General features: G+C 71.7%; 48 protein-coding genes and 2 tRNA genes (2 of these 50 only partly in view). 32 read left to right on the forward strand and 18 right to left on the reverse strand.

The genetic code is table 11. The features are described 5' to 3' along the window. Together F6W97_RS32640 and F6W97_RS32645 are read left to right on the forward strand one after the other, a co-directional pair. Positions 1–50 carry the 3' portion of a glycosyl hydrolase family 28-related protein gene (locus tag F6W97_RS32640; protein WP_230687166.1) on the forward strand. The gene continues 1951 nt to the left of window position 1, outside the view, so 50 of the gene's 2001 nt are visible here — the last part of the coding sequence; its start codon lies off the left edge, out of view; it ends in the stop codon at positions 48–50. Between the two features lie 341 nt (positions 51–391). Then, positions 392–2035, forward strand: coding sequence for a PKD domain-containing protein (locus tag F6W97_RS32645; RefSeq protein ID WP_155374396.1), 1644 nt, complete (start codon positions 392–394; stop codon positions 2033–2035). Between the two features lie 121 nt (positions 2036–2156). Here F6W97_RS32645 and F6W97_RS32650 read toward each other — a convergent pair whose 3' ends face one another. After that, positions 2157–3554, reverse strand: coding sequence for a DUF1996 domain-containing protein (locus F6W97_RS32650; RefSeq protein ID WP_155374397.1), 1398 nt, complete (start codon positions 3552–3554; stop codon positions 2157–2159). Positions 3555–3880: 326 nt separating this feature from the next. Here F6W97_RS32650 and F6W97_RS32655 point away from each other — a divergent pair, with 326 nt between their 5' ends. From F6W97_RS32655 to nudC, 8 genes are all read left to right on the forward strand, one after another. Next, positions 3881–7234, forward strand: coding sequence for an ATP-dependent helicase (locus F6W97_RS32655; protein ID WP_155374398.1), 3354 nt, complete (start codon positions 3881–3883; stop codon positions 7232–7234). Then, positions 7231–10521: a UvrD-helicase domain-containing protein gene (locus tag F6W97_RS32660; RefSeq protein WP_155374399.1), complete on the forward strand. Its 3291-nt coding sequence runs from the start codon at positions 7231–7233 to the stop codon at positions 10519–10521. Before F6W97_RS32655 ends, F6W97_RS32660 begins: the two co-directional genes overlap by 4 nt. A gap of 150 nt (positions 10522–10671) precedes the next feature. Then, the gene (locus F6W97_RS32665) at positions 10672–10824 is read left to right on the forward strand and encodes a hypothetical protein (protein ID WP_230687167.1); all 153 of its coding nucleotides are present in this window, start codon (positions 10672–10674) and stop codon (positions 10822–10824) included. 44 nt (positions 10825–10868) lie between these two features. Further along, positions 10869–12077, forward strand: a complete 1209-nt coding sequence (locus F6W97_RS32670; RefSeq protein ID WP_196279426.1) for a S8 family serine peptidase — start codon at positions 10869–10871, stop codon at positions 12075–12077. A 216-nt stretch (positions 12078–12293) separates the two neighbouring features. Continuing rightward, complete coding sequence (locus F6W97_RS32675) at positions 12294–13685, forward strand: FAD/NAD(P)-binding protein (protein WP_155374402.1); 1392 nt, start codon at positions 12294–12296, stop codon at positions 13683–13685. Between the two features lie 81 nt (positions 13686–13766). After that, positions 13767–15080, forward strand: coding sequence for a M16 family metallopeptidase (locus tag F6W97_RS32680; protein ID WP_155374403.1), 1314 nt, complete (start codon positions 13767–13769; stop codon positions 15078–15080). Between the two features lie 70 nt (positions 15081–15150). Further along, positions 15151–16473, forward strand: a complete 1323-nt coding sequence (locus tag F6W97_RS32685; protein WP_155374404.1) for a M16 family metallopeptidase — start codon at positions 15151–15153, stop codon at positions 16471–16473. Between the two features lie 37 nt (positions 16474–16510). After that, positions 16511–17413 carry an NAD(+) diphosphatase gene (gene nudC / locus F6W97_RS32690; protein ID WP_155374405.1) on the forward strand — a complete coding sequence of 301 codons (903 nt, stop codon included), beginning with the start codon at positions 16511–16513 and terminating at the stop codon, positions 17411–17413. On the opposite strand, the gene F6W97_RS32695 is transcribed toward nudC, so the two are convergent. Then, on the reverse strand, positions 17336–18592 hold the full coding sequence (locus F6W97_RS32695) for an MFS transporter (protein ID WP_155374406.1): 1257 nt from the start codon (positions 18590–18592) through the stop codon (positions 17336–17338). The genes nudC and F6W97_RS32695 overlap by 78 nt on opposite strands. 30 nt (positions 18593–18622) lie before the next feature. Then, positions 18623–19195, reverse strand: a complete 573-nt coding sequence (locus F6W97_RS32700) for a winged helix-turn-helix domain-containing protein (protein ID WP_155374407.1) — start codon at positions 19193–19195, stop codon at positions 18623–18625. Positions 19196–19348: 153 nt separating this feature from the next. Here F6W97_RS32700 and F6W97_RS32705 point away from each other — a divergent pair, with 153 nt between their 5' ends. Together F6W97_RS32705 and F6W97_RS32710 are read left to right on the forward strand one after the other, a co-directional pair. Continuing rightward, complete coding sequence (locus F6W97_RS32705; protein WP_155374408.1) at positions 19349–20284, forward strand: helix-turn-helix domain-containing protein; 936 nt, start codon at positions 19349–19351, stop codon at positions 20282–20284. 177 nt (positions 20285–20461) lie between these two features. Next, positions 20462–20710: a hypothetical protein gene (locus tag F6W97_RS32710; protein WP_155374409.1), complete on the forward strand. Its 249-nt coding sequence runs from the start codon at positions 20462–20464 to the stop codon at positions 20708–20710. A gap of 107 nt (positions 20711–20817) precedes the next feature. On the opposite strand, the gene F6W97_RS32715 is transcribed toward F6W97_RS32710, so the two are convergent. Then, positions 20818–21078 (reverse strand): mycoredoxin, encoded by a 261-nt coding sequence (locus tag F6W97_RS32715; protein ID WP_155374410.1) that lies wholly within the window; start codon positions 21076–21078, stop codon positions 20818–20820. An 83-nt stretch (positions 21079–21161) separates the two neighbouring features. On the opposite strand from F6W97_RS32715, the gene F6W97_RS32720 reads away from it, so the two are divergent. The 3 genes from F6W97_RS32720 (at position 21162) to F6W97_RS32730 (ending at position 24318) form a co-directional block, all read left to right on the forward strand. Then, positions 21162–23339, forward strand: a complete 2178-nt coding sequence (locus tag F6W97_RS32720; RefSeq protein WP_155374411.1) for an ATP-dependent DNA helicase UvrD2 — start codon at positions 21162–21164, stop codon at positions 23337–23339. Between the two features lie 126 nt (positions 23340–23465). Next, positions 23466–23837 carry a hypothetical protein gene (locus tag F6W97_RS32725; RefSeq protein ID WP_155374412.1) on the forward strand — a complete coding sequence of 124 codons (372 nt, stop codon included), beginning with the start codon at positions 23466–23468 and terminating at the stop codon, positions 23835–23837. A 121-nt stretch (positions 23838–23958) separates the two neighbouring features. Then, the gene (locus F6W97_RS32730; RefSeq protein WP_120318150.1) at positions 23959–24318 is read left to right on the forward strand and encodes a WhiB family transcriptional regulator; all 360 of its coding nucleotides are present in this window, start codon (positions 23959–23961) and stop codon (positions 24316–24318) included. Positions 24319–24613: 295 nt separating this feature from the next. Here the strand turns inward: F6W97_RS32730 and F6W97_RS32735 are convergent, their stop codons facing one another. The 3 genes from F6W97_RS32735 to F6W97_RS40275 all read right to left on the reverse strand — a co-directional run bounded on the left by F6W97_RS32735 (position 24614) and on the right by F6W97_RS40275 (position 27482). Next, positions 24614–25948 (reverse strand): ABC1 kinase family protein, encoded by a 1335-nt coding sequence (locus F6W97_RS32735; protein ID WP_155374413.1) that lies wholly within the window; start codon positions 25946–25948, stop codon positions 24614–24616. A 76-nt stretch (positions 25949–26024) separates the two neighbouring features. Continuing rightward, positions 26025–27152 (reverse strand): hypothetical protein, encoded by a 1128-nt coding sequence (locus tag F6W97_RS32740; RefSeq protein WP_155374414.1) that lies wholly within the window; start codon positions 27150–27152, stop codon positions 26025–26027. 174 nt (positions 27153–27326) lie between these two features. Beyond that, entirely contained in the window at positions 27327–27482 is a 156-nt protein-coding gene (locus F6W97_RS40275) for a DUF5679 domain-containing protein (protein WP_166381884.1), read from the reverse strand. 362 nt (positions 27483–27844) lie between these two features. Here F6W97_RS40275 and F6W97_RS32745 point away from each other — a divergent pair, with 362 nt between their 5' ends. After that, positions 27845–28372: a M48 metallopeptidase family protein gene (locus F6W97_RS32745; protein ID WP_155374415.1), complete on the forward strand. Its 528-nt coding sequence runs from the start codon at positions 27845–27847 to the stop codon at positions 28370–28372. A gap of 149 nt (positions 28373–28521) precedes the next feature. On the opposite strand, the gene F6W97_RS32750 is transcribed toward F6W97_RS32745, so the two are convergent. Continuing rightward, positions 28522–29793: a zinc-dependent metalloprotease gene (locus F6W97_RS32750; protein WP_155374416.1), complete on the reverse strand. Its 1272-nt coding sequence runs from the start codon at positions 29791–29793 to the stop codon at positions 28522–28524. A 108-nt stretch (positions 29794–29901) separates the two neighbouring features. Here F6W97_RS32750 and F6W97_RS32755 point away from each other — a divergent pair, with 108 nt between their 5' ends. The 4 genes from F6W97_RS32755 to F6W97_RS32770 all read left to right on the forward strand — a co-directional run bounded on the left by F6W97_RS32755 (position 29902) and on the right by F6W97_RS32770 (position 34689). Beyond that, positions 29902–30975, forward strand: a complete 1074-nt coding sequence (locus tag F6W97_RS32755) for a YlbL family protein (protein ID WP_155374417.1) — start codon at positions 29902–29904, stop codon at positions 30973–30975. A 158-nt stretch (positions 30976–31133) separates the two neighbouring features. Then, a complete protein-coding gene (locus F6W97_RS32760) occupies positions 31134–34028 on the forward strand; it encodes a UPF0182 family membrane protein (protein ID WP_155374418.1) in 2895 nt (964 codons plus the stop codon). Between the two features lie 100 nt (positions 34029–34128). Beyond that, a tRNA-Met gene (locus F6W97_RS32765) sits at positions 34129–34202 on the forward strand. A 106-nt stretch (positions 34203–34308) separates the two neighbouring features. Further along, complete coding sequence (locus F6W97_RS32770; protein WP_155374517.1) at positions 34309–34689, forward strand: helix-turn-helix transcriptional regulator; 381 nt, start codon at positions 34309–34311, stop codon at positions 34687–34689. Positions 34690–34777: 88 nt separating this feature from the next. Here F6W97_RS32770 and F6W97_RS32775 read toward each other — a convergent pair whose 3' ends face one another. After that, the gene (locus F6W97_RS32775; RefSeq protein WP_155374419.1) at positions 34778–35083 is read right to left on the reverse strand and encodes a helix-turn-helix domain-containing protein; all 306 of its coding nucleotides are present in this window, start codon (positions 35081–35083) and stop codon (positions 34778–34780) included. Between the two features lie 408 nt (positions 35084–35491). Between F6W97_RS32775 and F6W97_RS32780 the strand changes: the two genes are divergently transcribed. The 5 genes from F6W97_RS32780 (at position 35492) to F6W97_RS32800 (ending at position 40172) form a co-directional block, all read left to right on the forward strand. Continuing rightward, positions 35492–35893 (forward strand): hypothetical protein, encoded by a 402-nt coding sequence (locus F6W97_RS32780; protein ID WP_155374420.1) that lies wholly within the window; start codon positions 35492–35494, stop codon positions 35891–35893. 121 nt (positions 35894–36014) lie between these two features. After that, entirely contained in the window at positions 36015–36857 is an 843-nt protein-coding gene (locus F6W97_RS32785) for a hypothetical protein (RefSeq protein ID WP_155374421.1), read from the forward strand. 51 nt (positions 36858–36908) lie between these two features. After that, positions 36909–38309 carry a peptidoglycan-binding protein gene (locus F6W97_RS32790; RefSeq protein ID WP_196279427.1) on the forward strand — a complete coding sequence of 467 codons (1401 nt, stop codon included), beginning with the start codon at positions 36909–36911 and terminating at the stop codon, positions 38307–38309. Then, positions 38306–38974 carry an ABC transporter ATP-binding protein gene (locus F6W97_RS32795; RefSeq protein WP_155374423.1) on the forward strand — a complete coding sequence of 223 codons (669 nt, stop codon included), beginning with the start codon at positions 38306–38308 and terminating at the stop codon, positions 38972–38974. The genes F6W97_RS32790 and F6W97_RS32795 overlap by 4 nt, the downstream gene beginning before the upstream one ends. Further along, positions 38967–40172, forward strand: a complete 1206-nt coding sequence (locus F6W97_RS32800; RefSeq protein WP_230687169.1) for an ABC transporter permease — start codon at positions 38967–38969, stop codon at positions 40170–40172. Before F6W97_RS32795 ends, F6W97_RS32800 begins: the two co-directional genes overlap by 8 nt. 91 nt (positions 40173–40263) lie before the next feature. Here the strand turns inward: F6W97_RS32800 and F6W97_RS32805 are convergent, their stop codons facing one another. After that, positions 40264–40662 carry a hypothetical protein gene (locus F6W97_RS32805; RefSeq protein WP_155374424.1) on the reverse strand — a complete coding sequence of 133 codons (399 nt, stop codon included), beginning with the start codon at positions 40660–40662 and terminating at the stop codon, positions 40264–40266. A gap of 269 nt (positions 40663–40931) precedes the next feature. Beyond that, complete coding sequence (locus tag F6W97_RS32810) at positions 40932–42419, reverse strand: cellulose binding domain-containing protein (protein WP_155374425.1); 1488 nt, start codon at positions 42417–42419, stop codon at positions 40932–40934. 144 nt (positions 42420–42563) lie between these two features. Here F6W97_RS32810 and F6W97_RS32815 point away from each other — a divergent pair. From F6W97_RS32815 to F6W97_RS32825, 3 genes are all read left to right on the forward strand, one after another. Next, positions 42564–42637, forward strand: a tRNA-Met gene (locus F6W97_RS32815). Between the two features lie 262 nt (positions 42638–42899). Next, positions 42900–43721 (forward strand): zinc metalloprotease, encoded by an 822-nt coding sequence (locus F6W97_RS32820; protein WP_155374426.1) that lies wholly within the window; start codon positions 42900–42902, stop codon positions 43719–43721. Positions 43722–43748: 27 nt separating this feature from the next. Further along, positions 43749–44228, forward strand: coding sequence for a hypothetical protein (locus tag F6W97_RS32825; RefSeq protein ID WP_155374427.1), 480 nt, complete (start codon positions 43749–43751; stop codon positions 44226–44228). A 75-nt stretch (positions 44229–44303) separates the two neighbouring features. Here the strand turns inward: F6W97_RS32825 and F6W97_RS32830 are convergent, their stop codons facing one another. From F6W97_RS32830 to F6W97_RS32845, 4 genes are all read right to left on the reverse strand, one after another. Further along, on the reverse strand, positions 44304–45791 hold the full coding sequence (locus tag F6W97_RS32830) for a S1 family peptidase (protein WP_155374428.1): 1488 nt from the start codon (positions 45789–45791) through the stop codon (positions 44304–44306). 51 nt (positions 45792–45842) lie between these two features. Next, the gene (locus F6W97_RS32835) at positions 45843–46820 is read right to left on the reverse strand and encodes a LysR family transcriptional regulator (protein WP_155374429.1); all 978 of its coding nucleotides are present in this window, start codon (positions 46818–46820) and stop codon (positions 45843–45845) included. Positions 46821–46966: 146 nt separating this feature from the next. Further along, positions 46967–48034, reverse strand: a complete 1068-nt coding sequence (locus F6W97_RS32840) for a hypothetical protein (protein ID WP_155374430.1) — start codon at positions 48032–48034, stop codon at positions 46967–46969. Beyond that, positions 48031–48579, reverse strand: coding sequence for an RNA polymerase sigma factor (locus F6W97_RS32845; RefSeq protein WP_230687170.1), 549 nt, complete (start codon positions 48577–48579; stop codon positions 48031–48033). The genes F6W97_RS32840 and F6W97_RS32845 overlap by 4 nt, the downstream gene beginning before the upstream one ends. A gap of 99 nt (positions 48580–48678) precedes the next feature. Here F6W97_RS32845 and F6W97_RS32850 point away from each other — a divergent pair, with 99 nt between their 5' ends. Continuing rightward, the gene (locus F6W97_RS32850; RefSeq protein WP_155374432.1) at positions 48679–49044 is read left to right on the forward strand and encodes an iron chaperone; all 366 of its coding nucleotides are present in this window, start codon (positions 48679–48681) and stop codon (positions 49042–49044) included. A gap of 86 nt (positions 49045–49130) precedes the next feature. Next, positions 49131–50954 (forward strand): DNA helicase RecQ, encoded by a 1824-nt coding sequence (gene recQ / locus F6W97_RS32855; protein ID WP_155374433.1) that lies wholly within the window; start codon positions 49131–49133, stop codon positions 50952–50954. 313 nt (positions 50955–51267) lie between these two features. On the opposite strand, the gene F6W97_RS32860 is transcribed toward recQ, so the two are convergent. Both F6W97_RS32860 and F6W97_RS32865 read right to left on the reverse strand, forming a co-directional pair. Beyond that, positions 51268–52161, reverse strand: a complete 894-nt coding sequence (locus F6W97_RS32860; protein WP_155374434.1) for a siderophore-interacting protein — start codon at positions 52159–52161, stop codon at positions 51268–51270. A gap of 130 nt (positions 52162–52291) precedes the next feature. Further along, positions 52292–53965 (reverse strand): MFS transporter, encoded by a 1674-nt coding sequence (locus F6W97_RS32865; protein ID WP_155374435.1) that lies wholly within the window; start codon positions 53963–53965, stop codon positions 52292–52294. Between the two features lie 117 nt (positions 53966–54082). On the opposite strand from F6W97_RS32865, the gene F6W97_RS32870 reads away from it, so the two are divergent. Both F6W97_RS32870 and F6W97_RS32875 read left to right on the forward strand, forming a co-directional pair. After that, entirely contained in the window at positions 54083–54835 is a 753-nt protein-coding gene (locus tag F6W97_RS32870; protein WP_155374436.1) for a TetR/AcrR family transcriptional regulator, read from the forward strand. A gap of 29 nt (positions 54836–54864) precedes the next feature. Further along, on the forward strand, positions 54865–56286 hold the full coding sequence (locus tag F6W97_RS32875) for a hypothetical protein (RefSeq protein WP_155374437.1): 1422 nt from the start codon (positions 54865–54867) through the stop codon (positions 56284–56286). Between the two features lie 440 nt (positions 56287–56726). Here the strand turns inward: F6W97_RS32875 and F6W97_RS32880 are convergent, their stop codons facing one another. Beyond that, positions 56727–56854: the final stretch of a hypothetical protein gene (locus tag F6W97_RS32880; protein ID WP_155374438.1), read on the reverse strand. The gene runs 448 nt beyond the window's last position; 128 of the gene's 576 nt are visible here — the last part of the coding sequence; its start codon lies beyond the right edge, outside the window; the stop codon is at positions 56727–56729.

Here is a 56854-nt window from a genome sequence, read left to right on the forward strand (position 1 = left end):
GCGACGACCGCCCGCCGGTCGTCGTGCCTCCGGCGCCGTCGGCCTGGTGACGACGCGCATGTAGCCAGACCGGATGAGGCACGGGCGGGCGTTCGAGTGCACAGACACCGGGCGCCCGACCGGAAATCCGGTAACCGCCCCGGGCGGGATCCGAGCGAAACAGGCTCGGATCCCGCCCGGGGCCATTCTGCCGACCCGTCGTGACGCCTTTCCGACGCTCATTCGGGGACCGTCGGCCGTCCAGCCCGGATCGTGCGTTCAGCGAGGTCGCACCTTTCCGAGTGGATACGGATGCGTCCGGATGACCCCGCTTATCGGCTCATTGGGTTATGGAGCGGTTCCATGCCTGCGTGCGAGGGTGTAACCCGGCCACGATGAGGGGGATCATCCTATGCAGATCAGCACGTCGCGGTTGCTCCGCTCAGTCGGCAGACTGGGTGTGGCCACCGCGCTGGTGGCCGCCGGTGTCGCCGTAGGCGCCACACCGGCACACGCGGTCGCCACCAACACGGTCGCCTTCTGGAGCATGGACGAGCCCAACGGCTCGACCACGCTCGTGGACAGCAGTGGCAACGGCCGTAACGGCACCATCGGGTCGGACCTGACCACGGGAGTCGTCTACGCCGGTGCGACCGGCCACCGCTTCCCGGTGGTGCTTCCGGGCGAGATGGCCTACAAGCCGGGTCACATCAACCGGGTTCCGGCGCACAACGACCTGAACCCCGACTCCGGTGACTTCTCGCTCACCATCCGCTACCGCTCGACCTACTCCTTCGGCAACATCATGCAGAAGGGCCAGGGCGCGACGGCCGGCGGCTACTGGAAGTTCGAAGCACCGGGCGGCATCCCGCGCTGCCTGTTCCGGGGCGGCAACGGCGCCTCGCGGACCGGCTACGCGACCGAGTCGATCTCGGACGGGCAGTGGCACACCGTCACCTGCAACCGCACCTCCGCCTACGTCGAGATGTACGTCGACGGGGTGCGCACCAGCCGCGCCAACGGCGCGACCGGCAACGTCGCCAACACCTGGCAGCTGTCCATCGGCGGCAAGGGCACGTGCGACGGCGTCGAGGTCACCTGTGACTACTTCATCGGTGACATCGACTACATCAAGATTCTGAAGGGGTCGGGCGGCACCGGCAACACGCCCCCGACGGCAAACCTGGACCCGTCCTGCACGGGCCTGGTCTGCTCGTTCGACGGCACGGGCTCCACCGACACCGGTGGCGCGATCCAGAACTACGCGTGGAACTTCGGTGACGGCACCTCCGCCGACACCGACAGCGTGGGGACCGCCTCGCACACGTACGCGGCGGCGGGCACCTACAACGTCACGCTGACCGTCACCGACGACTCAGGCAGCACCGACACGGACACCCAGCAGGTCACCGTCGCGCCCGTCGCGGAGCTGATCTCGTTCGTCGGGCAGGCCACCTCGAACGCCAACGCCCTCACCCACACGGTGACGGTGCCGTCCGGCGTGCAGGCAGGCGACCAGCTGCTGCTGTTCCTGAGCCAGAACACGCACGGCACCACCGGCACGCCGACCGGCGGCGGGTGGACCCAGCTCGAGCGGCTCGACGGCGGCTACGCCACCACGACGGTCTGGCGCAAGACGGCCACCGCCGGTATCGCGGGCACCTCGGTGCAGGTGACGCTGGGGCAGCAGTCGAAGGGCAACTTCGTGCTCGCCGCATACCGCGGCGTCGACACGGCAGCGCCCGTCGTCTTCACCGGCGCCACCGAGCCGACCAGCTCCGCGGCGCGCGTCACGCCCTTCGCGACCGTGACGGCCGCGCAGAGCTGGGGCGTGTCGTACTGGGTGCACGGCGACGCCGCGTCCACCTCGCTGTCGGCCCCGGCCGGGGTCGAGGTGCGCAGCAACTCGTCGCAGACGGGCGGCGGCCGGGTCACCGGACTGCTCGCCGACACCGGCGCCTCGCTGCCGGCCGGCTCCTACGGCGGTCTGACCGCCACCGGCGCCGCGGCCAGCACCACGACCACCACGTGGACGCTGATCCTGCAGCCGGCCTGACCGGCACACCCTGCACAAGGCCGAGCCGGCCACCCCGCCTCCGGGGTGGCCGGCTCGGCCGTTTCGCGCGTGGCCCCGGCCGCGCGCCAGGGCCACGCTCATGCCGTGGTCGGGAAGCCGATCAGAACGTACCGGCGGTGTTGCACTTGGCCTTCTGGACGATGCAGTCCTTCACCCGGTGACCCAGGGCCGCGTTGTCCCAGGCGAGGAACGAGTCGCCGTGGATCGACGAGGCCAGTCCCGAGGACAGCGTGTAGCCGTCGGCGCTGCCGTGGGTGGGGTAGTCGATGACGAAGGAGACGTTCGGGATGGCGACCGGGAATGCGCCGGTGCACCTGCCGTCGACGGTGTTGTAGGAGACGTGCGACTTGTGGTCGGGGCTGTCCAGATGGACGCCGTCCCAGCAGTCCTGGAACACCAGCTGGTAGGTGAGGTTGGCGGTGGGGGCGCAGATGGGCCAGTTGCCGTCGGCACTGCGGCCGATCTCGCCGCCGGGGCCGGCGCACCAGAACTGGTTGGGCGCACCGGCCGGGGTCGGCACCTGCTTCTTGGCGTCGCCGGCGATCATCCGGAAGCCCTGCGGGAAGGGCACCGTCCTGGTCGGGTCGGGCAGGCGCGAGCTGTAGTACACGGTGACGCCGCGCGGCTCGATCGGCACGCCCCGCTCGTACAGGGTGGGAATCCAGTACGCGGAGGGGTCGCCCACCGGCCCGCAGCTCGACGCGGTGTTGCCGAGCAACGAACCGGTGGTGGTGCTCGCGTTCGCGCCACGGTTGCCGAAGAAGCTGTGCATGTGCGACGCGCCGGGCAGCCCCGGGAAGATGATCGGGTCGTCCTTGAGGGAGTGACTGTAGACGCATGAGGCGTTGAACTCGGGGACCCGCACGGCGTTGGGGGGCGCCGGGTTGATGGTCATCGCGTTGAACGCGGCGAGCTGGGCGTTCCACGCGGCCTGGTCCATCTTGACCCAGCCGGTGCCGGACGACCCGCTCGGACTGGGGCTGGGCTGGACACCGCCCGTGCCGAAGACCTGGAATTCCCACGCCGACGCGCCGTACTGCGTGGCGCGGCGGGTGGTGTTCAGCCGCACGTACCGGCCCGAGCCGCTGACGTTGAGCGTCTGGACACCGCCGGTGCCGTTCACCGTGGTGTTGATCGTCGTCCAGGCGGAGCCGTTGGCGGACGTCTGGATGGTGAAATCGCGCGCGTAGGCGGTCTCCCAGGTGATGACCACGCGGGTGATGGTGGCCGTGGCGCCCAGGTCGACCTGGAGCCACTGTGGGTCGCTGAACGCGCTCGCCCACCGAGTGCCCAGGTTGCCGTCGACCGCGGCGGATGCGGGCGTGCCGCCGTTCTCGGTCGACGACGCCGTCGCCGGGCGACCCTGCGAAAGCGGGGTCTCGGCGGCGGAGGCGCGCAACGCCTGGTTGGTGAGCAATGAGCCGATCAGCGTGGTGAGGACGACGCCGAGCACGAGGGTGCGCGGCCGGATTCTGCCCCTTGGGGCACTACTGGACATGACGGATCCTCCGGTTCTGCGGGGACGGTCGCGGCGAGGTTCCACCGGTGCATGAGGCCCGCCCCGGGGGCTCGGGGCGGGAGTTGATCTTGCCAGAGAGCGCTCTCTATCCCTGCATATTGAACCCATCGGCGATCGGTGTCAATAGGTCAAAGTCGATGGAACTGCGCTCACGAAGACTCGCTTTCTCCGCAAATCAGGCCGGTGATGGAAGGGCTGCCCAGTCGCGGGCTCTTGACCGGCGTTCGGCCAGGGAGCGCTCTCCGAATGCCCGCAACGCCACAACCCGCTCGCCTGCTGCCGCGGTGTCGCCCGCACGTGCTGGAATGTTCGGCGTGAGCAGCGGCGTTCAGCGGGACTGGCGACTGGTCCGGGGCAGTGGCCCCGACCGGTCGACGCTGCGTGCCGACCTCGCGCAGCAACAGGTGATCGCGCACGAGTCAGGGCCGCTGCTGGTGCGCGGCGGACCGGGCACGGGCAAGACGACGACGCTGGTCGAGGCGGTCGCCCGGCGGGTGGCCGACGGCGTCGACCCGCAGCGCATCCTGGTGCTGACGTTCGGCCGGCGCGGATCGCAGTCGCTGCGCCGGCGCATCGAGGCCCGCATCGCCCGCGGTGTCGGGCACGAACCGCTGGTCAGGACCTTTCCGGCGTACGCCTTCGGGTTGCTGCGCCGCTCGGCGGCGCTGCTGGGCGAGCCGTCCCCGCGGCTGCTCTCCGGGCCCGAGCAGGACCTCGTCATCCGCGAGCTGCTGCCCGGCGAGGACGCCGGCTGGCCGGACCGGCTGCTGCCCGCGCTGGGCACCCGCGCGTTCGCCGAGCAGCTGCGTGACCTGCTGCTGCGGGCCGCCGAGCGGGGCATCGGCCCCGCCGACCCGCTCTGGCAGCGGCGCGACGACTGGCAGGCCGCCGCGCGTTTCCTGCACGAGTACGAGCAGACCATGGCGCTGCGCGATGCCTCCACGCGCGGCTCGGCGGGCTACGACCACGCCGAGCTGGTCCGAGCCGCGACCGCGATGCTGCGCCGCGACCCCGAGCTGCTGGCCGCCGAGCGTTCCCGGCTGTCCGCCGTCTACGTCGACGAGCTGGCCGACACCGACCCGGCACAGGTGGAGCTGCTGCAATTGATCGCGGCGGGGCTGCCGCTGACCGCGTTCGCCGACCCGGACTCCTCGACGTACGCCTTCCGTGGCGCGGACCCGCAGATCGTGCGGACCTTCGGCGAGCTGTTCCCCGGCACCGCCCAGGTGGTGCTGGCGACCACGCACCGGGCCGCGCCCGCGGTCCGCGCCGCGACTGCCCGCATCGCCCGCCGCCTCCCCGGCCACCTGCCGGTGGTGCCCGCACCACGCCAGGAGCAGACCGCGCCACCCGGGGGCGAGTCCGCGCAAGCGGCGGCAGGCGCCCGAGCCTCGGCCGCCACCGGCGGTGCGGAGCAGGCGACGGCCGCCGTGAGCGGTCCCGGGCGGTCGACGACGGCCGGTGGTGCTGCGCCGACCGGTCGGAGCGAGCCGCCGGACGATCCGGATGTCGGGGTCGAGGTGGTGGCGCTGCGCAGCCGGGTGAGCGAGGCCGCATTCGTGGCGCACCGGCTGCGGCGGGCGCACCTGGTCGACGGCGTGCCGTTCTCGCGTATGGCGGTCATCATGCGTTCCACGAACTCGCAGCTCCCGGCATACGAGCGGGCGCTGCGGCAGGCGGGCGTGCCGACCAAGGTGCTGGCCGAGGATCTGCCGCTGCACCAGCAGCCGGCGGTGAAGCCGCTGCTCACGCTGCTGCGCTGCGCGCTGCGGCCGGAACTGCTGACCGAGGAGTCGGCGGTCGCGCTGCTGCACTCGCCGCTGGGCGGGGCCGATCCGATGGCCGAGCGGCGGCTGCGCCAGGGCCTGCGGGCGCTCGCGGTGGCCGGGGGCGACACCCGCGGCTCCGGCGAGCTGCTGGTCGAGGCGCTGCGCGACCCGGCGGAGCTGGCCGCGCTGGACCGGCGCTGGGCCGCGCCCGCGACCCGGATCGCGATGCTGCTGGCCACCGCGCGCGAGACCGCGGGCCGGCCGAGGGCCACCGCCGAGGAGGTGCTCTGGTCCGTATGGCGGGCCAGCGGCCTGGCCGAACGCTGGGCCGCGCTGGCCACCGCGCCCGCGATGGGGCTGGACCAGCAGCGCCGCGCCGAGACCGCGGACCGGGATCTCGACGCGATCATGGTGCTGTTCGACGCCGCGGCCCGGTTCACCGACCGGCTGCCGGGCGCACGCATCGACACGTTCCTGGAACACGTCGCCGACCAGCAGCTGCCCGCCGACTCGCTGGCCGCCAGCGGCGACCGGGGCGAGGCGGTGCGACTGCTCACCGCGCACGCGGCCAAGGGCCTGGAGTGGGACGTCGTCGTGGTGGCCGGAGTGCAGGAGGGCATCTGGCCCGACCTGCGGCTGCGCGGCAGCCTGCTCGGCTCCGAGCAGCTCGTCGACGAGGTGGCGCAGCGGGCCCAGCCTGGTGCGAAGGCGCAGCGGGTCGCGCAGACGGCTGCCCTGCTCACCGAGGAGCGGCGGCTGTTCTACGTGGCGGCGACCCGGGCCCGGCGGCGGCTGGTGGTCACCGCGGTGGACTCCGGCGCGGTCGGTGGCGCGGACGGCGAGGACCGGCCCAGCCGCTTCCTGTTCGAACTCGCCCCGCCGGTCAAGGTGGACGAGGACGAGGTGGAGCAGCTGGACCTGGCCCGGCCGCCGCGGGCGCTGACGCTGTCCGCGCTCGTCGCCGAGCTGCGTGCCGCGGTCACCGGCGCCGACCCGGTCCGGCGGCACGCCGCCGCCCGGGAGCTGGCCCGGCTGGCCGCCGCCGGAGTGCCCGGCGCGCACCCGGACACCTGGTGGGGCCTGCCGGAACTGTCCGACGACAGCCCGCTGCACGGCCCCGACGAGCCGGTGCGGGTCACCCCGTCCACCATGGAGAGCGCGCTACGCTGCGGGCTGCGCTGGCTGCTGGAACGGCACGGTGGCGCGGCCGCCTCCACCGCCGCGCAGGGCGTGGGCAACCTGGTGCACGCCGCGGCGATGCTGGCCGACGAGGCGATGAGCGACCCGGCGGTGCTGGTGGAATACGTCGCGGCCCGTTTCGACGCGATCGAGCTGGCCGCGTCCTGGCTGGCCGGGCGGGAGAAGGACCGCTCGGCGGAGATGCTCGGCAAGCTGACCCGGTGGCTGGCCGAGAACCCGCGGCGGCTGGTGGCCATCGAGCGCGAGTTCACCGTGCGGCTGGACGCCGAGCCGCCTATCGACCTGGTCGGCCGGGTGGACCGGCTGGAGGTCGACGACCAGGGCCGGCTCGTGGTGATCGACCTGAAGACCGGCAAGACCACCACCGCCACCCGCGAGGAGCTGCCCGAACACCCGCAGCTGGGGGCGTACCAGGTGGCCGTCGAGGCGGGCGGGTTCCCGGAGGGCGACGAGTCCGGCGGGGCGGCGCTGGTGCAGCTGGGCACCACCCACCGAGACGCCAAGGAGCAGGTGCAGGACGCGATCGGCGAGACCGCCGACCCGCAGTGGGCGCACGCCATGGTGCACCGCACTGCCGCGACCATGGCCGCCTCCACCTTCGTCGCGAAGATCAACGACAAGTGCCGGGTCTGCCCGGTGAAGAGCAGCTGCCCCGTCTCCGGCAAGGGTCGTCAGGTGGTCGAGCCGTGAGCGAGCTGATCAGCCGGCGGGTAGTGGAGGAGGGGCCGCGCTGGACGCCGGAGGAGCTGGCGGCGCGGCTGGAGCTGAAGCCGCCGACCGCCGAGCAGGCCGCGGTGATCAGTGCACCCGTCGCGCCGCTGCTGGTCGTCGCGGGCGCGGGCTCCGGCAAGACGGAGACCATGGCGGCGCGGGTGCTGTGGCTGGTCGCCAACCAGCACGTGCGCCCGGAGCACGTGCTGGGGCTGACCTTCACCCGCAAGGCGGCGGGCGAGCTGGCGCACCGGGTCCGGGTACGCCTGGGCCAGCTGCGCCGCCACGTCGGCACCCGGTTCACCGAGGGGCTCGACGGCGAGCCGACGATCGCCACGTACCACTCGTTCGCGGCGCGCATCGTCACCGAGCACGGCCTGCGCGCCGGGTACGAGCCGAGCACCCGGCTGCTCACCGAGGCGTCCTGCTGGCAGCTCGCCGACGAGGTGGTGCGCTCGTACACCGGGGACATGTCGGCGGTGGACTCCGCGCCGAGCACGGTGGTGTCGGCGGTGCTCGCGCTGGCCGGTGAGCTGGCCGAGCACCTGGTGACCCCGGACAGCCTGGCCACCTGGACGGGCCGCTTCCACGCGAGCGTCGACGCGAAGCCGGGCCGGGTGATGGCCGACGTGCGCGACCTGCTGGCCCGCCAGCGGGCCCGGTTGCAGCTGCTGCCGCTGGTGCGCAGGTACGCCGAACGCAAGCAGGTGCTGGAGGCGATGGACTTCGGCGACCAGATGTCGCGCGCGGCCCGGGTGGCCCGCGACCATCCCGAGGTCGGGGCTGCCGAGCGTGAGCGGTTCCGGGTGGTGCTGCTCGACGAGTACCAGGACACCAGCCATGCCCAGGTGACGCTGCTGCGGGCGCTGTTCGCCGGGGACGTGGCGGTGGTCGAGGGCGGGGTGTCCGGGCAGGGGCATCCGGTGACCGCGGTCGGCGACCCGTGCCAGTCGATCTACGGCTGGCGCGGGGCCAGCGCGGGCACCCTGGACCGGTTCCCGGGGGAGTTCCCCGACCGTGACGGCGAGCCCGCAGCCCAGGCGCAGCTCGGACGCAGTTTCCGCAACCGGTCGGAGATCCTGTCGGTGGCCAACGCGATCTCCGCGCCGCTGCGCGACCTCGGGGCGCGGGTGGTCTCCCTGACCTCGGGCAGCGACGCGCCGGGCATCGTGCAGTGCGCGCTGCTGGAGTCGCACCTGGACGAGGCGGAGTGGATCGCCGACCAGATCGTCACCGCGTGGCGCAGCGAGGCGGGCACGGCCGCCGACCAGAACCCGGTGCACATCCCCGTCGAGCGGCGGCCCACCTCGGCGGTGCTGGTGCGGGTGCGCTCGCAGATCGCGCCGATCGAGGCGGCGCTGCGGGCCCGCGGCCTGCCGGTCGAGGTCGTCGGCCTGGGCGGCCTGCTGGACACGCCCGAGGTCCGCGACGTGGTCTGCACGCTGCGGGTGCTCAACGACCCGCTGGACGGGGCGAGCCTGCTGCGCCTGCTGACCGGCGCGCGCTGGCGGATCGGGCCCCGTGACCTGGTGGCGCTGCACCGGCGGTCCCGGGCGCTGGCGCACGACCGCCGTCCCGCCGGGGACGACGCCGACATCGTCACCGACCGGCTCGACGACGCGGCGCTGGCCGAGGCGCTGGACGACCTCGGCGAGCCGGACCAGTACTCGCCCGCGGCGTACGCCCGGCTGTCGGCGTACGCGAAGGAACTGGCGGGGTTGCGTGCCCGCCTGGACCAGCCGGTCAGCGACCTGATCGCCGACATCGAGCGCACCGCGGGCCTGGACGTCGAGGTCGCGGTGCGGGCCGGGGACGCCGGGCTGGCCCGCGCGCACCTGGACACGCTCGGCGAGGTCGCGGCCCGGTTCGCGATCGAGACCGACGGCGCGCCGCTGGGGGCTTTCCTGTCCTACCTGGCCGCGGCCGAGGACGAGGAGCGCGGGCTGACCCCGGGCGAGATCGACGTGGCCGAGGGCGCGGTGCAGATCCTCACCGCGCACGCCGCCAAGGGCCTGGAGTGGGACGTGGTGGCGGTCGCGGGGCTGACCAAGGACGTGTGGCCGGGGCCGAGCAAGGGCTCCGATCACTTCCTCAAGGGCCTGGGCGTGCTGCCGTTCCCGCTGCGCGGCGACCGCGACGGGCTGCCCACGCTGGCCGTGAAGAGCGCCGCCGACCAGAAGGAGCTGGGCCGCGCCGTCGCCGACTTCGAACAGCAGTGGAAGGAGCACGACGCGCGCGAGGAGCGCCGCCTGGCGTACGTGGCGGTCACCCGCCCGCGCAGCTGGCTGTTCGCCTCCGGCTACTGGTGGGGCGACAAGGTGCGCAAGCCGCGCGGCCCGTCGGTGCTGCTGGAGGAGATCGTCGGAGTGTGCCGGGCCGGTGAGGGCCATGTCGACGTGTGGACGGCGGCGCCGGAGCCGGACGCGGTCAACCCGACCAGCGGCGAGGTCGCCACGACCTGGCCCAGCGATCCGCTGGGCGCGCGGCGGCCCACCGTCGAGGCGGCGGCCGACCTGATCCGGGCCATGCTCGGCGAGCCGGACGCGGGCGCGGTTCCGGCCGAGCACGACGAGGTGACGCGGCGCTGGCGGCAGGAGGCCGACCTGCTGCTGATCGAGCGCGACGAGCAGGCCCGCCGGGCGAACCGGGCCGACGTGGTGCTGCCGGCCCACCTGTCGGTGTCGCAGCTGGTGGCGCTGCGCAAGGACCCGGCCGCGCTGGCCCGGCGGCTCCGCAGGCCGCTGCCCGCGGCCCCGGACCCGTACGCCCGCCGCGGCACCGCCTTCCACCACTGGCTGGAGCAGCGCTACGGCGCGGACCAGCTGCTCGACCTGGACGACCTCCCGGGCGCGGCCGACTCCGACGCCGCCCCGGACGAGGCGCTGGGCCTGCTCAAGGAGAAGTTCGAGGCCAGCGTCTGGGCCGACCGGGTGCCGGTCGAGGTGGAGACGCCGTTCGTGGTGGAGCTGGGCGGCACCGTCGTGCGTGGACGGATGGACGCGGTGTTCCGCGACGATGACGGCGGTTACGACGTGGTCGACTGGAAGACCGGCCGGGTGCCCACCGGCGCGACGGCGGCCGCGGCCGCGGTGCAGCTGGCGGCGTACCGGCTGGCCTGGGCGGCGCTGGCGGGCGTGCCGGTGGCGAAGGTCAGCGCCGCGTTCCACTACGTACGCGACAACCTGACCGTGCGCCCCGCCGACCTGCTCGACGAGGCCGGGCTGACCGCGTTGCTGACCTCGCTGCCGGGACAGGACGCCGACTAGTCCGGACGGCGGGCGGCGGTGCGCCCTGTAGTCCGTTAATACCGGCGACTCAGCCGAACCGCTGCCAGACCAGTCCGGAAAACGACTGCGTGATGTCGCACGCAGCGGGCATTGTGTGAGCGGACACACGCATCCCGTGGGAGGCGCGCCGTGGAGTCATCAGTCCGGGAACTGCTCCTGGTGATGCTCCTTGCGCTGATCGGGGTCGGCGTGGCCGGGGCCGTGGTGCTCGCGCCCTGGCACGCGGCACAGGCCGGTATCGTCGTGGAGGTGCATCCGCCGGCCGCGCCCTTGGCCGGTTGACGATGATTGTTGTGAACGCCTCGATACCCGCCGGAGTGCGTGTGATGTCTGGTCCGAAATCCCTGGTCACGGCTGCTGTCTCGGCTGTCGTGCTGCTGCTGGGCGCGCCCGCGTCCGCGGCCGAGCCGGACGTGGTGCGCGGTATGCAGTGGCAGCTCGCGGGCCTCGACCTGGCCGCGGTGCATCAGCGCGCGACCGGCGCCGGCGTGCTCGTCGCGGTGCTGGACTCGGGTGTGGACAAGACCCACCCGGACCTGGCCGGCCAGGTGCTAGGCGGGCCGGACCCGGTCTCCAACTCCGATGTGGATGGCCGTGGCACCGGGCTTGCCGGACTCATCGCAGGTCACGGCCATGTTCCCGGGGTCTCGGTGGGTGCGCCGCGGCCGAGCGCTTCGCCGTCAGGGCTGCCCGCGCCGAGCGCGAGCGCGGCCCCGGCCGACCCCCGCACGGCGGGTGTGCTCGGGGTGGCCCCCGGCGCGCAGATCCTGCCGGTGGCGTTCGCGCCGGGGCCGAGTGCGACCGGTGACCCGGATGCGCTGGCCGCCGCGATCGACCGGGCCGTGTTCGGCGGCGCGAAGATCATCTGCATCGGCCGGGGCGTCGTGCCCAGCAGCAAGCTGCAGGCCTCGGTCGAGGCGGCCGTCGCGCGTGGTGTGCTGATCGTCGCGGCCGACGCGGATCGGGCCGGCCGGCCGTTCACACCCTGGCCGGCCTCCTACCCCGGGGTGCTCAACGCGATCCCGGCGGACCGTTCGGGCCAGGTGCCCGTCGCGCCGCTGAGCGGGCGCACCACCGGCATCACGGTGCCCGGCGTCGACCTGATCACGACCGGGTTGGGCGGCGGCTACCGGATGGACGGCGGGTCCAGCGCCGCGGCGGTGCTGGCGGGCGCGGCGGCGGTGGTGTGGTCGGCGTACCCGAAGGCCACGGCCGCGCAGGTGCTGCAGCGGCTGCGCTCGACCGCCACCGACACGGGGACGCCCGGCGCGGACAGCCGGTTCGGCGCGGGCACGCTCAACCTGGGCGCGGCGCTGGCCGCGAACCTGCCGCAGGAGGCCGCGCCGAGCGTGCAGCCGAGCCCTGCGGCGTCGAACCCGGCCGCCTCGCCGAGCGCGTCACCCCTGCCGGTCGCCCTCGCCGACAGCCGGGACTGGCGGCGCTGGCTGGTGGCGCTGCCGCTGCTGCTCTTCCTGCTGGCGCTCACGGTGTGGGCGGTGCGGTCGGCCCGGGTGCGGCAGCAGCCCGCCGCCTGATCCGCCCAGGTGCCGGACCGGGGCCGGTTCGAGCGCGGGGCGGATGAACAGATCGTTGCCGAAGGCGGCCGCTCGCATGTTGCGGGCTGCCGCCTCTGGTATGTGTAGGCTGTATATCCTATCGTGCCGGTAGGTTATATGGGTTTACCGATGGCCTGCCCGCATCGAGCGGGCGGGCGGCGCTAACTTGATCAGCGACACGGAGGAGGTACGGCCATGGGCATCGCGGTGGTGGTCGGCGGCGGCTGCAGTGGCGTGCTCGCCACCCGTGAGCTCCTGCGGACCGGCTGGCACGTGGTGATGGTCGACCCGGGCGCCCGGCCCGGCCGCGGGCTGGCCTACAGCACCGCCGCACCGTGGCACCTGCTGAACTCGCCCGCAGCCGCGATGAGCGCCGACCCGGACCAGCCCGAGGACTTCCTGCGCTGGTGCCGGCAGCGCGACCCGCGCACCGGCCCCGCCGACTTCGTGCCGCGCAGCTGGTACGGCGACTACCTGACCGAGGTGCTGCGGGCAGCCGACGAGACCGCGCAGGGCCGGCTCACCGTGCAGCGCGGCCGAGTGGCCCGCATCTTCGAGCCGTCCGGCGGCGGCGGCCCGCTCACCGTGCTGCTCACCGACGACGTGGTGATCCCGGCCGACCGGGTGGTGCTCGCGCTGGGCCACCCCGCCCCGTCCGCTCCGGCACGCCTCGACGCCGCCGCCGCCCGCTCGGGGGCCTACGTGGCCGACCCGTGGCGGGCCGGCGCGCTGGACGGCCTGCCCGAGGGTCCGATCCTGCTCATCGGCACCGGACTGACCGCCGTCGACGTGGCGCTGACCCTGGCCGACGCGGGCCGGCACGACCTGCTCGCGGTGTCCCGCCACGGCCTGTTCCCCCAGCCGCACCGCCGTCCCGGCACGGCCGCGGCGGCGTCGGCGCAGGCGGCGACGGTGGCGGCGCTGCCCGAGCTGCTGGCCGCCGGTTCGGTGGCCGGGGTGCTGCGGTCGCTGCGGCGGCTCGCGGCCGACACCGGCGACTGGCGGGCCGTGCTGGACGCGCTGCGCCCGCACTGGGACGCGCTGTGGCAGAGCCTGCCCGAGCCCGGCCAGCACCGCTTCCTGCGGCACCTGGCCCGCTACTGGGAGGTGCACCGGCACCGGATGGCGCCTGCCGTCGCGGACAGCATCACCGCGCTGCGCGAGAGCGGCTCGCTGCGGGTGCGCGCCGCCGAGCTGTGCGGCATCGAGGCCGCCGACGAGGGGGTACGCGTGGTGCTGCGCGAGCGGCACGGCGGCGCGATCACCGCCCCGACCTTCGCCGCGGTGGTCAACTGCACCGGGCCGGGTCGCCTCGTCGAGTCGGATCCGCTGGTCCGGGCCCTGGTCGCGGAGGGCATGGCCCGGCCGGGGCCGTACCGCCTCGGACTCGACACCGACGCGCACGGCGCGCTGCTGCGCCGGGACGGCTCGGCGCACCCGGCGCTGTGGACGCTCGGCCCGACCCGCCGCGGCGTGCTCTGGGAGACCACCGCCGCGCCCGAGATCAGGACGCAGGCCCGGGGGCTCGCCGTCGCGCTGGGCGACGCGGGCGACCGTGCGCCGGTCGTCGAGTGCGTGGAGTCGTAGTCCGCCCGCGGCGGCTGTGGGTGAACATTTCACAGCCGCCGCTGCGGACGCCTCCTCCGCCAGCTTGCTAGGGTCGGTTTTGTGTCCACCGAGACCAGCATCCAGATCCCGCGCACGGCGTACGAGGTCGAGCGGTTCACGCTCCCCAACGGTTTGCGCGTCGTGCTCAGCCCGGACCGCAGCGCACCGGTGATCGGTGTCGCGGTCGTCTACGACGTGGGAATCCGGTCCGAGCCGCAGGGCCGCACCGGCTTCGCCCACCTCTTCGAACACCTGATGTTCCAGGGCTCGGCCAACCTGGAGAAGCTGGCCCACTTCCGGCACGTGCAGGGGGCGGGCGGCACCTTCAACGGCTCCACCCACCTGGACTACACCGACTACTTCGAGACGGTGCCGAGCAACGCGCTGGAGCGGATGCTCTTCCTGGAGGCCGACCGCATGCGCGGGCCCCGGCTCACCGAGGAGAACCTCAAGAACCAGATCGACGTGGTCAAGGAGGAGATCCGGGTCAACGTGCTGAACCGCCCGTACGGCGGCTTCCCGTGGCTCAAGCTCCCGCCGGTCATGTTCGACACGTTCCCCAACGCGCACGACGGCTACGGCTCCTTCAGCGACCTGGAGGCGGCCACCGTCCCCGACGCCGCGGAGTTCTTCGACAAGTACTACGCCTGCGGCAACGCCACGCTCGGCGTCTCCGGCGACTTCGACTCCGCGCACGCCCGGATGCTGATCGAGCGGCACTTCAGCGACGTGCCGGCCCGCCCGGCCCCGGCGCGTCCCGACTTCACCGAGCCCGACCTGAGCGCCGAGCGGCGCGAGTCCTACGTGGACAAGCTCGCCCCGCTGCCCGCGGTCGCCTCGGCGTGGCGGGTCCCGGACCCGGTCACCGACTTCGCCGGCTACCTGCCGTACGTGGTGCTGGCCGAGGTGCTCACCGACGGCGACGCGTCGCGGCTGGTCGAGCGGCTGGTGCTGAAGGACCGCAGCGTCACCAGCGTCGGCGGCTACCTGGGCTTCATGGGCGAGCCGTTCGAGGTGCGCGACCCCACTGCGCTGCTGCTGCAGTCGCACCTGCCGCCCGGTGGCAGCGTGGACAAGGTGCTGGTCACCATCGACGAGGAGCTGGACCGGCTGGCCACCGACGGGCTGACCCCGGGCGAGCTGGCCCGCACCCAGGCCCGGATGGCCACCCACCTGCTGCGCGAGACCGACGCGGTGCTGGGCCGCGCGCTGCGCATGGCCGTGCTGGAGCTGCAGCGGGGCAACCCGGGGCTGCTCAACGACCTGCCGCACTCGATCGCCGAGGTGACCGAGGAGCAGATCCGGGCCGCCGCGGCCACCCTGCGCCCGAACCGCCGGGCGTCCATCGAGGTCGTACCCGGAGGCAACCAGTGAGCGAGCGTAGCGAGCGAACCACGAGACTCGGTGCAACTCATGCCGTCGACGAGCGAAGCGAGGAGCAGGCATGAGCGTGATCACCCTTCCTGAGCTGGATGAGAACCGGCCGCTGGTATTGCCGACGGAGGTCGAGCAGACGCTGCCGAACGGGCTGACCGTGCTGGCCATCCGCCGCCCGAGCGTGCCGCTGGCCGAGGTGCGGCTGCGCGTGCCGTTCGCCAAGGCCGAGCTGGCCGAGGCGGCGGTGCTGGCGCAGACGCTGTTCTCCGGCACCAGCACCCGCAGCACCGTGCAGATCGCCGCCGAGCTGCAGACCGTCGGCGGCGGCCTGGGCGCGGGGATCGACCCGGACCGGCTGCAGATCAGCGGCAACTCGCTGGTGTCGGGGCTGGACCGGTTGCTGGAGCTGCTGGCCGAGGTGCTCGACGACGCCGTCTACCCGGAGGGCGAGGTCACCACGGAGGTGGAGCGGCTGGCCGACCGGATCCAGGTCGCCCAGAGCCAGCCGGCTCACCTGGCCCGCGTCGCGCTGCTCAAGCGCATCTACCCGGGGCACCCGTACGCGGTGCAGACCCCGTCGGTGGAGGACGTGCGCGCGGTGAGCCCGGAGGCGCTGCGCGCGCTGCACGCCCGGCGGCTGCACCCGGCCGGGGCGACCCTGGTCATCGTCGGCGACCTCGACCCGGAGCAGGCGGTGCAGACCGCGGCCAAGCGCCTCGGCGGGTGGAACGGGGGCGGCGAGAGCGCCGACCTGGCTCCGATTCCGCTGCTGGTGCCCGGCCCGCTGCTGCTGGTGGACCGGCCGGGCGCGGTGCAGTCGTCGCTGCGCATCGCGCTGCCGGCGGTCACCCGCACCCACCCCGACCACGCCGCCCTGCAGCTCGCGAACATGGTCTTCGGCGGCTACTTCTCCTCCCGCTGGGTGGAGAACATCCGCGAGGACAAGGGCTACACGTACGGCCCGCATTCGGTGATCGAGCACTCGGTGGCCGGTTCCACGCTGACCGTCTCCGCCGAGGTGGCCACGGAGGTCACCGCCCCGGCGCTGGTCGAGACGCTGTACGAGTTGGGCCGCATCGCGGCGCTGCCGGTCCGCGAGGAGGAGCTGGAGCAGGCGCGGCAGTACGCGCTGGGCACGCTGCAGCTGGGCATGTCCACGCAGTCCGGCCTGGCCGGGCTGGCCAGCACCTACGCCGGGTTCGGGCTGCGGCTGAACTTCCTGGCCGAGCACTCGGCCCGGCTGGCCGCGGCCACGCTGGAAGACGTGCACCGCGTCGCGGCGACGTATCTCGCGCCCGCGGTGGCGGCCCCGGTGATCCTCGGTGACGCCGAGAAGATCCAGGCCGCGGTCTCGGCGATCGTGCCGGTGACGGTCGAGTCGAAGCCGTGAAGGTGCAGCACACCGAGGAAATGAGCGAGCTGTCCGTATGAGTGAGACGCCTGCGGCCCGGTCGGATCTCGACCGGGCCGCGTTCCGGCGCGCCGACCCGCAGTGGCTGGCCGATGCCTGGTCACGCGGCCAGGTGGTCGTGATCGGAGACGACGGCCGCGCGCTGATCCGTGACGACCGGCTGGTGCTGTTCGCCTCGGGCCAGGTCGGCGCGGCCGGCCCGACCGGCGAGCCGCTGTTCCTCGGCGTCGACGCGGGCGGCACGGCCTACTTCGCGGTGAACCGCGAGCTGCCCGAGCTGCCCGGCGCGGAGCCCAAGCACCTGTGGGAGGTCGGCGCGGACCTGCCGCCCCGCGACACGTCGCTGCTCACCCAGGCGCTGGCGCTGGTGCGCTGGCACCGCGATCACCTCTACGCCCCGCGCAGCGGCAAGCCGACCACGGTGGAGCAGGGCGGCTGGGTGCGCCGCGACGCCGACGGGGACCTGCACTTCCCGCGTACCGACCCGGCCGTGATCATGGCGGTGCACGACGGGGCGGTGGGTCCGCAGGGGCGCATCCTGCTCGGCGCGAACGTGGTGTGGGCCGGGGCCGCCAAGCGCCGCTATTCGGTGCTGGCCGGCTTCGTGGAGGCGGGGGAGACCGCCGAGGAGGCGGTCGCCCGCGAGGTGTACGAGGAGGCGGGCGTGCGGGTGTCCGACATCCGCTACCACGGCAGCCAGGCCTTCCCGTACCCCCGCTCGCTGATGCTGGGCTTCCTCGCGGTCGCCGACCCGGCGGCCGACCCGCTGCGCACCGACCCGGACGAGCTGCTCGACGCGCAGTGGTTCACGCGGGAGCAGGTCGCCCGGGTGCTGGACGGGTCAGACGACTCCTTCACGCTCCCGAACCGGTCCTCCATCGCCCACCAGCTCGTCCTGCGCTGGCTGCGCGAGGGCTGACGGCGGGGTCAGCCCGCGCCCGGCCCACAGGTAGAGCGCGGACACCACCATCACCGCGCTCATGACGACCAGCAGCACCCGGAAGTCGACCAGCTCGACGAGCAGCGCGCCGAATCCGATGGCGAGCGTCTGGGGTGCGCTGATCAGCGCGTCCATCGCCGCCGAGACCCGGCCCATCAGCGCGCCGGGGGTGCTGCGCTGCATCAGCGTCATCAGGCCGACGAGCAGGTAGGGCAGGCCGAACCCGGCGATCAGGGCGGTGGGCAGGGCCAGCCACAGGCTCGGGGTAAGGCTGGTGAGCAGCAGGGGCAGGAACAGAGCGACGCCGATCGCGTTGGTCGACAGCTCGCCGACCCGCCGGATCAGCCAGGCCGACGTCAGACCGCCGAGCAGGCCGCCCACACCCTGGGCGCTGACCAGCACGCCGATGAAGGCCGGCGGCCGGTGCAGACCCTGGTCGACGAAGGCGAAGAAGACGGTCTCGCTGAACCCGAAGACGAGGATCGAGATGACGTTGCCGATCAGGGCGCGTCGCAGCGGCACGCTGCCCGTCAGGTGGCGTACGCCCGCACTGACCTCGGCCACCCAGCGCTGCTCGGTGCGCTCGGGCTTCTCTTCGGGCACCCGCAGCACGGTGATGACCGTGGCCGCGATGAGGAAGCCCGCCATGCCGAGCGCCGCCAGACCCCAGCCCTTCGTGGCGGCGTAGAGGGCGGCCCCCAGCAGCGGCCCCACCAGGCGCAGGCCCTGCCGCACGGTCTGCAGCGCCCCGTTCGCCTCGGCCAGCAGGTCCGGCGGGATGACCTCCTTGATCAGGCCGTTGAGCGAGCCGCTGACCAGGATGTACGAGACGCCGTAGCAGATCGCGACGGCGAAGATGATCCACAGATCCTCCCGTCCGTCGACGGCCAGCAGCGGCGTCAGCATCGCAGCCGAGCCGACCAGCGTCGCGATCAGGAAGGGGCGGCGGCGGAACCGGTCCACCACGACCCCGAACAGCGGCGCGAACATCACCGGCAGCACCACGCACAGGATCGCCGTGCCCGCCATGCCGTCGGAGCCGGTGAGGTCCTTGGCCCAGATGGCCAGCGCCAGCACCAGCATCGACTCGGCGGTCATGCTGAAGAACAGGCCCGCGAAGAGCAGGCGGAAGTCGGGTCGTCGTAGTACGGCGCGCATGGTCGGTGCCTCCGGGGTGGTGGAGTGAGGTCAGCTGGGGTGGGGGTTGGCCCAGGCCACCATGCGCACGGGGCGGGAGCCCTCGGGCCGGGCGGCCGGATCGGTGACGCGCTGGTTGTACCTGGTCAGCACCGCGAGCAGCTCGTCCTCCATGGCCGTCAGCTCCTCGGCGGTGAGCCAGTTGACGTTCTGGACGCTGAAGGCGGCGTGCCGCCAGCCGGTGTCGTCGGTCTGCCGCTGCTCGTCCCACTGGTTGTGCAGGGCGAGCTCCTGCGCCAGCAGCGTCGCGTTGAGCTCGCGGCCCGCCTGCATCAGTTCCGGCGGCTCGTCCGGGCCGCCCCACCGGTTGCCCATGGGCACCCAGCGCCACGGCCGGTTGCGCCCGACCCCGCCCTCGGCCTCCTCGATGAACCCGAACTTGGCCAGCTGGCGCAGGTGCCACGAGCAGTTGGCGGCGGACTCGCCGACGCGCTCGGCCAGCGCCGTCGCCGTCGCCGGACCGTGCAGCGCGAGTTCGTTGAGCAGCCGTAGGCGCACCGGGTGCGCCATCGCCCGCAGCATCCGCGGGTCGGTGATGTCCCGCATCGGCAGTTTCTCCGTCACATCAAAAGGATGCTTTCGAAAGAACTCTTTCGTCAAGCCCTTTCCGGGAATCGGATCTCGAGACCGTGCTCAACCGGGCGAAAGGTGTGTCGGTGCGGGGGTGGGAGTAGTCGGGCGGCTTAGCCTGAGGGCTGGTCACCGACGGAGGTCCCCTTGCCGCGAGGATCCAGCCCGATCGTCCGCCGCCAGCGCCTCGGCGTGGAGCTGCGCCGCCTGCGTGAGACCGCCGGTCTCACCGGCGAGCAGGTCGTCGACCGGGTGGGCTGGGCCGCCAAGTCGAAACTGTCGCGACTGGAGAACGGGCGCAGCCGCCCGGACCTCGCCGACGTGCTGGACCTGCTCGATCTCTACCAGGTGCGCGGGCGGGACCGGGACCAGCTGGTGGCCATCGCGCGCGACGCGGGCAACACCCGCGGCTGGCTGCGGGCCTATCCGGTGATGACGCAACGGCAGCGCGGGTACGCCGAGCTGGAGGCGGGCAGCGCCCGGATCAGGGAGTACGGCCTGTCCATCGTCCCCGGTCTGCTGCAGACACCGGAGTACGCCCGCGCCCGGATCCTCTCCTCGCGCCCGCTGTCCGGGGTCGCCCGGCCGGCTGACGGCGTGCCGGCGCAGCGCGTGAATCCGGTGGTGGGGCCGGTGGCCGAGCTGCCCGCGCCGCAGGAGCCGGACACCGAGGTCGCGGCGCGGCTGGCCCGCCAGACGATCCTGACCCGGGCCCCGGACGCGCCGGCCTATGAGGCGATCCTCGACGAGCAGGCGCTGCTGGGGCGGGGTGCGCCGGACGATGTGCGGGACGGGCAGCTGGCCCATCTCGCGGCGCTCACTCAGTTACCGAACGTGACGATCAGAGTACTGCCGTGTGCGGCGACGGTCAGCCAGCACTTCATACCGTATACGGGATTTTCTATCTATCACTTTCCCGACCCGGATGACCCGGAGACGGTGGCCGTGGAGACGCTCGCCCGTGAGCTGGTGCTCACTGACCGCAACAGCGTCGAGCGATACGCGCGGGTCTTCGGCTGGCTCAATGAGGCGGCGCTGGACCCGGCGCGGTCGCAGGCGTGGCTTAGCGCCCGGATCAGCTGATCTCCTCGGCAGAAAACTACGCTCCGTCACCCGTTCGGGCGGTGCTGCCCGCCGATCGTCGCGTCTTGCTTGATTCCAGCTGGGGAAATGCACAAGCATGACATCAGCCGAATGTGGAACTTCCACCCATGGACTCCACAGTCGACCTCCGCCCGGCAGGCAGTGACGGAGCAGCGCATGCGGTACCTGATAGTTCGCACCGAGGTACGACCCTTCGCGCCCGAGGACGTGCACGCGTCGTTCCTCGACGAGGAGCCGCTGCGCGACGAGACCAGCAGCCCCGAGCAGCGCCGCCAGGTGGCGGAGGCGGACAGCCTCGACGCCGCGCTCCAGCTCGCCCGCGCCCTCGCCTCGGTCGGCGCCGTCCGCTCCGGCCGCCAGCGCGTCAAAGTGGTCCGCCTCGACGCCCCCCGCTGGCCCAGCTGACCCTCCCGGCCTGTGCTGGGGCGCGCAAAAGATCGCCGTCTCGTGTCGAGAAGTGAGGTCGGGCCTCAGGTTTGACACGAAACAGCGATCTTCTCCCGTTGTGGGGTTCAGGCCGGGTCGGCGGCGGTTTCGGCGAGGGCGGCGAGGTGGGACTTGACCTGGATGATGCTGGGGTTCGTCAGCGCGCTGCCGTCGGCGAAGCGCAGCGTCGGCACGGTCTGGTTGCCGCCGTTCACGCTCATCACGAAGTCCGCCGCGTTGGGGTCCTGCTCGATGTCGATCACCGTGTAGGTGATGCCCTCACGGTCGAGCTGGCTGCGCAGCCGGTGGCAGTAACCACACCACGTGGTCGAGTACATGGTCAGCATGGCGATCCTCGGGTCGGGGGAGCGGGGGCTCCCGGGGACTCTAACGGTGGCAACATCCACAACACCTGGGATGATTCCCTGTTGTGACCCGAGACGCTGCCCCCGACACGGCCTCAAAGGTGCTCGCCGGACTCGACGAGGAGCAGGCGGCCGCGGTCACGGCGCCGCCCGGACCGGTGTGCATCCTGGCCGGGGCCGGCACCGGCAAGACCCGGGCGATCACGCACCGGATCGCGCACCGGGTGGTCACCGGGCAGGTCCAGCCGCAGCATGTGCTCGCCGTCACCTTCACCGCACGGGCCGCGGCGCAGCTGCGCGAACGGCTGGCCGGGCTGGACGCGCACGGTGTGCAGGCCCGCACGTTCCACGCCGCCGCCCTGCGCCAGCTGCGCTTCTTCGCGCCGCGGCTGCTGCGCGGCCGGGAGATGCCCGAGCTGGTCGAGAGCAAGGCGCGGCTGGTCACGCTCGCCGCCGCGCGGGCCGGGGTGCGGGCCGACCGCACCGGCGCGCGCGACCTCGCCGCCGAGATCGAGTGGTCGAAGTCGTCCCTGGTGGAGCCCAACGAGTACGTCGTCGCGGCGGCCAAGGCCGGCCGGGAGACCCCGCTCGACGCAGCCCAGGTCGCGGCCGTCTACACGGCATACGAGCACGTCAAGCGCCAGACCGGCGTGATCGACTTCGAGGACCTGCTGCGCGCCATGTGCTGGGGCATCGAGGAGCACTCCGACGTCGCCGAGCAGGTCCGCACGCAGTACCGGCACTTCGTCGTCGACGAGTACCAGGACGTGAACCCGCTCCAGCAGCGGCTGCTGGAGGCGTGGCTGGGCGGCCGCAAGGACCTGACCGTGGTCGGCGACGCGGCGCAGACCATCTACTCGTTCACCGGGGCCACCTCGTCGTACCTGGTGGACTTCGCGCGTACGTACCGCGCCGCGACCGTGGTCCGGCTGGTCCGTGACTACCGCTCCACCCCGCAGGTGGTCGGCCTGGCCAACGCGGTCATCCGGCAGGCCAAGGGCAGCGAGTCCCGGCTGCGGCTGGACCTGGTCGGCCAGCGCCCGGCGGGTCCGGAGCCGGACGCCCGGGTCTTCGCCGACGAGCACAACGAGGCGGTCGGGGTGGCCCGCCGCTGCGCCGACCTGATCGCGGCAGGCACCCCGGCCTCGGAGATCGCGGTGCTGTTCCGGGCCAACGCCCAGTCCGAGACGTACGAGGAGGCGCTGGCCGACGCCGGGGTGCCCTACGTGCTGCGCGGCGGCGAGCGCTTCTTCGAGCGGGCCGAGATCCGGCAGGCGATGGTGGCGCTGCGCTCGGCCTCCCGGGCCGACGGCGGCGACGACCTGGTCGCCACGGTCAGCGCGGTGCTGGTCGGGCTGGGCTGGCAGCCCGAGCGCCCGCCGTCCGGCGGGGCCGCCCGGGAACGCTGGGAGGCCCTGGCCGCGCTGGTACGCCTGGCCACCGAGTTCCGGCCCGAGCCGGGCGCCGACAACGGGCTCGCCGCATTCACCGCCGAGCTGGGCCGGCGCGCCCACGCGCAGCACGCCCCGACCGTGGCCGGGGTGACCCTGGCCAGCCTGCACTCCGCCAAGGGCCTGGAGTGGGACGCGGTGTTCCTGGTCGGGCTCGCCGAGGGCACCATGCCCACCGCGTACGCCCGCAGCGCCGAGGCGCTGGAGGAGGAGCGCCGGCTGCTGTACGTCGGCATCACCCGGGCCCGGCGGATGCTCTGGCTCAGCTACGGCGAGGCCCGCTCGTCCGGCGGCCGGGCCCGGCGTCCGTGCCGCTTCCTGCAGGGCGTGCCGGGGTTGGCGCCGTTCGGTGGCCAGGCCGCCGTGCCCCGTGCCGAGCGTCCGGCGCCCGGTGCGCCGCGCACGCCGCGCAAGACCGTGATCGTGAGTTGCCGGGTCTGCGGGGCGACGTTGCTCGCCGGGCCGGAGCGCAAGCTGGGGCGGTGCGCGGGCTGTCCGTCCTCACTGGACGAGGAGCTGTTCGAGCGGCTGGGCGACTGGCGGGCCCGGGTCGCGGCAGCCGCGAAGATCCCGGCGTACGTCGTCTTCACCGACGCCACCCTGACCGCGCTGGCCGAGCGTCAGCCATCCGACAGAGCCGGTCTCGTGGAGATCGCCGGCATCGGCCCGCGCAAACTCGAGCTGTATGGCGAGGCCGTTCTCGCGCTGTTGAAGGGTGCTTCGGTGGCGGATTTGCTGCCTGAACAACCGACTTCAGAAGATCTTCAAAAAGATTTGGCAACAGAGCCGTAAAACCGTTTGCGCCCTCCCGCCCGGGAGGCATAACCTTCGGACACACCACCAAGAGCGCACATCCGTGCTGCTCCTGGCGGGTGGTCAACGTTCTGCACCGACGAGGCAAGTGAGGAGGCGAGTCCCATGGAGATCACGTTCAAAACCCTGAATGTCGTCGTGCCGGCGCTCGCCGCTGCGCGCGCTTCGTCAGTCGCCGTCTCGCCGATCGCCTTGGCTGCATCCCCGCAGTCGGCACCCGCCGGCCACGCCACGTGTGGCGCAGTGGGTGCACTGGGCGCGTCGACCGTCACCGGCCTGCCGGTGGCTCAGCTGCCCGTCCTGCGACAGCTGGCCTGGAACCCGAACCCGATCAAGGTGGCCCCCGCGGGAGCCACCGAGCCGAAGAGCACCACCAGCACCATCAGCACCACCCTGGCCTACCGGAACCAGGAGTCCTCGGGCATGAAGCTCGATGGATTCGACGGGCTCCCACCTCGAGGTAAACCAAAGGTCTAAACCAGACCACCGGCTCACCTCGAGGCCGCGGAACCCGTACACCGGGATCCGCGGCCTTAGTTATTTCCACCCCCATGGAAAGCGATCCACGAGATCGAGATGAAAGGAAGGTGACCGGAAGATGAGTCTGGCGTTGGCCCCAGTCCTCGACTTCAGCGTCGAGCTGGGTGCGGAGCTGCCCTGCCGGAAGTTTGACCCCGACCTCTGGTTCTCCGACGCTCCTGCGGAGCTTGAGCTGGCGAAGTCGCTCTGCGGCGAGTGCCCGCTCAAGGTCGAGTGCCTCTCCGGGGCGCTGGAGCGCGAGGAGCCCTGGGGCGTCTGGGGCGGCGAGATCTTCGAGCGTGGTGCGGTCGTGGCGCGTAAGCGTCCGCGTGGCCGTCCGCGCAAGGACGACCTCGCTCGCGAGGCGGCCCTGGTGGCCGAGACCGAGGCGCGTGTCGCCGCGGTCACCGCTCGCGAGTCGGTCCGGCTCGCTGCCTGAGCAGCAACTCCGCATCACCCAATCCAGCCGCCTGCCGGCTAAGTCACTACGACGAGCATCGGAGAGAAGCAATGAGAAACGCCATCAGCGACATATATATGATCCACGAAATCATGAGTCGGGCTCGAATGCTTGAGCCTCAGAACATCCCCTCTGAGGCTTCCCGTTCCGCCCGTCAGATCATGGTCGCCGCGCGTCGGCGTGCACGTGAGCTGTCGCAGCGATAAGTGAATCAACACGGATGCCCGCCGGCTCAGCCGGCGGGCATCCGCATTTATCCAGGTCAGTCGGTCGGTCAGTCGGTCGGCTCCGCGAAGCCGGGGAGCCAGCGCTCCAGGATGGCGCGGTAGTGCGCCTTGGCCTCCAGCTGGCACAGCACGCCGATGGAACCCAGCGTCACCCGGTGGATCATCAGGTACGACGGCGGCAGGTTCAGCTGCCGTCCCAGCGCGTACGCCGGGCTGCGCGGGCTGGCCAGCCGGGCCGCCTCCTCACGCAGCCAGGCCCGGGTGAAGCGGAACTCGTCGGCGGCCAGCGGCTCCAGCATGGGCCGCACGTAGTCGAGCACCGCCTGCGCGTCGATGTCGGCGTTGGCGCGGACGAAACCCTCGCCCTGCAGGCCCTTGAGCACCTCGTCGGCCCGGCCGGCCAGGGCGAGCCGGCTGATCCGGCCGACCGGTTCCGGCAGGCCCTGGGGCAGCCGCGCGACCGCGCCGAAGTCGATCACCGCGAGCCGGTCGTCGGGCAGCAGCCGGTAGTTGCCCGGGTGCGGGTCGGCGTGCAGCAGCCCGGCCCGCTCGGGAGCGGAGAAGTGCAGCGTGGCCATGAGCGAGCCCGCCCGGTCCCGCTGCGCCACGGTGCCCGTACTGATGATCTTCGAGAGCGGGATGCCCTCGACCCACTCGGTGACCAGCACCCGCGGGGCCGCCGCCAGCACCTGCGGCACCAGGATCTGCTCGTCGCCGGCGTACGCCGACGCGAAGGCGCGCTGGCTGGCGGCCTCCAGCTCGTAGTCCAGCTCCTCGACGACCCGCGCCCGCAGCTCGGTGACCAGCGGCTTGACGTCCAGCCCGGGCTGGATCACCTTGAACAGCCCGGCCAGCCGGGACAGCTGGGTCAGGTCGGCGATCAGCGCGTCACCCGCACCCGGGTACTGGATCTTCACGGCGACCGGGATGCCGGTGCGCTTGCGCGGCACCTTCCACACGGCCCGGTGCACCTGGCCGATGCTCGCCGCGGCCGCGGGCTCGTCGTCGAACTCGCGGAACAGCGACCGCCAGTCGCTGCCCAGCTGCTCGGCCAGCACCTTGTGCACGGTGGCCGCGGGCAGCGGCGGGGCCGCCTCCTGGAGCTTGGTCAGCGCGTCGCGGTAGGGCTCGGCCAGCGCGTCGGGCAGCGCCGCCTCGAACACGCTCAGCGCCTGGCCGAGCTTCATGGCACCGCCCTTGAGCTGGCCCAGCACGCTGAACAGCTGCTCGGCCGTACGCTCCTGGATCTCGGCGGAGATCACGTCGGTGGCCATGCCGGTGACCCGCTTGCCGAACCCGAGCACGGTCCGCCCGGCGAAGCCCAGGGGAAGAGAAGCCAGCTTGGCGGTCCGGGAGACGGCACGGCGCGGGATGTCGGTCACCGTGCCATTGTTGCCGACCTCGCGGATTTCGGCCCGTTCCGGCAGGTGAAGACCCTGTGGAGATGTCGGTGCGGGGTCAGCCGCGCCGCCGCCGGATGCAGTCGCAGGACGGGTGGGGTGACCAGGTGCGCCGTCGCCAGGGCAGGACACCGTTGATCTCGACGGTGGCGCCGATCGTGGTCGGCGCGGCCCCGTCGAGGTAGGCCAGCACCTCGGCGGCGGCGAAACCGGCGGCGGTGAGGCGGGTCGCCGCCGGGCACGGCTCGCCACCGGCCGGCGCCTGGGCGAGCTGGGCCACCAGCCGGGGCCAGGACGGGTCGCGGTCAGTGCGGTGCAGATCGAGGCAGTGCAGGCAGGGCCCGCCGGTGACGGGCACGAGCGGCCCGACCACGGCGACCCCGTCGCGTACGGTCAGCGCCAGGTGCGGCACCCTGCGCCGCGTTCCGCGGGTGGCCACCGCATACCCCACCTGTACCCGGAACGTGGCGTCCGTGGCACGCAGGGTGGCCGCGTGGGGTGCCTGGCCCCGCGTCCCGGGTGCGGGGGCCGCCGAGGCCGCTGTGCCGGAAGCCGAGCCCATCTTGGCCGCTGTGCCGGCCGCGTGGCCCGTGGCCGCCGTACCTGCCGCGTGGCCCGTGGCCGCCGTACCTGCCGCAGGGCTCGTGACCGCGGTGCCCGGTGCAGGGCTGAGCGCGGCCGCCGCGCCGGAGGAGGCGACCAGCCCCACCTTGCCTATCCCGGCGTCCAGCAGTGCCGTGGCGACCAGCCGGGCCGTCGGGCCGGCACCGGCGATGATCACCCGTGCCAGCGCCCGCCGCTGCAGCACCCGGGCCGGGGTGCCGGCGCTCTCCGTTCGGCGCAGGGCGAGCGCGGCGGCCTCGTCGGCGAGCCGGGCCCGGTGCTCGGCGGGCAGCGCCGAGGGCATCAGCGCGTGGGCCGGCATGACCAGACCCTGCTCGGTCAGCGCGGCCAGCACCTCGTGCACGTCCTCGGCCCGCATGCCGAGCCGTCCCATCTCGGCCAGCAGGGCCCGCTCGGTGCGGGAGCCGTCGAGCAGCTCCAGCAGCCGAGCCGCGGACCGGTGCGGCAGCTCCAGCACCACGGCATGCTCGGGGTCGGTGCCGAGCTGGACGGTGTGACGGTCGCGCCACATCGGGCGCAGCCCCGGCAGCAGGGCCGGGCGGGACATCGGGGAGCGGCTCACAGCGTGAGGTTGCCAGTGTCCGACGGGGTCCGGCCGGGGTTATCCACAGCTCGTCCCCCGTGATCAAGAGGTTTTCCACAGCGCTGACCGGGGTTATCCACAGATCTTGGGGAAGATTGTCGGGAAAGCGACAGGAGCCCGCAGTGTCTGCGGGCTCCTGTCTCGCGTTGTTCCTCAGGCCTTGCCGAGAATGCGGTTCACGGTCGTACCGCAGACGGGGCAGGGCCCCTTGGCCATCCGCATGCCAGTCTTGGAGATCTCCACCTTGCCGGTGAAGTCACGCTTTTCCTTGCACTTCACGCAGTAGCCGTTGTACTTCTCTTCGGCCACGATTCCTCCTCATGATCCACGGTGACTCGTCCCGGCGGCTTGCGCTGTGACGGTGGAAGTCTGCCTGCCCGAATCGATCTGAGTAGTCAGGTTACGCGGGACACGCCGGAGTCATCACGCTTGTAGAAAATGAGGCATTTTCTTAAAGTCGCCTGTGCATTGAGTAATGTCCCTTATGCGAACCAGTGGTGCGGGTCACGGTCAGAAGAATTTTCTTGGCGAAGGCCAACTATCCCGGCAAATCTGGCGATGATCACAAGATTGACCCTTGCGCCCCCCTGGCACCCGGCCGCTAGCGTCCCTTCCGTGAGTAACAACCCCCTGGTTACCCGCGGGTGCCCCCTGGTCTGCGCCGGTCGTTAATGGCCGCCGCACGCAAACCCGTGGTAGAGGTCCGGCGCAGTGAGCGCCGGCGGCGGACGGTGTCCGCCTACCGTGAGGGGGAGCGGGTGGTGGTGCTCATCCCGAGCCAGTTCTCCCGGGCCGAGGAGAGCGAATGGGTGAGCAAGATGCTCGCCCGGCTCGCCGCCCGCGATCAGCGCAGCCAGCGCAGCGACGCCGACCTGGAGGTCCGCGCCCGCCAGCTGGCCTGCCGCTACCTGCCCGAGTTCGGCGCCGTCGCGGTGCCCACCACGGTGCGCTGGGTCGGCAACCAGAACGGCCGCTGGGGCTCCTGCACCCCCGCCGACCGCACCATCCGGCTGTCCGAGCGGGTGCGCGACATGCCGGTCTGGGTCGGCGACTACGTGCTGCTCCACGAGCTGGTGCACCTCATCGTGCCGAGCCACAACGCCCGCTTCTGGGCCCTGGTCGGCCGCTACCCCCGCACCGAACGCGCCCGCGGCTACCTCGAAGGCATCGCCGCCGCCGAACACGCCCGCGCCGAGTAGCACCCTTCCCTGACGGGCCTCACCGCACCACTCGGCGGTTGCGCCCCACCCCGTTCTCAATAGACGTCGGCCTATCTGGATGAGAATTCGTGGATCGAACTCATCCGGATAGGCCGACGTATATGTAAAGCGCGGCGCGCCGCGCAGGGTCAGTCCTGCTTGGGGGGTTCCTCGGGGTTGCCCTCGTCGTGGCTGGGGAGGTCGTCGAGGCCGCTGAGGTCGAGGACGGTGGTGTCGGCGGCGGCCGCGTAGGCGGCCGGGTCGGCGAAGTCCTCGTCGTCGGGCAGCAGGTCGGGGTGGTCCCACAGGGCGTCGCGGCCGGACACGCCGCGGTGCTCGGTGAGCGCCGCCCACAGCGCGGCGGCCTCACGCAGCCGCCGGGGCCGCAGCTCCAGCCCGACGAGCGCGGCGAACGTCTGCTCCGCCGGACCACCGGCGGCGCGACGGCGGCGGAACGTCTCGGAGAGGCGTACGACGTTGGGCAGGCGGTTGCCCGCGGCCTGCTCGACCACGTGCGTCACCCAGCCCTCGACCAGGGCGAGCACGGTCTCCAGGCGGCGCAGGGCGGCCTGCTGCTGCGGGCTGTCGTCGGGGGTGAAGACGCCTTCGAGCTGCAGCTCGGCCATCGACTCGGGGTCGGCGGGGTTGACCCGGCCGAGCGCCTCCTCGATGGCCTCGCGGTCGACCCGGATGCCGTTGGCGTAGGTCTCCACCGCGCTGAGCACGTGCCCGCGCAGCCACGGCACGTGGCCGAAGAGCCGCTGGTGGGCGGCTTCGCGCAGGGCGACGAACAGGCGCAGCTCGCCGGAGTCGACGTCGAGGCCGTCGCCGTACGCCCGGAGGTTGGCGGGCACGAGCGCGGCGGTGCCGCTCGGGCCGAGTGGCAGGCCGATGTCGCCGGCGGAGAGCACCTCGACGGCGAGCTTGGCGAGCGCGGTGCCGAACTGGCCGCCGAACAGCGCGCCGCCGAGGCTGCTGATCATCGCGGCCATCGGGCCGAGCTGGGCGCGGGCCTCCGGCGGGACCAGGTCGCCCATGGCGCTGACCATGCGGTCGGCGACGGGGTCGGCCAGCTTCCGCCAGACGTCGAGAGTGTTGAAGATCCACTCGTTGCGGTTCCACGCGGCGGTGGTGAGCACGCCGCTGGGCAGGGCGGTGGCCGGGTCGAGCCACAGGTCGGCCAGGCGCAGCGCCTCGTCGACCTCGGCGCGGTCGGCCGCGGTGACCGCCGGGTCGCCCTCGCTGTTGAGCGCGGTGGTGGCGACCTGCCGGGCGAGGTCCCAGTTGACGGGGCCTCCGCCGCTGGAGCTCATCGCCATCAGCTGCTGCAGCCCGGCGAGGAACTGCTGCATCTGCTGCGGGTCGTTGGGATCTGGTGGTTGGCCGCCAGGAAGGGCGAACCCGAACGGGGTGTCAGGCACGCCCTCCACCGTACGCGAAGTTGAGCCCAAGTGACTCATACCCCCCGCGTGATCGGGGACAAGTCAGGGTCCGGCGGGGTGGCGGACCGCTTGGATAGGCTGGCCGCCATGAGACGTCGCGGGTTGACTGTGGTGCTGGGCGCACTCCTGGCCGTGCTGCTGCTGTTCGCCATCGGGCAGGTGAAGGTGCCCTACGTGGTGGAGAGCGCCGGCCCCACGGTGGACACGCTGTCGGCCGTCGACGACAAGGGCGAGGTCTGCACGCCCGGCGCCGCCGGAGCCGGGGCGGGCTGCCACGAGGTCATCTCGGTCACCGGCGGTCCCGCGGTCTCGAAGTCCGACGGGCAGCTGCGGCTGGTCACCGTCAACGTGCAGTCGTCCACCGACCTGGTCTCGGTGATCCGGGGCTGGTGGTCCGACGAGGAGGCGGTCGTCCCGTACGAGCTGCTGTACCCGCCGGACGCGAGCCGCGAGGAGATCGACCAGCAGGGTCAGGAGGACTTCAAGAACTCGCAGTCCAGCGCGGAGACCGCGGCGCTGCGCGAGCTGGGCTACCCGGTGCGGATCGCGGTGGAGAAGGTCGTCGCGGGCGGGGCTTCGGACGGCAAGCTCAAGCCGGGCGACGTGATCGACACCGTCGACGGCGCGGCGGTCACCTCCAACGGCAAGCTGCTGGAGCTGATCCAGGCCAAGCCCGCCGGCAGCACCATCAAGCTCGGCGTCACCCGGGACAAGGCGCCCACCACGGTGGAGGTGACCACCAAGCCGGCCTCCGCGACCGACGACACGCCGCGGGTGGGCATCGAGGTCAAAACCGAGCAGCCGCACCCGTTCACGCTGAACATCAAGCTGGACGACATCGCCGGCCCGAGCGCCGGGCTGATGTTCGCGCTCGGCATCATCGACAAGCTCAAGCCGGAGGACCTCACCGGCGGCAAGGTCATCGCGGGCACCGGCACCATCGACGACGAGGGCAACGTCGGGCCGATCGGCGGTATCCCGCAGAAGCTGTACGGGGCGAAGGCGGCCGGTGCCAAGATCTTCCTGACCCCCGCCGCGAACTGCGAGGAAGCCAAGGCGAACGCGCTGCCCGGCCTGCCGCTGGCCAAGGTGAGCACCCTCGACGACGCGCTGGCCGCGCTGGCGACCGTGCGTGCCGGGGGTACCCCGCCTTCCTGTTAATCAGCTGAGAAAACGCGGGGCCCCGGCTGCCGGGGTCCCGCGTGAAACGGCACGTCAGACGACTCACCGCGGTTCCATTGGGCCTGCCATCAGTGCCACGCTCTTGCACGGCAACGTAGGCTTCCACCGTGGTCAACCGATCAAGTCAACTGCCGCACATGAGCCGTCGTGGACGAGCCTGGCTCATCGTGCTGACCGGCCTTCTTGTCTTCTTCGCCGTCCTTGGCTGGGTGGTCGAAGCGTGGACCGAGTGGCTCTGGTTCGACGAACTGGACGCGACCCAGGTGTTCACCGGTCAGCTCGGCACCCGGATAGGTCTCTTCGCGGTGTTCGGCCTGATCATCTGGGCCTTCCTCTTCGGCAACCTGTACCTGGCGTACAAGCTGCGCCCGTTCCTGCCGCCGACCGGGGTCGAGCAGCAGGCGCTGGAGCGCTACCGGTACCTGCTGGGCCCGCACCTGATGCGCTGGTTCACGCTGGCCGCGGCCGCGGTCGCGTTCTTCGCCGGGCTGGCCGCGCAGGGGCACTGGCAGCAGTGGCTGCTGTTCGAGAACGCCGTGCCGTTCGGCCAGAAGGACCCGCAGTTCGGCATCGACATCGGCTTCTACATCTTCAAACTGCCGTTCTGGCAGTACCTGCTGAACACCGGCTTCACCGTGACGGTGCTGGCGCTGATCGGCGCGCTCGGCGTGCACTACCTCTACGGCGGGGTGCGGCTGTCCGGCGCGGGCGACCGGATGACCACCGGCGCGCGGGCTCACCTGACCGGCCTGGTCGCGCTGTTCGTCAGCCTCAAGGCGATCGCGTACGTGCTGGACCGCCGGGCGCTGCTGCTGGACACCATCTCCGGCACCGACCTGACCGGCGCGGGTTACACCGACATCCAGGCGCTGCTGCCGGCGAAGGAGATGCTCACCTACATCTCGGTGATCGTCGTCATCGCCATCCTGATCTTCTCGAACGCGGTCATGCGCAACCTGGTGTGGCCGGGCGTCGCGCTGGGCCTGCTGGCGATCTCCGCGGTGGCCATCGGCGGCATCTACCCGTGGGGCGTGCAGACGTTCCAGGTGGACCCGAGCCGCAACGTCAAGGAAGCGCCGTACATCGACCGCACCATCGCGGCGACGCGTGCGGCGTACGGCCTGGACACGGCGACGACCACGCCGTACGCCTCGGACACGGTCGAGCCGCCGGCGTCGCTGGCGCAGGACAAGACGATCGTGCCGAACATCCGCCTGCTCGACCCGGCCGTGGTCGCCGAGACCTATACGCAGCTGTCGCAGGTGCGCAGCTTCTACCAGTTCGGCGACAAGCTCGACATCGACCGCTACACCATCGACGGCAAGATCGCCGACTACGTGGTGGGCCTGCGGGAGATCGAGTACAGCAAGCTGACCACCGCGCAGAGCAACTGGATCAACAAGCACACGGTGTACACCCACGGCTACGGCCTGGTCGCGGCGCCCGCCAACACCACGGTGTGCGCCGGCCAGCCCTACTTCGTCTCCGGCTTCTTCACCGGCCAGGCGCAGGGCGCCGAGCAGGGCTGCTCGTCGGCCACCGACAAGCTGCCGGTCGACCAGCCGCGGATCTACTACGGCGAGCGGATGGGCGAGTACGCCATCGTCGGCAAGCCCGACGGCGGTCAGAGCGCCGAGTACGACCGGCCCACCGGCGACGCCACCGACGCCCGCTACACCTACACCGGGCAGGGCGGCGTCGACCTCGGCTCGACCTGGCGGCGGCTGCTCTACTCGATCAAGTACGCTGAGTCGAACTTCCTGCTGGCCGACGCGGTCAACGACAACTCGAAGATCCTCTACGAGCGCGACCCGCGCACCCGGGTGCAGAAGGTCGCCCCGTTCCTGACGCTGGACGGCGACCCGTATCCGGCCGCGGTCGGCGGGCGCATCGTATGGATCATCGACGGCTACACGACCAGCGCGAACTACCCGTACGCGCAGCGCATCGACCTGCAGGACGCGACCAGTGACTCGCTGACCGGCGACGGCACGTTCCGCCTCGCCCGGCAGGACATCAACTACATCCGCAACTCGGTGAAGGCCACCGTCGACGCGTACGACGGCACCGTCAAGCTCTACGAGTTCGACGACAAGGACCCGATCCTCAAGACGTGGAACAACGCCTTCGGCGGCAAGCTGATCACGCCGAAGGCGCAGATCCCGGCGGAGCTGGCGTCGCACTTCCGCTACCCGGCGGACATGTTCAAGGTGCAGCGCGACCTGCTCACCCGGTTCCACGTGAACAACGCCAACGACTTCTTCAACGCGCCCGACTTCTGGGCCGTGCCCAACGACCCGGCCGCCGCCGGCACCTCGGCCAAGCAGCCGCCGTACTACCTGCTGACCCAGCTGCCCGGGCAGACCGAGCCGCGCTTCCAGCTCACCGCCGCGGTGACCCCGCGGGAACGGCAGAACCTGGCCGCGCTGATCTCCGGGTCGTACGTCGACGGCAAACCGACACTGCAGGTGCTGGAGCTGAGCAAGGACGGCCGGATCCCCGGACCGGGCCAGGCGCAGCAGCTGATGGAGAACTTCGACGCGGCGCGAACACAGCTCAACATCTGGGGCACCAACGTCGTCAAGGGCAACCTGCTGTCCCTGCCGTACGGCGGCGGCATGCTCTACGTCGAGCCGATCTACCTGCGCTCCAGCGGGGAGAAGGCGTACCCCCTGATGAAGAAGGTGCTGGTCAGCTACGGCGACAAGGTGGCCTTCGCGGACACCCTCACCGACGGCATCAAACAGCTGGTCGGCACGACCGCCGGCACGCCACCGGTGACCACGCCCAACCAGCCGCCGCCGCCGACGACGGGCTCGCCGACGCTGGCGGCCGCCGCCGAGAAGGTCAACAAGGCCATCGACGACGTGCGGTCCGCCCAGCAGTCCGGCAACTTCGAGGCGTACGGCAAGGCGCTGGCCGCGCTGGAGGCGGCGATGAAGGAGTTCGAGGCCGCGAGCGGCACGACGCCGCCCCCGGCTGCCTCGCCCTCCCCGCCGCCGCCCTCGCCGTCACCGGCCACCACCGGCTGACGATGACACGGTGAGACGACACGGGGTGAGCGCTGAGACGGCGCTCACCCCGTGTCGATTTGCGGCTGGTGCGATCAACCGGCTATGGTTTAGAGACCGACGCGGGGTGGAGCAGCTCGGTAGCTCGCTGGGCTCATAACCCAGAGGTCGCAGGTTCAAATCCTGTCCCCGCTACGAACGAAGGACCCGGTTCCGATGGAGCCGGGTCCTTCTATATGTGGTTAGGGTGCACAGGGTGACAAGGGATGACCTGGTCCGGCTGCGGCAGGCCCGCGACCGGATGGACCGCGAGTACGCGCAGCCGCTGGATGTGGCCGCGCTGGCGCACACCGCGCTGATGTCGCCGGGGCACTTCTCGCGCAGCTTCCGGGCCGCCTTCGGCGAGACGCCGTACAGCTACCTGATGACCCGCCGGATCGAGCGTGCCCAGGCCCTGCTGCGCCGGGGCGACCTGAGCGTGACCGAGGTCTGCCTGGCCGTCGGGTTCACCTCGCTGGGCTCGTTCAGCACCCGGTTCACCGAGGTGGTCGGCGAGAGCCCCAGCTCCTACCGGGCCCGCGACCACTCCTGGAGCGAGGCCCTGCCTGCGTGCATCGCCAGGTCGTCTCTGCGGCAGGTCAGGAACGGAAAGGCCGAACGGCCCGCCACAACCACGGCCTGACCTCCCGCGCGATCAGGGGTGACCGCGATTACGGTCACCCCTGTCAATGGTGAGGGTCAGAGCCGGGCCTCATGAAGTGCCGGTTTCCTCAACTCCCGACCTTGGCTGCCGGCTGCACGCAGTTGTCGGCGCGTATCACCCCGCGAAGCATCCGATCGCTTGTGCGCGAGGATCCCGGTTCCAGGTCGAGCCAGCCTCGGCAGACCGCTTCGACGCCGAGTGCGAATCGGCCCTGGGCTTCGCTCTCTTCGGCGAGCTTGGCCAGTTGTTCGCGAACGGTGCGTTCACCCATGTGGAGCCTGAGAGCGATAGCGCGATCCGTCGCCCCGTCGCGTAGCAGACGCAAGATGCGAAGCTGCAGGTCGCTGGGGTGAAAGAGCGTGTCCCCCGACATAGCTCTCTCCTCTTTCTCAAATTATTGGGTTCTCTTGGTGGCCTGGCCGGCTACCGGCATCGATCATCAGCGAATTGCGCCGCGACTGTCAAGTGCCCCCGAGTCGCCCCAGCCTCCTCATTGGAGGATGATTGTGGCCGAACCGTGTCGGGTTGGCGGAGGGCCCGAACGGGTGGCGAAAGTGGCGGTGTGCAGGCGTCGGGCCAGCGGATCCGGTCAGCGCCGAACCGCCGGATCCGGCGGGATGGGGCCGCGTGCGTTGTCAGGCTTCGTCGGCCGCGCCTACGGTCTTGGACGGGCGCTGGTGTCGGACGCAGGTTAGGGCCATCGCTCAAAAGGGTTGCGGGGACGGTGCTGAAGACACCATCCCCGCGAGGTCATCATCGACAACACCGTTAGGAGACGGCAATGAAGACCAAGGCAATGGTAGCGGGTGGTGCTGCCAAGGGCGTGCGCGCGACGCTGATCGCCGCTGCGGCGACGGGCGCCGTGCTCGTGCTCGCAGCCCCCGCGTCGGCGGGCTGGGGTACCTCGATCCCTGGTGGATACGGCAACGCGCGGACCATCGGCGTTCAGGAGGACTACTTCCAGGCGTGCGACACCGCTGCCAACAACATCGGCGTCTACGGTCGCTTCATCCTCGCCAACAGCGCCGGCACGGTGGACGTCTCCGACGGCAACGGTTCCGCGGCCGGATGCGGTGAGCAGGACTGGACCCAGACGCCGTACTGGGCCACCAGGCTGCAGGCGATCCAGCGCGACGGCATTGCGTCGCCGTGGAAGAACACCGACGGTCCCAGCGGAGTGTAATAGTTCGGCCCGGGCCGGATGATGTGATTCAGGTGCCCGCTTTTGGTGACGGCCGGTCTGGCAAAGCCGTTACCGGAAGCGGGCACCGCACCATGCTGCAACAGGATGACAAGGAGGCGGAATGCGTCACTCGGCGAAGATCCAAATTATGGCCCTGATCGCCATGGGGGTGGTCGCTTTGTCGGGGTGCACGTCGCCGGCCGAACCGAGCAAGCCAGCCGTCGTCGAGCCGTCGATCGGTTCGCCGGCTGCGGTCGCTTCGGTGGAGAGCGTGGCTTTGCCGATGGACGCTTACGGCCTGAGCGCGGATCAGAAGATACTGGACGCGCACGCCAGAGATCTGTTGATCCGGGACTGCATGCGCAAGGCCGGGGCAACCTGGCAGGGAAACAGCGCTGCCACCACAGCTGCGATCAACAGCAACCGCGCGGCGGCGAAGGCCATCCGGTTCGGGCTGGTCGATTCGGCTATCGCTGGTCAATACGGCTACCACGGCAAGCCGTTCCCGCCCACCGAGGCCAACGGGGCACGACCCCTCGACGAATGTGTCATGCAAGCCAAACTGAAGATGGGCGAGGGCGCGCCCCCAGCGGAAGAGTTCACGCTTTCCTTCGATCTGCCGGCGCAGGCCCACGCGCGGACCGTCAACGACAGCCGGTATATCGCGATGACAGAGCGCTGGTCGGCATGCATGGCCGACAAGGGTTATCAGTTCGAAACACCCGAGGACGCGGCCAAGGACTCGCGCTGGCCGACCGAAACCGCGACCGCGAAGGAAATCCAGGCCGCCGTGGCCGACGTGAAGTGCAAGAAGGAAGTCGGCTACCTGGACCTTGTGGTAGCGCTTCGAACGGCATACGAACTGCAGTTGATCGAGGAGCACTCCGAAGTCATGCAGCGGCTCAAAGAATACTATGACAAGCGCGTCAGGCTCGTCACGGACATGATCGCGGGGAACACATAGGATCGGTCGCCGGCGGGCACGCCGTGTGTCATACCGGTTACGAGGGGAATGATGGTGAAATCGGTGTTGGGACGGCAAGCGATGCAGTCGGACCCTGCCGCACCCGATCATGCCGCCCCCGGCCCGACGGCTGCCGGCACCAAGCGCCGTACGGTGCTGCTGGTCGCCGGCGGCACCGGTCTTGTGGCCGTGGGCGGGCTTATCGGTGCTGCGTTCGTGAAGTCGCCGGAACAGCAGCGGGCCGAAGCGCAGCCACCCGGCCGCACGACGTTGACGAGCACGGTGGAGAAGCGGGTCCTGGCCTCGACCGTGGTCACCCGCGGAATGGTCGGCGCGGCACGGCAGGTGGAGGTGACTCCGGCCTCGGCCCAGGGCGCCAGCGTCGCCCTGGTCACGGGGGTTCGCGTCCGTGCTGGCGCGACGGTCGAACCGGGTGAGGTGGTCCTGACCGTGTCGGGTCGTCCGTTGCTGGTGCTGCCGGGTGCGGTTCCGTCATACCGCGACATGCGTCCGAACGATGACGGCAAGGACGTCGCCCAACTGCAGGCGGCGTTGCGCACGTTGGGCGTGTACCACGGCGGTGACACGAAGGGGCACTTCGGCTCGTCGACGAAGTCGGCGGTACGGCTGCTGTACTCGAGGGCAGGATTCAGCTCACCCGACACCGGAGGCGTCGGCGGCAAGGGGGACAAGACCGCGTTGCGTGCGGCCGATGATGCTGTCGCCGCGGCTCAGCAAGCGGTTGATTCGCTGAAGGCGCGCATCGCGGCCAATCCGGGTGCGACGCCCGCGCCTGGCGAGCCGTCGCAGGCGCAGCAGCTGAACGCCGCGAACAAGGCGTTGACCAGAGCGAAGCAGGACCGTTCCGAACTGATCTCCAGCACCGGGCCGATGGTTCCGCTGGGCGAAGTGGTTTTCCTCCCGGCGTTTCCGGCGACCGTGGCGAAGCTGACCGCGAAAGTGGGCGACCAGGTCACCGCACCGCTGATCACCTTCGCCACCGGCGCGCTGAGTGTCACCGCGGAGCTCCAGCCGGACCAAGCCACGCTGCTGAAAGTCGGGATGCAGGTGGGCATCATCTCGGAGTCGCTCGGTAAGGACGCCGAAGGGCTGGTGACTCTCGTCGGGGACTTGACGTCGCCGGAAGGGCAGGGCGGCGCGGCGTTCATCCCGGTGATCGTCACACCGTCGTCGCCGTTGACCAATCAGTGGAACAACCTGGAAGTGCGGCTGACCATCACCTCGGCCCAGACCAGTGGCGAGGTGCTGGTGGTGCCGCTGTCGGCCGTGAGCGCGGCCGCGGACGGCAAGACCACGGTGACCGTGGTGTCGGCTGGGGGCGGCCAGACGCGGGTCGAGGTGCGGCCGGGGGTCTCGGGAGACGGTTTCGTCGAGGTCGTGCCTATAGGTGGCGCGCTCAATCCCGGCGATCAGGTGGTGGTCGGGCAATGACCCCGGTGGTCAGCTTCGCCGGCGTCGGGCTCACCTATCCCGGTCCGCCACCGGTAGTCGCGCTCCGCCCCGCGGATCTGACGATCAATCCGGGGGAATACGCCACCGTGATCGGCCCGTCAGGCTCGGGCAAGTCATCTTTTCTCAACGTCGTCGGCCTGCTGGACCGGCCCACAGCCGGCCGTTACGAGCTGGACGGCATAGATGTGGGCGGGTTGAAGGAGGCCGACCGCACCGCGCTGCGGGGTCGGCGCATCGGTTTCGTCTTCCAGTCGTTCCACCTGCTGCCCTATCGCAGTGCCCTCGAGAATGTCGCATTGGCGCAGCTCTACACCGGACCGCCGGCTCGTGAGCGAGAGGCCCGTGCCGCCGAGGCCCTGGCGAAGGTCGGCCTTTCCCATCGGGCCCACGCCCGGCCGACGACCCTGTCCGGGGGTGAGCGCCAGCGGGTGGCGATCGCCCGAGCACTGGTCAACAACCCGAGCCTGCTGCTCTGCGACGAGCCGACGGGAAACCTGGACTCCGCTACCGCGGCCGCGGTGCTGGAACTTCTCGATCAGGTCCACGCGAGTGGTTATACCGTCATCATCATCACCCACGACCCGAATGTGGCAGCCCGCGGACAGCGGATCATTACTATCCGTGACGGGGTGTTGCATGATTGAGCGCTCCAGGCTGTCGGTCCGGGACTTGGTCGGCGAGGCGATCTCGGGCGCGCTGCAGCGTCCGAGCCGGTCAGTGCTCACGATGCTGGGCACCGTGCTGGGAATCGGTGCGTTCGTGGCCATCCTCGGACTGACCGCGACCGCCGGCGGTCAGATCGACAAGAGGTTCACGGCGCTCGCCGCGACCGAGGTGACTGTCGAGGACGTCGGCGCCGATCAGATCACTCACGAGATGAGCTTTCCCGCAGATGCCTCCAGCCGGGTCAGGCGTATCGACGGCGTGGTCGACGGTGGCGTCTACTGGCCGGTGCCCCTGCCGGATCCGACCCTCACCGGAGCGCCGGGTATGCCTGGCGACGGAGCCGGCCTGACCCTTTATGCCGCCGATCCGGGCGCACTGGCCGCGATGCGGCCGACGGTGGAGACAGGCCGGCTGCCCGACGCGTTCCATACGAGCCGCCGTGAGCGGGTGGCGGTCCTCGGCCCCACCGCGGCGCGCCGGCTGGGCATCTCGCGCCTCGATTCCCATCCGGCGATCTTCATCAACGGCACGCCGTACACCGTCATCGGCGTCATCAACAACCTGCAACGGTTGCCGGAACTGCTGCTCGGCGTCGTCATCCCGTCGACGACGGCGCTGTCGGCGTACGGGCCGCCAACCGACGCTCCCGCCAAGATGTTGATTGAAACCCGGCTCGGCGCGGCGAAGGTCGTCGCAGAGCAGGTCGCCGTGGCGCTGCGGCCCGAAGCACCGGACAGGTTCAAGGCCACCGCCCCGCCCGATCCCCAGGCTCTGCGCGGCAATGTGACCGGCGATCTGAACGCGCTGTTCCTGCTGCTCGCTGCGATCAGCCTCGTTATCGGCGCGGTCGGCATCGCCAACACCACCTTCGTCGCCGTGCTCGAGCGCACCGGAGAGATCGGCCTGCGCAGGTCGCTGGGTGCGCGGCCGCAGCACATCGCGGCCCAGTTCCTCGCCGAGTCGGCTGCCCTCGGCACCCTTGGCGGGCTCATCGGCACGAGTCTCGCGGTCGCGCTCGTGGTGGGGATCGCCGTCGCCAATTCCTGGACCGCTGTGTTGCACCCGTCGACCGTGCTGCCGGCACCACTGGTCGGCACCCTGGTCGGCCTCCTCGCCGGGCTCTACCCGGCTATGCGGGCGGCGCGGACGGAGCCCGTCGAAGCCCTGCGCCGCTGACTGTGGGCTGGCAAGCCGCTAAACAAGCCTGTCCGCCACCGCGATGCGGTGGCGGACAGGCCGACGATCAGATGGCGTATCGAGGTGGATGTCAGTTCGGGCCGAAGCCGTCGGTTTCGACCCAGGGCGAGGCCTTGCCGTCGCGCTGGATCGCCTGCAGGCGAACCGCCCAGTACGGCGTATCCGTGTAGTCGGCCTGCCCGCATCCGGACGCGGAGCCGTTGCTGTCGGAGACGTCCACCGTGCTGTCGTTGCTGAGGATGTAGCGGCCGTAGACACCGATGCCGTTGGCGTCGGTGTCGCACACGTGGAAGAAGTCCTCCATGCCGCCGAGGGTCTTCGCGTGGCCGTATCCGCCCTTGATCGTCGCGGTGTAGGCGGCCGACGCGGGGGCAGCGAGCACGAGCACGGCACCTGCCGCCGCAGCGGCGATCAGCGTCGCGCGCACGCCCTTCGCAGCACCACCCGCTACCATTGCCTTGGTCTTCATTGCCGTCTCCTAACGGTGTTGTCGATGATGACCTCGCGGGGATGGTGTCTTCAGCACCGTCCCCGCAACCCTTTTGAGCGATGGCCCTAACCTGCGTCCGACACCAGCGCTCGTCCAAGACCGTAGGCGCGGCCGACGAAGCCTGACAACGCGCGCGGCACCATCCCGCCGGATCCGGCGGTGAGGATCGGCCGGCTTGCCGGGTGGTGCCGCGCCGAGCGTGCGCCGGTGGAAAGACCCGCCTGGTGGCTGGGCGGGCCTTGCCGGGCTCAGGGGGTGACCGGGATGTTGGTGAGTCCGCTGGTGGCGTTGACGACGGTGTTCGAGGCGTACACCACGTTGAGGTTGCCGGCGCACTTCGAGGTCGAGGTGATCCGGATCGCGTACTGGCCGACCCCGCCCAGGTTCGAGCTGTTGCCGCGCCACACGTTGCCACAGCCGTTCAGGAACGTCGGCGTGGTCGCCGGGTTGTGCGTCTCGTAGCCGTTGACGAACGTGCCCGGCGCGGCGAACGTGCCGGTGTTGTTCTCGATGAGGTATCCGATGCCCTTGGCGTCGATCCAGGAGTCGGCCGAGTTCTGGCCGGAGATGCCGCGCCCGTCGAACGTGTTGCCGCGGATCACGCCGTCGAAGGTGCCCTCCTTGATGTCGATGTGCTCCGCGGCGACGTACGGGCCGATGCGGTTGTTGAGCACCTGGACCCGGTCGGAGCGGTCGACGCCGCCGGAGTTGCCGTGGCAGGCCCAGTTGGAACCGGCCGAGCCGAGGTAGACGCCCTCGCCGTAGCCGGGCTGGACCAGGCCGGTGTACTCGACGATCGAGTCGCGGATGATCCCGTCGGCCGAGGAGCGGCGGAAGTGCACGCCCTCGTCCTCGGTGTGGTGCACGTACACGCCGCTGATCGTCACGTGGTGCGAGTTGTCGAGCACGATGCCCTTCTTCGACTCGGCCACGGTGAACCCGGTGAGGTTCCAGTACGGCGCGTCGAACAGCCACAGGCCGTAGCCGGAGTCCCAGCCGGCGGTGGGGGCTGGGCAGGACGGCGCGGTGCCGCTCGGCCCGTCGTTGATCAGCACCGCGGTGCGCGGCCCGGTCAGCGTGATCCGGGCGTTGGCCGTGCCGGCCCGCGTGGTGGCGAACGCGCCGCGGTAGGCGCCCGCCGCGAGCCGGATGGTGGTGCCGGGGTTCGCACTGCTCAGCGCGCTGCTGAGCTGTGCGGCGGTGGCCACGTCGACGACCGGCCCGCCGGGCGGCGGGGACGACGGCGGCGATGCGGACGGTGATGCCGACGGGGACGCGGACGGCGAAGGGGAAGCGGACGGCGACGGCGGGGTGGACGGCGACGGGGCCGGGCCGCCCGCGCAGGAGCCGCCGTTGACGGTGCAGTTCACCGGAGTGCCGATGCCGGCGGCGTTGAAGCCGAACGTCTGCGACGCGCCCGGATTGACGGTGCCGTTCCAGCTCACGTTGGTGAAGGTGTAGCGCTGCCCGCTCTGCGCGCGGACCGCACTCCACGACGAGCTGACCGTGGTGCCGGCGGGCAGGTCGAACGCGACGGTCCAGCCGGTGGCGGGGGCGTCGCCGGTGTTGGTGACGGTCACGTCCGCGCCGTAGCCGGTGGCCCACACGCTGACCTGGGTGACCGTGGCGCGCAGCACCGGACCGGCGGCGTGTGCCGCAGTGCTGGTCAGGTAGGGGACCGCGGCTCCCAGTAGGGCGACGGCCGCCGTGACGGCCACCGCGCGGAGGGTTCGCATCGACTGGCTCCTTTCTGGAAGGATTGTTGCCAGTAATCGAACACTGTGGAAGTCGTCCTGCCAAGAGGATGGCATCCATGAATGTGGGCGGTTAACCGATTGGACACGGTCGACAACGGTGACATAGTCTGTGCAAGCAGCCGACGCGGGGTGGAGCAGCTCGGTAGCTCGCTGGGCTCATAACCCAGAGGTCGTCAGTTCAAATCTGGCCCCCGCTACAAAGAACAGATCAAGGGCACTCATCCAGTCACCGGGTGGGTGCCCTTGATCGTTGACGAGCCACCGCGCGAGCCGGCGATGGAAACTCTGGCTCTCGACTTAGTCGATAATGATGACGTAGTCTTCCCGCTGCTGCTTCAGACAGTGAGCGGTCACTCAGCGGATGTGCCATGTTGCCGTCGGCAACCAAACGCATGCATTGACATGCGTAACTTGATGCGTAGGTTCGGAGGCACATCGACTGTTCCTGACGGGGGAAACATGATCGACAGGCGAGCGCTGACAGCCTCCATCGCCATCCTGGTCGTCGCCGCGGGCGCGCTCCCGGCGCCCGCCGGTGCGACCGAACCGAAGCCGCCGCCCCCGACCGCCGCAACGTCCATCGTGGTCGACGGCGCCGAGGTGACCATCCGGGAGCCCCGTGCGGGCGGCGGCGAGAAGATCACCATCTACACCGCCGCCGAGCCGACGGGCGGCCGGAACCTGCTGAACCGGCTGCAGGCGCAGGGACTGGCGCCCAAGTCCGGCGTCAGCGTCCTGGTCGAGCCCGACACCTGCGCGCCCGAGGGCGCCGGCTACGACCAGGCGCACTTCCTCGGCACCAACCCCGGCTGCATCTACTACAGCTGGCGGGAGAACAGCTTCGCCGATCCGCAGGTCTACTTCCGCGACCACACCCCGGCAGAGTGGCCGGTGCGCGCCTCGGTGGCCGAGTGGAACAAGGCCCGGGGAGTGGACTCCTACTGGACCACCGGCGCGTGCCCCACCGGCGGTCGGCACTGCGTCAACGTCTACGCCGGCAACTACGGCCCCAACTGGGAGGGCGGCGCGGTCGCGAAGACGTACATGGAGGTCGACTACCAGGTCTACTTCGTCGACGGCACGGTGCAGATCAAGTTCAACAACTACTACTTCACCGCCGGCCAGTCCCGCCGCAACGCCGCCTGCCACGAGACCGGGCACGCGCTCGGGGTGGGGCACAACGACCGCAAGTGGAGCTGCATGTACCCGACCCAGGCCGGCTCATCGCAGATACCCAACATCTACGACATAGCCCTGCTCGAAAACTACCTGTACTCCTGATCGCGCCGGATGATCGAGGATCTATCCATGCACCTGCGAAACGTTCCCGCCGCCGCGATGCTGCTCGCCGGGCTCGCGCTGGCCGCCGGGTGTGCCGGGCAGCAACAACCCGGCGCGCTCGCCCCGCCCGGCGCGACGGCGTCACCGTCCGCCGCGCCGACCCCGACCGTCTGGGCGTCGGTGCCGCCCTACACGGAGGGCGAGGAGCGCCGCGGCCCCGCGAAACCGGCCGTCGGCACGGCCTACCCGTTCGACCTCTACGTGCACTGCACCGGCGAGTTCACCCGCTTCGGCGGGCGCCACTGGCACAGCGACTCCCCGCCCGGCGATCTCAGCCCGCGCCCCGGGTCCAACGGCAACCGGAAGATCACCGGCTTCGTGGCGGGCACGATGGAACTTCTCGATGCGGACACCGCCCGGTTCGTCATCGACACCAGGTATGTCGAGACCGCGCAGCCCGTGGTGCTGTACCAGCTCGCCCTGCAGACCCCACCCGGCTGCATGTGACCCGCCGGCAAGGCCGGAGCCCGGTTCCCGGGAGATCGGGAACCGGGCTCCGGCCGGTGCGGGGTCAGGCGGCCGTCACGGGTTGGTGAAGCCGAGCGAGTACGAGCCCGAGCCGCTGTACGCGTGCACCCGGTACCGGTAGTAGCCGGCGGTGCCCGAGTAGGTCAGCGTCTCCGAGCTGGACGAGGTCGCGCCCTGGGCCACGTTGGCCCACGCCGAGCCGTTCCACTTCTGCAGGTAGAGGTCGAAGTCGGTGCCGGACGGGCCGGCCAGGCAGCCGCGGTGGGTGCCGGAGGTGGTCGACTGGTAGTAGCTGTTGTCCGGCTGGTAGGCGCTGCCGCCGCTGGACAGCGAGCCGCTGCGGGAGAACTCGTAGCCGGTGCAGCCGCCACCGCCGGGCGGCGGGGACGACGGCGGCGTGCTGCCGCCGGTCATCAGGGTCAGGCTGTACGCCGACAGGATCTCGTTGACCGGCTGGAAGTACGTGGTGCCGCCGGACGAGCAGTTGCCGGACCCGCCCGAGGTGACGCCCTGGGCCTGGTTGCCGGCGATGAGCGAGCCGCCGGAGTCGCCCGGCTCGGCGCAGACGTTGGTGCGGATCAGGCCGCTGACGGTGCCCTGCGAGTAGGTCACCGACGCGTTGCGGGCCTGGATGGTGCCGCAGTGCCAGCCGGTGGTCGAGCCGGACCGGCACACCGACGCGCCGATCGCGGCATCGGTCGAACCGGACACCGTCACGGTGCCGCCGGAGTAGTTGTTGACCAGGCCGCGCGGGGTGTTGCCGGAGGCCACCTGCACCCAGGCGTAGTCGTTGCCGGGGAAGCTGGAACCGCGGAACGTGCCGCTCGGCTGGGTCGTGGTGGACCCGGTGGTGCCGCAGTGCCCGGCGGTGACGAAGCCGCCGCTGACCGGGAAGCCGACCGAGCAGCGGCTGCCGCTGCCGATGTAGTAGGCGTTGCCGCCGATGACGTCGATGAGCGGGACCGGGTTCTCGGTGCTCGCCTCGATGCGCACGGCCGAGGCGTCGACGCCGCTCTGCTTGATGAAGCCCTTCGCGTCGGCGCCCGCGCGGGCGAGCACCACGATCTGGTTGGCGGCCACGTCGATGTACCAGCCGGGCACCGCCTTGGGGGCCTTGGCCGCGTTGGCGTCGAGCCGGTCCTTGAGCGCGTCGAGCTGGGCGAGGCTGCGGGCGACCAGCTGCGGGGTCGCGCCGGCGGCGCGCACCTTGTCGGCCTGCGCCTGGCTGGTGACGCCGACGGTGAACGTCTTGGCGTCGGCTGACAGCCACGCGCCGCCGTAGGTCGCGCCGAGCGACTTGCGCAGGCTGAGGTCGGCCTTGCCGGCCTTGGCCTCCTCGGCGAGCCGGGCCTGCACGCCGGCGGGGTCGAGTTTGAGGTCGCGGCTCAGCGCCTGGAGGACCTGGGGCGAGATGCCCGCCGCGGTGGCGGCGTCGGTCGCGGCGTCGGGGCTTTGTCCCGCCGCGGCCGGATACGTCAGTGCGACGGTGATGCCCAGGGTGAGGGTCGCCGCCGCCGAAGCGAAGAGGAGTCTGCGGTTCATGCTGGGAAGCTTGGCGGTTGGACATAGGCGACGGTAGATACCGCTTGCGTCCTACCGCGATGCGATGGAAACCCGGGGACCGAACTGCGGGTTGGCCTTGCCCCATTCCAGGTAGTGCGGATTGCGGGCGGCCGACTCCGCGTACGCCGCCGCGGCGTGGCCGAGCATGACGTCGGCGTAACCGGCGGCCTCGCTGCGCGGATGCCAGCCGAGCAGGTGCCGCCAGCGCAGCGGCCCACCGGCCAGGGGCACCGTGGCGATGCCGTCCACCCGGCGGAACGTCGCCTTGCACAGCCCGACCGCGTGCCCCGACAGCACCGCGTCGACGGCGTTGCCGATGTCCATCTCGTACATGGTGCGCGGGGTGAACCCGGCCCGCGCGCACGCCGCGGCGAAGCAGTCGCCGAAGCAGCCGTCGCCGGGCATGCTGGCCCACTGCGCGTCGGCCAGCTCGGCCAGGTCGATCTCCCACCGGTGCGCCAGCGGATGGTTCTCCGGCAGCATCACGAAGATGGCGTCGATCGCGATCTCCCGCCAGGTCAGCCCGTCGTCGGGGCTGCCCGGCACGGTGTCGCCGCAGACACCGACGATGCAGAAGTCGAGCTTGCCGGCGACGGCCAGGTCGCAGAGCTGATCGGCCCAGTGCGACGGATGGGTGAGCACCTCCACGCCGTCCTTCTCGGCGGCCAGCCGGGACATCAGGCCGCCGAGGATCGGTCCGTTGACCGCGCCGATGCGCCACTGGTTCGGCCGGATGCGGGTGCCGGTGAGCTGGGCCGCGTCGTCCTGCAGGCCCTTCATTGCGGGCAGCACCACCCGGGCGCGGGCGAGCACCAGCTCGCCGAGCGCCGTCGGGGTGGCCCCGTGGCGGCCGCGCTCGAACAGCGGGCCGCCCAGCGAGCGCTCGATGCGCTGCAGCTGCGCGGTGACCGCGGGCTGGGCCAGCCCGAGCAGCGAGGCCGCTTTGGTCACGCTGCCCGTGTCCGCGATCGCGCAGACCACTCTGAGATGGCGGATCTCTAGATTCATGGCCGCTCCAGTCTGGAGGGTGCAACCGGAGGAGAGATCCACGCAGTCTAGACGGGTGATAGATGGCTGTCACTTCACCGGCAAGCGCTTGCTCCTTTCGTTACCTGGCGGAACCGGGCGTGCCGGTGCCCTCGCGCCGCGTCGCGCTACCGCGGCGCGGTGGCGGACGGTACGGCCCAACCCGCCGCAGGCTGGAACACGTGCTTCCACAGTTCCTGCCGGACCGGCACCGGGTCGCCGCCCCCGGGGCCGACGGTCAGTTCGACGTGCCCGGCCAGGCGTCCCGTGCCCGGCTCGAACAGCAGCTCGTCGGCAATCGTCCCGCTGGTCAGGCGTACCGCGTAGAGCCGCTTGCCGGACACGGTGAACGCCTCGGCGGCGGTGAGGCCGTCGAGCCTGCCCATCAATCGGTGGAAGGCGGCGCGCTGTGCGGCGGGCAGCAGCGGGTCGACCCGGGCCAGGAAGCGCCCGTACTGCTGCCAGCGGGTGAGGTCGTCGACCTCGGCCGGGCCGCGCGAGCCCGCCCGGAAGCCGGCGAGCAGCAGGTCCGGATCGGTGGGCAGGGTGGCCAGCCAGCTCGCGGTCGGATAACCCCAGCCGGGCCCGGCCGCGGCGAAGCCGTCCCGCGCGGCGGCGAGCTGCTCGGCGGGGGACTGTCCTTTGACATCGCCCGCACTCGGTGGGGGCACTTCCAGCAGGCCTTCGGGTTCGAAGCAGCGCACCCCGGCCTGTGCCGTCGCCGGTGCGCTGCCGGGCGAGGGCGAGGGGCCGGACCGGGTGAGCATGGTGGTGTGCGAGCACAGCAGCTCGCCCGGGTGCGGCACGGCCAGGGTGTTGCCGGCCGCGGCCTGGTCCAGCTGGGCGAAGACCGCGGGGACCGGCACCGGTGCGCCGTACTTCAGCCACAGCGCGACGGTGCCCTCCGCCGCGGTGGACGCGGCGCTCGTCGGGCGGCCCGGCCCGGCGGTCGGTCCGCCCGGCTGAGGGGTGCCGTCGCCTGCCGCGCCCAGCACCGCCGCCCCGCCGACCACGGCGGCCACCACCGCCGCGGCTGCGGCGGGCGCCGCCCAGCGGGGCAGCAGGAAGCGGGGCGCGTGCGGTGCGGCCGTCGCGGTCTGGACGCGCCGGCGCACCCGGTCGAGTGCGCCGGGCGCGGCCCCCGGGCGTTCCTGGTGGAATTCGCGCACGCCGCGCAGGTCGGGATCGTCGGTCATCGGGAGCCTCCGTCGGGGGATTCGTGGGCGGCGGGGCCGGCGGCGAGGGCGGCGCGCAGTTTCACCCGCGCGCGGTGCAGGGCCGACTGGACCGAGCCGAGGGGGATGTCCAGGGTCCGGGCGATCTCCTCGTAGCCGAGTTCCGCGACCGCGTACAGCAGCAGCACGTCGCGCTGGCGGGCGGGCAGCGCGGCGAGCACCGTGGCCAGCCGCCGGGTCAGCGCCGAGGCGTCCGCGCGGGCGGCCGCGCCGTCGGCGATGTCGATCAGGTCCGGGTCGCGGCCGGTGCGGGCCAGTGCCCGCAGCGCCCGGGTCTCGGTGCGCCGGTGCCGCCGCAGCAGGTTGGTGGCGATGCCGTAGAGCCAGGCCCGCGCCGGGCCGTCCGGGAGCCGGTGCCGTCGCCGGTGCGCGATGAGGAACGTGTCGGCCACGACGTCCTCCGCGACCGTCGGCCCGACCCGGCCGGCGCAGTAGCGCAGCAGCTCTGCCCCGTGCTGGTCGAAGAGGCCCGCCACGTCGGGCAGGCTTCGGCGCGGCTCGGCCATGGTGTGCAACATACTCATGACTGCCCGCAGGGCGGCGTTCTGTTCCGCACCGGTCGCGCCGGACTGCCGGACGCGGCCGGCAGGCGGGATGATGAATGAATGGCGGCCCGGTTCAGCACGATCGACGACTACATCGACTCGTTCCCCGAGGAGGTGCGCGACGTGCTGCGGCAGGTCCGGCGGACCATCCTGGCGGCCGCGCCGGCACAGGCCGGACAGAGCATCAGCTACGGGATCCCCACCATCACGCTCGACGGGCGGTACCTCGTGTACTTCGCCGGGTGGAAGCACCACGTCTCGGTGTACCCGGTGCCGGACGGCGACGCGGCGTTCGAGGAGGTCGTCGCGCCGTACCGGGCGGCCAAGGGCACCCTGCGGTTCCCGCTGCGCGAGCCCGTCCCGTACGACGTGATCACCCTGGTGACCGGCGTGCTGGTGGCGCAGCGGAGCGCGTCCGGCGGGTGACGCCGGGGTGAGTGACGCGCCCCCGGTCGTGTTGCCGTCGTCGCACCGGCATGCATGCCGTCGGGGGCGGTCCATAGGATCGACGGGTGCAGGATGCTTCCCAGGTGTTGAGCAGGATCTTCGGCTACGACTCGTTCCGCGGCGAGCAGCAGGAGATCATCGACCATGTGATCGGCGGCGGCGACGCGCTGGTGCTCATGCCGACCGGTGGCGGCAAGTCGCTGTGCTACCAGATCCCGGCCCTGGTGCGGCCCGGTGTCGGTGTGGTCATCTCGCCGCTGATCGCGCTGATGCAGGACCAGGTCGACGCGCTCACCGCGCTGGGCGTCAACGCGGGCTTCCTCAACTCGACGCTGGACCTCGACGAGCGGCGCGTGGTGGAGGCGCAGTTCGTCGCCGGCGAGCTGGACCTGCTCTACCTGGCCCCGGAAGGGCTGAGCTCCGGGGCCGCGCTGCGGCTGCTGGAGCGGGGCAAGATCTCGCTGTTCGCGATCGACGAGGCGCACTGCGTGTCGCAGTGGGGCCACGACTTCCGGCCCGACTACCTGGCCCTGTCCGTGCTGCACGAGCGCTGGCCGGACGTGCCGCGCATCGCGCTGACCGCGACGGCGACCACCGCCACCCGCACCGAGATCGCGCAGCGGCTGCAGCTGACGCAGGCGCGGATGTTCGTCTCCAGCTTCGACCGGCCCAACATCCAGTACCGCATCGTGCCGAAGAACGACCCGAAGAAGCAGCTGCTGGAGCTGCTGCGCACCGAGCACCCCGGCGAGGCGGGCATCATCTACTGCCTGTCCCGGGCGTCGGTGGACAAGACCGCGGAGTTCCTGGTGCAGCAGGGCATCGACGCGCTGCCGTACCACGCCGGGCTCGACGCGGCCACGCGCGCCAAGAACCAGTCCCGCTTCCTGCGCGAGGACGGGCTGATCATGGTGGCCACCATCGCGTTCGGCATGGGCATCGACAAGCCGGACGTGCGCTTCGTCGCGCACCTGGACCTGCCGAAGTCGGTCGAGGGCTATTACCAGGAGACCGGCCGCGCCGGCCGGGACGGCCTGCCCTCGACCGCCTGGCTGGCCTACGGCCTGCAGGACGTGGTGCAGCAGCGCAAGATGATCGACAGCTCGGCCGGTGACGCGGCCTACCGGCGCGGGCTGGCCGCACACCTGGACGCGATGCTGGCGCTGTGCGAGACGGTGCAGTGCCGCCGGGTGCAGCTGCTGGCCTACTTCGGGCAGTCCAGCGAGCCGTGCGGCAACTGCGACACCTGCCTGGTGCCGCCGGAGTCATGGGACGGCACGGTGCCGGCGCAGAAGTTGCTGTCGACCGTGCTGCGGCTGCAGCGCGAGCGCAACCAGCGCTTCGGCGCGGGACAGTCGATCGACATCCTGCTGGGCCGCAAGACCGACAAGGTGGCGCAGCACCGGCACGAGGAGCTGTCCGTGTTCGGGATCGGGACCGAGCTGCAGGAGTCGGAGTGGCGCGGGGTGGTGCGCCAGCTGCTGGCGCAGGGGCTGCTGGCGGTGCAGGGCGATCACGGCACCCTGGCGCTGACCGACGCCAGCGCCGACGTGCTGGGCCGCCGCCGCGAGGTGATGATGCGCCGCGAGCCGGAGCGCGCAGCCCGCTCGTCGGGTTCGTCGCGCAAGGCCACGGCCGCCGCGGCCGTGGCGGAGCTGCCCGCCGACGCGGTGCCCCGGTTCGAGGCGCTGCGGGCCTGGCGTGCGGCGACCGCGAAGGAGCAGGGCGTCCCGGCGTATGTCATCTTCCACGACGCGACCCTGCGCGAGATCGCCGCACAGGCCCCGGACTCGCTGGGCAAACTGCGCGGCATCAGCGGAGTCGGCGAGAACAAACTGGCAAAATACGGCGAAGGCGTACTGGAAACCCTGGCCGAGTCCGCCCCGTAACCGTCCGACCGACGGAAGATCGCTGTTTGCGGTCAGAAACTGCGGTCCCACCGCACTTTTCGACCGCAAACGGCGATCATGGCCGCGAGCCGCGAGCCGCGAGCCGCGAGCCGCGAGCCGCGAGCCGCGAGCCGCGAGCCGCGAGCCGCGAGCCGCGAGCCGCGAGCCGCGAGCCGCGAGCCGCGAGCCGCGAGCCGCGAGCCGCGAGCTGCGAGCACCGAGCCGCAGGCCGGGAACTGGGCCCCGGGAGCCGCAGGACGCGAGCCCCGAGCCGCAGGCCGGGAGCTGCGGGCCGGGCGGCGGCCCGAGCCGGTCAGCCTTCCTCGGTGCGGCCCTGGCGCCAGTAGCCCATGAAGGCGACCGCCTTGCGGTCCAGCCCGCGCTCGCTGACCAGGTGACGGCGCAGGGTGCGGATCACCGCGGCCTCGCCGGCCAGCCAGGCGTAGAGCAGTCCGCCGGCGGAGTCCGCCGGCACCTCCCACAGGATGTCGGTGTCCACATCGACGTCCTCGACCGCCTCGGCCGTGCCGGGCGCCGGCACCAGCCGCGCCGCGGCCTCCTGCACCGCGGGCACCAGCAGGCTGCCGTGGGCCGCCCCGTCGCGGGCCAGCCAGCGCACCTGCACCCCGGCGGGGGCGGTCACCGGCAGCGCGTCGGCGGCGTACGGCACCTCCAGCAGCGCAGCCCCGACCGTGTCCGCGGGCAGCCGCTCCAGGATCGCGGCGATGGCGGGCACCGCCGTCTCGTCCCCCGCCAGCAGCACCGGCACGCCGGGGGCCGGCGGCACGAACTCGACCCCGCCGTGCGGGCCCGGGTGGGCTGCGTTGGGTCCCATCAGGACGATCTTCTCGCCGGGCCGGGCCGCGCGGGCCCAGCGCGAGGCGGGTCCCGCGTCGCCGTGCAGCGCCACGTCCACGTCGACCTCGCAATGCTCGCGGCGGACGTGGCGGGCGGTGTACGTGCGCAGCGGGTTGCGCCGCTCGTCGGGTGTCGCGCGCCAGGTGGTGTACCAGTCCGGGCCGTGGTCGAGGTCGGCGAAGCCTCCGGTCGGCGCGGGCAGCACCAGTTTGAGGCGGAGGTCATAGCCGCAGTCGGCGAAGTCGGCGAGGTCGGGTCCGGCGAAGGTGAACCGCTTGTAGGTCGGGCTGAGTTCGGTGACGGACTGCACCTGCACGGTGAACAGCCGCCAGACCATGGGTTCGCTCATGCGCGGGATCTCCAGAGGGGCCGGACGTACGAGGGGATGCTGCGCCGGGCTGCCGGCTCGTGACGTGCCACGTGAAGCCGACAGCCCGCATCGCGTGCAGCTTAGGTTAGGTTAACCTTCCCTCTCATTGTCAAACGGCTGCGGTCGTGTCCTGTGCCACGATGCCGGTGGCAGACCCGGCTGTGGACGAGGGCGCGGCCTCGGCGGCGGGATAGGGCGCGGTCCCGGCCGATGGTGCGGCTTCGGCGCCGGTGACGGCATCGGGCAGGCAGTCGGCGGGCGCTGCGACGTGGCCCGGGGCGCCGCCGCGCAGGGTCAGCAGGGCCAGTGCCGCAGCGAGCGCCATCAGCACGGCCGCCGTGATCGCCGCCGCGTGCAGGCCGGACACGAAGGCGGTGCGGGCGCTCGCGAACAGCGCCTCACCCACGGGTCCGGGCGCCGTGGCCGCGACGACGGCCGCCCCCGCCAGCGTCTCGCGGGCGGTGTCCGCGGCCTCGACCGGCAATGCGGCGGGCACCTCCAGGTGGGCCCGGAAGACGGCGGTGCCGATACTGCCCAGCACTGCCATGCCGAGCGCGCCGCCGAACTCCGAGGCCGTCTCCGACAGCGCGGACGCCGAGCCCGCCCGCTCCGGCGGGGCGGCCCACAGGATCAGCTCGGTGCTCAGCGACATCACCACGACCAGGCCGCAGGCGTACAGCGCGGCGCAGGCCATCAGCGTCCACAGCGGGGAGTCCGCGCCGACGGCGGTCATCGCGGCGAACCCGGCCAGCGCGATGAGGAAGCCCGCCGCCACCAGCCGGTTGCGCGGGACGCCGCGCTGGGCGAGCCCGGCGGCGACCGGGGCGACCGCGCCGATGCCGAGCGAGGGCACCAGGCTCCACAGCGCCGCCTCCAGCGGGGACATGCCCCACACGGTCTGCAGCAGCTGGGTGGTGAAGATGGCGAAGCCGACCAGGGCGAACATGGCGAGCGTGTTGACGGCGACCGCGCCGCTGAACGCCCGACCCCGGAACAGGGCGAGGTCGATCATCGGGTCCGGCGAGGTGCGCTGCCGGTGGAGGAACGCCGCGCCGACGGCGAGGCCGGTGATGATCGCGGCGACGGCGAGCCGGACGTCACCTTCGGCGGCCAGCTCCTTGACGCCCCAGATCACCGGCAGCACCGCCGCCAGCGACAGGGCGGCCCCGATCAGGTCGAACCGTCCGCCGGCGACCCGGCGCGACTCGGGCACCAGCAGCGGCGCGAGCACGACCAGCAGCAGCATGAACGGCACGTTGATCAGGAAGACCGAGCCCCACCAGAAGTGTTCGAGCAGCAGGCCGCTGAGGATCGGGCCGAGCGCGACGCCGAAGGTGAGCGCGGCGGTCCAGATGCCGATGGCGGTGGCCCGCTGCTTGGCCTCGTGGAACATGTTGCGGATCAGGGCGAGGGTGCTCGGCATCAGCGTCGCGCCGCCGATGCCGAGCAGGGCCCGGCTGGTGATGAGGGCTTCGGCGCTGCCCGCGTACGCGGCGGCGGCGGAGGTGAGGGCGAAGGCGGCCGCGCCGATCATGAGCAGCCGGCGGCGGCCGATCCGGTCGCCCAGCGCACCCATCGTGATGAGCAGGCCGGCCAGCACGAAGCCGTAGATGTCGAAGATCCACAGTTGCTGGGTGGCGGTCGGTTCGAGGTCGGCGCTGATGAACGGGACGGCGAAGTAGAGCACCGACACGTCCATGGAGACCAGCAGCAGGGGCAGCAGCAGCACGGCGAGCCCGGTCCATTCGCGGCGGCCGGCGAGCGGCGGGCTTGGCTCGTTCATCGAGGACCAACCTTCTGTGTATGCGGTACGCGCTACTGCGTATGCCGTACGCGTTTCTGTGTACGTTATACGCAGCACTAGGATGTGCAGTCAAGCGTTCGAGGTGAAGCAGGTGTGATGGAGCTCGACAGCGGCATCGGCGTGCCGGCGAACATCGCCGCCGCGTGGGGTCTGCGGGAGCGCCCCGGCAAGGGGCCGAAGCCCGGACTGACCCTGGACGGCATCGTCGCGGCCGGGATCCGGGTCGCCGCCGCCGACGGCATCGGCGCGGTCTCCATGAGCCGGGTCGCCGCCGAGGCGGGCGCGTCCACGATGGCGCTCTACCGGTACGTGCGGGCCAAGGACGAGCTGCTCGAACTGATGATGGACGCGGCGATCGGCGATCCGCCCCCGATCGCACCGGACGCCGGCTGGCGGGCCGCGCTCACCGCCTGGGCGTGGGCCTGCCGCGAGCTGTACCTGGCTCAGCCGTGGACGCTGCGGGTGCCGATCAGCGGCCCGCCCGCCACCCCGCACCAGCTGGCGTGGATGGACGCCGGACTGACCGCGCTGGCCGACACCCGGCTGCGCGAGGAGGAGAAGCTCTCCATCGTCCTGCTGTTCAGCATGTACGTCCGCAACGAGGCGACCGTCGCCGTGGACATGCAGGCAGCGGTCGAGGCGGTCGACACGTCCCTGGACGAGGCCATCGCGACATACGGCAAGCTGCTGAGACTGCTCGTCGACCCGGCCCGGTTCCCGGCCCTGGCGCGCGTCATCGAGGCCGGCGTGCTCGACCGGGCGGACGAGCCCTACGAGGAGTTCGTGTTCGGACTGGAACGGATCCTCGACGGCGTAGGTCTGCTCATCGCGCAGCGGGCGGGCAGCTGACCATCCGGGGTGGACGGTACCGTGCTCGCGTGACGGACATTCCCTCCCCGGTCATCGCATCGACGCCCGCCGGCCCCGTGGTGGCCGAGCCCCGTGCCGAGCACGGAGTGGCCTGGTCGCTGCGCCAGCTGGCCGCGGTGCTGGGCACCGTCGGCTCGGCGCTGCTGCGGCACTGGCCGGTGCTGCTGGCCCTGGTCTTCGTCGGCTTCGCGCTGCGTCGCGGCCTGGTGGTGGTGGCCGTCCAGGCCAGCAAGCTCGACGGCGTCTTCGGCTTCCTGGTCTTCGCGCTCGTGCCGGTCGCCGTGATGACCGCGCTGGTGCTGATGCTGCGGGTGCTGTCGCGCTCGCTGCCCGCGATGACGGCCACCGGGGAGCCGGGTGCGCGCTTTCGCGCGCTGGCGCACGTCGCGAGCGTGCTGCTGCCTTTCATCGCGGTGTACGCCTCGTACGGCTACTTCGAAGACGACCGCAACAACTACGTCTACGAGGTGTACCTGGACGAGACCTTCAACAACGACGCCGACATCTTCACCAACCCGGACGCCGTGAACATCGACGAACGCCTTCCGTTCCAGCTCAACGGGACGTTGGTGACCGTGGTCGTGGTCGCGATGGTGCTGCGCTTCCTGCTGGGGCTGCGGCCGGGACGGCTGTGGGGCTGGGTCGGGTTCGTCCGGGCGTACCTGGAGGTGCTGTCGATCACCCTGGTCGCGGTGTTCGTGTCGGGGGTCAGCAAACTCTTCGTGCCGTACGTCGAGGCCCGCCAGGGGTACCAGTGGGTGCTGGACGCCTGGCACACGGTGGTGGATCAACTGGGCCCGCTGGAATCGGCCACCCGGGCGGCCGGGCTCTTCCTTGCCGGCCTGTTCTTCTCCATCGACACGGTGCTGGTGGTGCCTATCGCCTGGCTCGTCGTGGCCACGGTGGTCTACGGGCAGAGCCTCGGCGCGCCGCCACTGAGCGAGAAGGCGGCTCAGCGGGCCCGTAGCGCGGTACGCCGCTGGGCGCGCTTCCCCGCGCCGGTGCGCAGGCTGGCCCGCGGCAGCACCGCGGGGGTGCGTGAGAGCACGGCCCCGCTGGCGCACGCCTTCCGGTTGCTGGCGCACGCGGGCAAGGTGCCGATCCTGCTGTTCTGCCTGCTGTTCACGCTCGTGCAGACGCTGCCCCCCTGGCTCTGGGAGCTGGAGCGCGAGATCCTCGGTCCGGGCCACCTGCAGTTCTTCTGGGTGCCGCTGTCCGGGCCGCTGGCCCTGATCAACCAGGCGATCACCATGGTGCTGCAGCTGTGCCTGGTCGCGGCGACCGTCGACCGGGTGCTGCGGGTCCAGTCAGCCGCGCAGGGTGAGCCGGACGTAGCGCACCAGGTCGACGCCGCCGAAACTGAGCCGCACCGCGACCGCGTCCACGCCGGTGGCCAGGGCGAAGTGGGCCACGGTCCGGTAGCGGCCTGAGACCGGGGCCGGGTCCTCGGTGTCCGGCCGGCAGTTGGCCAGCGGCAGGCGCGCCTTGCTGAGTTCCTCGGCGTTGACGTCGTACCGGTTGCCTGCCTCGTCCTCCAGCAGGATCGTGCAGAACGGAGACGTCTCGGGGTCGGGGGACTCGACCTCGATCACGGCACGCCACACGGTGACACCGTCGGGCGGCACGAACGGGGCGTTGCCATAGCGCTTGAGGTCGGTCGTCGGCGCCAGTTCGACCAGGCGCAGCCGGACGCCGGCGAACTCGGCCGACCCGTCGGCGGCGGACGGCGCCTGCGAGGGCCGGCCCCGCTGCCAGTACTCCAGGTCGGAGTAGACCGCCGCGTAGATCATCAGGGCGAGGGCCGGCAGCATCGCGACCAGTCCCCAGATGTTGCGCCGCCACCAGCCGCGGCCCAGCGAGTCCGGGCCCCTCATGCCGCGGACCTGGGCGCGAGCACCTCGGTCGGGGCGGGATTCGCCAGCACGGCGGTCACATCCGAGATGGGCAGCGGGATCTCGGCCATGGAGTCCATTCGGTGGTCGACGAAGGTGGACGCCA

The organism is Catellatospora vulcania, from assembly GCF_009720385.1.
Classification (GTDB): Bacteria; Actinomycetota; Actinomycetes; order Mycobacteriales; family Micromonosporaceae; genus Catellatospora; species Catellatospora vulcania.

What these genes read in the sequence shown, in the direction of transcription:
- nudC (WP_155374405.1), top strand. Translation starts at nt 16,511, where the DNA reads ATGAGTGAGACGCCTGCGGCCCGGTCGGATCTCGACCGGGCCGCGTTC.
- F6W97_RS32715 (WP_155374410.1), bottom strand. Translation starts at nt 21,078, where the DNA reads ATGCTGACCATGTACTCGACCACGTGGTGTGGTTACTGCCACCGGCTG.
- F6W97_RS32785 (WP_155374421.1), top strand. Translation starts at nt 36,015, where the DNA reads ATGCGTCACTCGGCGAAGATCCAAATTATGGCCCTGATCGCCATGGGG.
- F6W97_RS32820 (WP_155374426.1), top strand. Translation starts at nt 42,900, where the DNA reads ATGATCGACAGGCGAGCGCTGACAGCCTCCATCGCCATCCTGGTCGTC.
- F6W97_RS32760 (WP_155374418.1), top strand. Translation starts at nt 31,134, where the DNA reads ATGAGCCGTCGTGGACGAGCCTGGCTCATCGTGCTGACCGGCCTTCTT.
- F6W97_RS32695 (WP_155374406.1), bottom strand. Translation starts at nt 18,592, where the DNA reads ATGCGCGCCGTACTACGACGACCCGACTTCCGCCTGCTCTTCGCGGGC.
- F6W97_RS32830 (WP_155374428.1), bottom strand. Translation starts at nt 45,791, where the DNA reads ATGAACCGCAGACTCCTCTTCGCTTCGGCGGCGGCGACCCTCACCCTG.
- F6W97_RS32850 (WP_155374432.1), top strand. Translation starts at nt 48,679, where the DNA reads ATGGCGGCCCGGTTCAGCACGATCGACGACTACATCGACTCGTTCCCC.
- F6W97_RS32845 (WP_230687170.1), bottom strand. Translation starts at nt 48,579, where the DNA reads ATGGCCGAGCCGCGCCGAAGCCTGCCCGACGTGGCGGGCCTCTTCGAC.
- F6W97_RS32645 (WP_155374396.1), top strand. Translation starts at nt 392, where the DNA reads ATGCAGATCAGCACGTCGCGGTTGCTCCGCTCAGTCGGCAGACTGGGT.
- F6W97_RS32840 (WP_155374430.1), bottom strand. Translation starts at nt 48,034, where the DNA reads ATGACCGACGATCCCGACCTGCGCGGCGTGCGCGAATTCCACCAGGAA.
- F6W97_RS32725 (WP_155374412.1), top strand. Translation starts at nt 23,466, where the DNA reads ATGGAGATCACGTTCAAAACCCTGAATGTCGTCGTGCCGGCGCTCGCC.
- F6W97_RS32805 (WP_155374424.1), bottom strand. Translation starts at nt 40,662, where the DNA reads ATGAAGACCAAGGCAATGGTAGCGGGTGGTGCTGCGAAGGGCGTGCGC.
- F6W97_RS32865 (WP_155374435.1), bottom strand. Translation starts at nt 53,965, where the DNA reads ATGAACGAGCCAAGCCCGCCGCTCGCCGGCCGCCGCGAATGGACCGGG.
- F6W97_RS32870 (WP_155374436.1), top strand. Translation starts at nt 54,083, where the DNA reads ATGGAGCTCGACAGCGGCATCGGCGTGCCGGCGAACATCGCCGCCGCG.
- F6W97_RS32650 (WP_155374397.1), bottom strand. Translation starts at nt 3,554, where the DNA reads ATGTCCAGTAGTGCCCCAAGGGGCAGAATCCGGCCGCGCACCCTCGTG.
- F6W97_RS32825 (WP_155374427.1), top strand. Translation starts at nt 43,749, where the DNA reads ATGCACCTGCGAAACGTTCCCGCCGCCGCGATGCTGCTCGCCGGGCTC.
- F6W97_RS32755 (WP_155374417.1), top strand. Translation starts at nt 29,902, where the DNA reads ATGAGACGTCGCGGGTTGACTGTGGTGCTGGGCGCACTCCTGGCCGTG.
- F6W97_RS32685 (WP_155374404.1), top strand. Translation starts at nt 15,151, where the DNA reads ATGAGCGTGATCACCCTTCCTGAGCTGGATGAGAACCGGCCGCTGGTA.
- F6W97_RS32670 (WP_196279426.1), top strand. Translation starts at nt 10,869, where the DNA reads ATGTCTGGTCCGAAATCCCTGGTCACGGCTGCTGTCTCGGCTGTCGTG.
- F6W97_RS32780 (WP_155374420.1), top strand. Translation starts at nt 35,492, where the DNA reads ATGAAGACCAAGGCAATGGTAGCGGGTGGTGCTGCCAAGGGCGTGCGC.
- F6W97_RS32835 (WP_155374429.1), bottom strand. Translation starts at nt 46,820, where the DNA reads ATGAATCTAGAGATCCGCCATCTCAGAGTGGTCTGCGCGATCGCGGAC.
- F6W97_RS32810 (WP_155374425.1), bottom strand. Translation starts at nt 42,419, where the DNA reads ATGCGAACCCTCCGCGCGGTGGCCGTCACGGCGGCCGTCGCCCTACTG.
- F6W97_RS32745 (WP_155374415.1), top strand. Translation starts at nt 27,845, where the DNA reads ATGGCCGCCGCACGCAAACCCGTGGTAGAGGTCCGGCGCAGTGAGCGC.
- F6W97_RS32775 (WP_155374419.1), bottom strand. Translation starts at nt 35,083, where the DNA reads ATGTCGGGGGACACGCTCTTTCACCCCAGCGACCTGCAGCTTCGCATC.
- F6W97_RS32795 (WP_155374423.1), top strand. Translation starts at nt 38,306, where the DNA reads ATGACCCCGGTGGTCAGCTTCGCCGGCGTCGGGCTCACCTATCCCGGT.
- F6W97_RS32675 (WP_155374402.1), top strand. Translation starts at nt 12,294, where the DNA reads ATGGGCATCGCGGTGGTGGTCGGCGGCGGCTGCAGTGGCGTGCTCGCC.
- F6W97_RS32800 (WP_230687169.1), top strand. Translation starts at nt 38,967, where the DNA reads ATGATTGAGCGCTCCAGGCTGTCGGTCCGGGACTTGGTCGGCGAGGCG.
- F6W97_RS32655 (WP_155374398.1), top strand. Translation starts at nt 3,881, where the DNA reads ATGTTCGGCGTGAGCAGCGGCGTTCAGCGGGACTGGCGACTGGTCCGG.
- F6W97_RS32790 (WP_196279427.1), top strand. Translation starts at nt 36,909, where the DNA reads ATGGTGAAATCGGTGTTGGGACGGCAAGCGATGCAGTCGGACCCTGCC.
- F6W97_RS32860 (WP_155374434.1), bottom strand. Translation starts at nt 52,161, where the DNA reads ATGAGCGAACCCATGGTCTGGCGGCTGTTCACCGTGCAGGTGCAGTCC.
- F6W97_RS32770 (WP_155374517.1), top strand. Translation starts at nt 34,309, where the DNA reads ATGGACCGCGAGTACGCGCAGCCGCTGGATGTGGCCGCGCTGGCGCAC.
- F6W97_RS32730 (WP_120318150.1), top strand. Translation starts at nt 23,959, where the DNA reads ATGAGTCTGGCGTTGGCCCCAGTCCTCGACTTCAGCGTCGAGCTGGGT.
- F6W97_RS32710 (WP_155374409.1), top strand. Translation starts at nt 20,462, where the DNA reads ATGCGGTACCTGATAGTTCGCACCGAGGTACGACCCTTCGCGCCCGAG.